General features: G+C 45.6%; 32 protein-coding genes and 1 rRNA gene. 17 read left to right on the top strand and 16 right to left on the bottom strand.

What is annotated here, in order from left to right:
• Positions 1-146: 146 nt before the first annotated feature.
• A 5S ribosomal RNA gene (rrf, locus tag Xets_RS00165) occupies positions 147-262 on the top strand.
• Between the two features lie 57 nt (positions 263-319).
• Here rrf and Xets_RS00160 read toward each other — a convergent pair.
• On the bottom strand, positions 320-985 hold the full coding sequence (locus Xets_RS00160; protein ID WP_167450505.1) for a GntR family transcriptional regulator: 666 nt from the start codon (positions 983-985) through the stop codon (positions 320-322).
• A gap of 406 nt (positions 986-1,391) precedes the next feature.
• On the opposite strand from Xets_RS00160, the gene Xets_RS00155 reads away from it, so the two are divergent.
• The 4 genes from Xets_RS00155 to Xets_RS00140 all read left to right on the top strand — a co-directional run bounded on the left by Xets_RS00155 (position 1,392) and on the right by Xets_RS00140 (position 7,802).
• The gene (locus Xets_RS00155) at positions 1,392-2,171 is read left to right on the top strand and encodes a LamB/YcsF family protein (protein ID WP_187651016.1); all 780 of its coding nucleotides are present in this window, start codon (positions 1,392-1,394) and stop codon (positions 2,169-2,171) included.
• 27 nt (positions 2,172-2,198) lie between these two features.
• A complete protein-coding gene (locus tag Xets_RS00150) occupies positions 2,199-3,827 on the top strand; it encodes an urea amidolyase family protein (RefSeq protein ID WP_187651015.1) in 1,629 nt (542 codons plus the stop codon).
• The gene (locus Xets_RS00145; protein ID WP_187651014.1) at positions 3,824-5,605 is read left to right on the top strand and encodes a biotin carboxylase N-terminal domain-containing protein; all 1,782 of its coding nucleotides are present in this window, start codon (positions 3,824-3,826) and stop codon (positions 5,603-5,605) included. The genes Xets_RS00150 and Xets_RS00145 overlap by 4 nt, the downstream gene beginning before the upstream one ends.
• 94 nt (positions 5,606-5,699) lie before the next feature.
• Positions 5,700-7,802, top strand: a complete 2,103-nt coding sequence (locus Xets_RS00140) for a TonB-dependent receptor domain-containing protein (protein WP_187651013.1) — start codon at positions 5,700-5,702, stop codon at positions 7,800-7,802.
• A 95-nt stretch (positions 7,803-7,897) separates the two neighbouring features.
• Here Xets_RS00140 and frdD read toward each other — a convergent pair whose 3' ends face one another.
• The 4 genes from frdD to frdA are packed head-to-tail and all read right to left on the bottom strand — an operon-like array spanning position 7,898 to position 11,201.
• Entirely contained in the window at positions 7,898-8,251 is a 354-nt protein-coding gene (gene frdD / locus Xets_RS00135; protein ID WP_187651012.1) for a fumarate reductase subunit FrdD, read from the bottom strand.
• A gap of 16 nt (positions 8,252-8,267) precedes the next feature.
• Positions 8,268-8,663 carry a fumarate reductase subunit FrdC gene (frdC, locus tag Xets_RS00130; protein ID WP_187651011.1) on the bottom strand — a complete coding sequence of 132 codons (396 nt, stop codon included), beginning with the start codon at positions 8,661-8,663 and terminating at the stop codon, positions 8,268-8,270.
• 14 nt (positions 8,664-8,677) lie between these two features.
• Positions 8,678-9,412: a succinate dehydrogenase/fumarate reductase iron-sulfur subunit gene (locus tag Xets_RS00125; RefSeq protein ID WP_187651010.1), complete on the bottom strand. Its 735-nt coding sequence runs from the start codon at positions 9,410-9,412 to the stop codon at positions 8,678-8,680.
• Positions 9,405-11,201: a fumarate reductase (quinol) flavoprotein subunit gene (gene frdA, locus Xets_RS00120; protein WP_187651009.1), complete on the bottom strand. Its 1,797-nt coding sequence runs from the start codon at positions 11,199-11,201 to the stop codon at positions 9,405-9,407. Before frdA ends, Xets_RS00125 begins: the two co-directional genes overlap by 8 nt.
• Positions 11,202-11,797: 596 nt before the next feature.
• Between frdA and epmA the strand changes: the two genes are divergently transcribed.
• The gene (gene epmA, locus Xets_RS00115) at positions 11,798-12,775 is read left to right on the top strand and encodes an elongation factor P--(R)-beta-lysine ligase (RefSeq protein WP_099130876.1); all 978 of its coding nucleotides are present in this window, start codon (positions 11,798-11,800) and stop codon (positions 12,773-12,775) included.
• A gap of 88 nt (positions 12,776-12,863) precedes the next feature.
• On the opposite strand, the gene glpQ is transcribed toward epmA, so the two are convergent.
• Positions 12,864-13,940 carry a glycerophosphodiester phosphodiesterase gene (gene glpQ / locus Xets_RS00110; RefSeq protein ID WP_187651008.1) on the bottom strand — a complete coding sequence of 359 codons (1,077 nt, stop codon included), beginning with the start codon at positions 13,938-13,940 and terminating at the stop codon, positions 12,864-12,866.
• Between the two features lie 478 nt (positions 13,941-14,418).
• Positions 14,419-15,771 carry a glycerol-3-phosphate transporter gene (gene glpT / locus Xets_RS00105; protein ID WP_099130874.1) on the bottom strand — a complete coding sequence of 451 codons (1,353 nt, stop codon included), beginning with the start codon at positions 15,769-15,771 and terminating at the stop codon, positions 14,419-14,421.
• A 978-nt stretch (positions 15,772-16,749) separates the two neighbouring features.
• Between glpT and Xets_RS00100 the strand changes: the two genes are divergently transcribed.
• Both Xets_RS00100 and Xets_RS00095 read left to right on the top strand, forming a co-directional pair.
• The gene (locus Xets_RS00100) at positions 16,750-18,369 is read left to right on the top strand and encodes a thioester reductase domain-containing protein (protein WP_244208643.1); all 1,620 of its coding nucleotides are present in this window, start codon (positions 16,750-16,752) and stop codon (positions 18,367-18,369) included.
• Positions 18,357-18,539, top strand: coding sequence for an MbtH family NRPS accessory protein (locus Xets_RS00095; protein ID WP_099130873.1), 183 nt, complete (start codon positions 18,357-18,359; stop codon positions 18,537-18,539). Before Xets_RS00100 ends, Xets_RS00095 begins: the two co-directional genes overlap by 13 nt.
• 176 nt (positions 18,540-18,715) lie before the next feature.
• On the opposite strand, the gene Xets_RS00090 is transcribed toward Xets_RS00095, so the two are convergent.
• The gene (locus Xets_RS00090; RefSeq protein ID WP_187651007.1) at positions 18,716-19,816 is read right to left on the bottom strand and encodes a glycerol dehydrogenase; all 1,101 of its coding nucleotides are present in this window, start codon (positions 19,814-19,816) and stop codon (positions 18,716-18,718) included.
• 198 nt (positions 19,817-20,014) lie between these two features.
• Positions 20,015-20,683 carry a 7-cyano-7-deazaguanine/7-aminomethyl-7-deazaguanine transporter gene (locus Xets_RS00085; protein WP_187651006.1) on the bottom strand — a complete coding sequence of 223 codons (669 nt, stop codon included), beginning with the start codon at positions 20,681-20,683 and terminating at the stop codon, positions 20,015-20,017.
• Between the two features lie 168 nt (positions 20,684-20,851).
• Here Xets_RS00085 and tusA point away from each other — a divergent pair, with 168 nt between their 5' ends.
• A complete protein-coding gene (gene tusA, locus Xets_RS00080) occupies positions 20,852-21,106 on the top strand; it encodes a sulfurtransferase TusA (protein ID WP_099130870.1) in 255 nt (84 codons plus the stop codon).
• Positions 21,107-21,315: 209 nt separating this feature from the next.
• Here the strand turns inward: tusA and Xets_RS00075 are convergent, their stop codons facing one another.
• The 4 genes from Xets_RS00075 to rsmD form a co-directional block, all read right to left on the bottom strand.
• Positions 21,316-23,679: a zinc/cadmium/mercury/lead-transporting ATPase gene (locus tag Xets_RS00075; RefSeq protein ID WP_187651005.1), complete on the bottom strand. Its 2,364-nt coding sequence runs from the start codon at positions 23,677-23,679 to the stop codon at positions 21,316-21,318.
• Positions 23,680-23,868: 189 nt separating this feature from the next.
• Positions 23,869-24,495, bottom strand: coding sequence for a lysoplasmalogenase (locus Xets_RS00070; protein ID WP_099130868.1), 627 nt, complete (start codon positions 24,493-24,495; stop codon positions 23,869-23,871).
• A 213-nt stretch (positions 24,496-24,708) separates the two neighbouring features.
• Positions 24,709-24,990, bottom strand: a complete 282-nt coding sequence (locus Xets_RS00065; RefSeq protein WP_187651039.1) for a DUF1145 family protein — start codon at positions 24,988-24,990, stop codon at positions 24,709-24,711.
• 41 nt (positions 24,991-25,031) lie between these two features.
• On the bottom strand, positions 25,032-25,610 hold the full coding sequence (rsmD, locus tag Xets_RS00060) for a 16S rRNA (guanine(966)-N(2))-methyltransferase (RefSeq protein ID WP_099130866.1): 579 nt from the start codon (positions 25,608-25,610) through the stop codon (positions 25,032-25,034).
• 227 nt (positions 25,611-25,837) lie between these two features.
• On the opposite strand from rsmD, the gene ftsY reads away from it, so the two are divergent.
• The 5 genes from ftsY to Xets_RS00035 all read left to right on the top strand — a co-directional run bounded on the left by ftsY (position 25,838) and on the right by Xets_RS00035 (position 31,355).
• Entirely contained in the window at positions 25,838-27,382 is a 1,545-nt protein-coding gene (ftsY, locus tag Xets_RS00055) for a signal recognition particle-docking protein FtsY (protein WP_187651004.1), read from the top strand.
• A 6-nt stretch (positions 27,383-27,388) separates the two neighbouring features.
• Positions 27,389-28,054, top strand: coding sequence for a cell division ATP-binding protein FtsE (ftsE, locus tag Xets_RS00050; protein WP_074024812.1), 666 nt, complete (start codon positions 27,389-27,391; stop codon positions 28,052-28,054).
• A complete protein-coding gene (ftsX, locus tag Xets_RS00045) occupies positions 28,047-29,021 on the top strand; it encodes a permease-like cell division protein FtsX (RefSeq protein ID WP_099130864.1) in 975 nt (324 codons plus the stop codon). The genes ftsE and ftsX overlap by 8 nt, the downstream gene beginning before the upstream one ends.
• A gap of 212 nt (positions 29,022-29,233) precedes the next feature.
• Complete coding sequence (gene rpoH, locus Xets_RS00040) at positions 29,234-30,091, top strand: RNA polymerase sigma factor RpoH (protein ID WP_074020519.1); 858 nt, start codon at positions 29,234-29,236, stop codon at positions 30,089-30,091.
• A gap of 130 nt (positions 30,092-30,221) precedes the next feature.
• A complete protein-coding gene (locus tag Xets_RS00035; RefSeq protein WP_099130966.1) occupies positions 30,222-31,355 on the top strand; it encodes a glycerate kinase in 1,134 nt (377 codons plus the stop codon).
• 49 nt (positions 31,356-31,404) lie between these two features.
• On the opposite strand, the gene Xets_RS00030 is transcribed toward Xets_RS00035, so the two are convergent.
• On the bottom strand, positions 31,405-32,619 hold the full coding sequence (locus tag Xets_RS00030; protein WP_099130863.1) for an MFS transporter: 1,215 nt from the start codon (positions 32,617-32,619) through the stop codon (positions 31,405-31,407).
• A 50-nt stretch (positions 32,620-32,669) separates the two neighbouring features.
• On the opposite strand from Xets_RS00030, the gene Xets_RS00025 reads away from it, so the two are divergent.
• Complete coding sequence (locus tag Xets_RS00025; RefSeq protein ID WP_187651003.1) at positions 32,670-33,131, top strand: MarR family transcriptional regulator; 462 nt, start codon at positions 32,670-32,672, stop codon at positions 33,129-33,131.
• 116 nt (positions 33,132-33,247) lie between these two features.
• On the opposite strand, the gene Xets_RS00020 is transcribed toward Xets_RS00025, so the two are convergent.
• Positions 33,248-33,550: a helix-turn-helix domain-containing protein gene (locus Xets_RS00020; RefSeq protein WP_099130861.1), complete on the bottom strand. Its 303-nt coding sequence runs from the start codon at positions 33,548-33,550 to the stop codon at positions 33,248-33,250.
• 1,346 nt (positions 33,551-34,896) lie between these two features.
• Complete coding sequence (locus Xets_RS00015; protein WP_187651002.1) at positions 34,897-35,079, bottom strand: hypothetical protein; 183 nt, start codon at positions 35,077-35,079, stop codon at positions 34,897-34,899.
• 880 nt (positions 35,080-35,959) lie between these two features.
• Between Xets_RS00015 and Xets_RS00010 the strand changes: the two genes are divergently transcribed.
• Positions 35,960-51,439 carry a non-ribosomal peptide synthetase gene (locus tag Xets_RS00010; protein ID WP_187651001.1) on the top strand — a complete coding sequence of 5,160 codons (15,480 nt, stop codon included), beginning with the start codon at positions 35,960-35,962 and terminating at the stop codon, positions 51,437-51,439.
• A 275-nt stretch (positions 51,440-51,714) separates the two neighbouring features.
• Positions 51,715-52,056 (top strand): IS5 family transposase (locus Xets_RS00005; RefSeq protein ID WP_187651038.1); only part of this gene is annotated, 342 nt, incomplete at its 3' end.

The following is a 52,056-nucleotide window of genomic DNA, read 5'->3' as shown; positions in this document are numbered from 1 at the left end:
CCGGGTGTGTAAGCGTTGCGAGACGTTGAGCTAACCGGTACTAATGACCCGTGCGGCTTAACCTGACAACACCGAAGGTGTTTTGGGGTTTGAGAGAGAGAAGTTTCAGAGAAAGCAGGCTTGTTCGGGATTGAAAACAGAATTTGTCTGGCGGCAATAGCGCGGTGGTCCCACCTGATCCCATGCCGAACTCAGCAGTGAAACGCCGTAGCGCCGATGGTAGTGTGGGGTCTCCCCATGTGAGAGTAGGACACTGCCAGACATTCAATCAGTCAGAGAAGCCATCCGTTACCGGATGGCTTTTTTGCGTTTAATTTTTTTAGGGTATTTGGTTATTTTTACGTGTATAAGCGGCCAATATCGCCCTTTCTGATAATTTCAGGTAATCTTTCATTGTCTTGGCGGCTTGTTCATTTTTTCCTGAATTGAGTAATTCCAGAATATGCGCGTTTTTATCGATATAAGGTGCATACAAAAGCTCAGGATCATTTAAAATACCAAAAGCCAGACGCAATTCTGCGGAAATATTGTGATAGAAAGCGATCAACCTATCACTATCAGTTAATTCTACGATCGCGGCATGAAAGTGCATATTTTCTGTTCCAGCACCAATCCAATCTTGTTGTTTGCGACATTGTTGAGCGACTTCAACGGCTTGTTTCATTTTGGCAATACTGGGATGCATTGGATAAGCCTGAGTAAGTGCCTGACATTCAATTAACTGTCGAACTCGATAGATATCAATAATGGATGCAATGTCGGGAGTTGCGACAAACACGCCACGATTAGGTTCATGTTTCAGCAGTCCTTCTTGCGTGAGAAGGCGGAACACTTCACGTAATGTATTTCGTGAAATTGCAAGCTGTTCACTCAACGCAGCTTCTGATAGTCGTTGCCCAGGTAATAACTCCCCAACAACCAATTTATTTCTGATGGTTTCAGCGATTCTTTTGCTCAAAATTTGGGGAGAATGGTTTTTTTTCATAGTCATCCGTTAGATTTAATGGCTGATAACAAACACCTTTAAAGCGTATACGAAAGCGAATCTTCACATATTCCTCGATAACCAGCAAGTTACAACTATCGAACCAATATAGGGCAATATTATTGTGTCCATTGCACCTAAATTGTGCATATTGACGATAAATCCAACGCAGAATGTTAATAAAGTGATCTCTATTGGATTTTGAAGATCGATAATACAAATTTGTTTGCTTATTTCCTCAGCAGGTCTTATTTATTGTTCAACAATATATTCATTTTAATCAAACAATCTGCTTCTTTAGTTTCACAATATTAAAAAACAATAAGTTATATTTTTACGTGGTACATGGGCGCCATGTCTGTCGGTTCAATCTTTGAGTTTTTGAAATCAGCTTAGGGAAATCATCATGATAAAAACAATCGATTTAAATAGTGATCTCGGTGAAAGTTTTGGTCAATGGCGCATGGGAAATGATGAAGAAATACTGGGTATCGTTAGTAGTGCTAACGTTGCTTGTGGTTTTCATGCGGGTGATCCGGTTGGAATTTTGCAAACATTGAAATCAGCGCAGAGAAATAATGTAGCAATAGGTGCCCATGTTTCTTATCCCGATTTGGTTGGTTTTGGGCGACGTAAAATGGATATAGCCAATGATGAACTCACCGCTGATGTTATTTACCAGATTGGTGCCTTGCAAGGATTGGCTACGGTGGCAGGTACTAAAGTGAGTTATGTCAAACCTCATGGCGCGCTTTATAACACGATCGCAAATGACGAATATCAGGCAATTGCTGTTATTGAAGGAATTCTGGCGATAGATCCCAACCTTGCATTGGTTGGTCTGGCGGGATCAAACATTCTCAAATTAGCTCAGGAAAGCGGACTGAGAACCATAGCAGAAGCGTTTGCTGATCGTGCTTATACCTCACAAGGGGAGTTAGTTTCCCGTCGTGAAAAGGGATCTGTTTTGTATGATGCCGATCTCGTTGCTCAACGCATGTTGCAATTGGTGACAGAAGGGGGAGTTGAGTCAATTGATGGCAAATTTACCCCTATTCAGGCGGATTCAATTTGCGTGCATGGTGATACTCCTGGTGCGGTAGTGATGGCAAAACAGGTCAAGGCAGTTTTGCAGCAGGCGGGAATGACTATTCGGCCATTCATTTATAAGTATGGATCGCATTGATATGGTTAATCATTTTGGGAGATAGCCTTGCGTTTTTTACCTGTTAATAGCAACACCATAATGGTTGAATTGAGTGGATTGGAAGAAACACTGGCTCTGCTTGATTCACTGAATATGGCACCTATTTTGGGGATTGAAGAAATTATTCCGGCAGCGAGAACGCTGATGGTCCGTTTTCGGCCGACAAAAATCTCAATCCAACAATTGGCGGCAGAAATCAGTAGCCGGGATTTGCAAGAGCGCAGTCATACAACAGGAAAAAGCATAGAAATTCTTGTGCATTACAACGGTGATGATCTCGCATTGGTTGCGGAAATATTGGGATGTCCCGTTCAGGAGGTTATCCAGCAACATACTGAAAATGAATATACTGTAGCCTTCACTGGCTTTGCCCCTGGGTTTGCCTATATGGTATCGAATACCTCACAATGGAATATACCTCGCCGAAAAACCCCCAGGACACGCATTCCGGCAGGTGCGGTTGCATTAGCAGGGGAATTCAGCAGCATTTATCCGCAGGCAAGTCCCGGAGGATGGCAGCTTATCGGCATTACGACCGAACGTATGTGGGATCTTTCCCGCCCATCTCCGGCCTTATTGCAACCGGGTTATCGTGTTAACTTTCGAGATGCTGGGCGTCATCCCACAACAATTAGTTTACCTGAAACGGGTTCACCCGAAACTAATCCGCTTGAAACGCCGGACAGTAACATCGCCGCTGCTTCATCGGTTTCCTGTTATCTGGAAATTTTGTCTGTGGGATTACAAACCTTATTTCAAGATCTGGGGCGGGTTGGTCAGGCAAAATTGGGGATCTCAGAATCGGGAGCAATGGATAAAAGTGCTTTGCGCAGCGCAAACCGTATTGTTGGTAATCCCTCTGACCAGGCTTGTCTGGAAATCGTTCAGGGCGGGTTTAAGGCGATCGCATATAGACAGATGCTGATTGCGATTACAGGAGCGCCATGTCCAATAGAGATCAAAACGCCATCGGGTGAAATATTACAAGTGAATACTTACCAACCAATTGATTTAAACGATGGTGATGAAATTTCCTTGGGTATTCCTGTCGCTGGAATGCGTTCTTATTTATCGGTACGTGGCGGCTTTACTGTTCCAGCCATTTTATCCAGTCATTCATTTGATACTCTGTCCAATATTGGGCCTGCTCCGTTGAAAATGAATGATAAATTAATTGTCGGTGAAACATCCCACTGTGTAGCGATATCTGTCTCTGAAACTCTGGCTTTTGATATGCCAAATAAAGATGAAATCGTAGTATTGGACGTCATATTTGGCCCGCGTACAGATTGGTTTACGCAAGAGTCCATCGACTTATTGAGCAAACAAATTTGGCAGGTAACACCTCAATCCAGTCGGATTGGTTTGAGGCTAAATGGTGAATGCTCACTATCGCGAATTAAATTACAAGAACTACCCAGTGAAGGAACATGCACAGGGGCGATACAAATTCCGGCCAGTGGGCAGCCGGTACTATTTTTGGCTGACCATCCATTGACTGGAGGATATCCGGTGATCGCTTCAGTAGCCGATTATCATCTCGATCTTGCTGGTCAGATCCCCGTCAATGCCAAAATTCGGTTCAACCCCATTAGCCAATTCCATGAAATTCAAGGGAGTAGTGATTTTCCATGAACACCGCTGTGAACAATTTAAATAACAAGATTAATAAGAAAGTGCTGATTGCCAACCGTGGTGAAATTGCTGTTCGGATCATTCGAGCTTGCCACGATTATGGCGTACAGACAGTCGCTGTCTATGCGGATGTCGATATCAACGCACAACACGTCCAACTGGCTGATGAGGCTTATGCTTTGGGAGGAAATAGCCCTACAGAAACTTACCTCAATATTCCTCGTTTGCTAGATGTAGCGAAGAGATCTGGGGCAACCATGGTACATCCAGGTTACGGTTTTTTGTCTGAGCGAGCGGAATTTGCTCAGGCAGTGATTGATGCGGGTTTAACTTGGATTGGCCCTAACCCTGAAACGATTGATGAGCTGGGAGACAAGGTTAAGGCGCGTAAGATAGCCCAGAAAGTGGGAGCGCCGTTGGTTGTCGGGACATCTGAGCCAGTCAAAAATGAACAGGAAGTTATTGCTTTTGCGGAACAGTATGGCTTGCCGATTGCTATCAAAGCGGCTTTTGGTGGTGGTGGACGAGGTTTGAAAGTTGCCTGGCGCATGGATGAAGTTGCAGAACTTTATCACTCCGCGGTACGTGAGGCGACAGCGGCATTTGGTCGTGGCGAATGTTTTATTGAGCAATTTTTGGATAAACCACGCCATATCGAAGTACAGGTCATTGCGGATAAACAGGGTAATGTGGTGGTACTTGGCACCCGTGACTGCTCTTTACAACGTCGTAACCAAAAGTTAGTGGAAGAAGCGCCCGCGCCATTTTTAACTCAGGAACAACGAGAATATATTCATCAGTCAGCAAAAGCCATTTGTGAGGAAGCTAATTATGTGGGAGCTGGCACAGTAGAATTTTTACTGAGCACAGAGGGAACATTTTCTTTCTTGGAAGTAAATACTCGCTTACAAGTGGAACATCCTGTGACAGAAGAGACAACAGGTATTGATCTGGTTATCGAGCAGTTGCGGATAGCGGAAGGTTATCCATTAAGCACTCAGGAAACACCGATCCCAAGAGGGCATTCGTTTGAATTTCGTATTAATGCGGAAGATGCGGCTAAAGGTTTCCTGCCAACATCAGGCACAATCACCGAATTTATTCCGCCTGCTGGCCCTGGTATTCGTCTGGACTCGGGTGTGATTAATGGCTCTACAATTCCGGCCACCTTTGATTCACTAATGGCAAAATTAATTGTCACAGGGTCGACTCGAGAACAGGCCATTGTTCGGGCACGTCGGGCATTGAAAGAATTTAAGATCTGTGGCGTAGCCTCCGTTTTGCCTTTCCATCAAGCGGTAATGGCGCATCCTGATTTTATTTCTGGTGATAAATTCAATGTCTATACCCGCTGGATTGAAACAGATTTTGTGAATGAACTAGAGGCTTCATTACGTCAGTTTCCGCATGAAGATAAAAATATTACCCGTACTTTTATTGAGATCGATGGCCGCAGGCATGAATTGGGATTGCCCCCGGATTTATTGGCGGGATTGGTGAATTTAGCCCCTGTGGGTGAACAGCCGTTTTCGTCACCTGTCATAAAGGAAAAACTGCGGGAAGATCCCCGTCAGGTAAAAGCTCCTATTTCCGGTATCCTGCATTCTTGGACGATTAAAGAAGGTGAGCAAGTCAGTGAAGGCGATGTGATTGCCGTGATGGAAGCCATGAAAATGGAAGTACAAATCAATGCTCATCGTTCAGGAAAAATCACATTCTGTTCCCAAACAGGGAATTATCAGGATGCAGGAAGTATTCTGGCTAATATAGGTGAGTAATTAATATACCTCATTCTCGTCTTTAAAGTTATTTACATTTCTCTTAGAAATGTAAATAATAATGCTTCTCAATAGTATTTTTGCCTGAAAATAAATGTCTAAAATTACCAAAATTTACGCTAGCCTGGCGAAAAGTGGCCTGTGTGTTCCTTTGATGTCCGCATCTATGCTGACAGTCGCTATCTCTACCAACGCATTTGCAAATGCTGAAAATACGACTAAGAAATCGACTAATACTAGCGATACATTGGTTGTTATTGCGGATAACAATGCCCAAGGTGCACCAGAAGATAGAAAAGTCAGCCGTAATGAAATCAGAGTTAAACAAGCACAAAGTGTCGGTGAGATTTTAAAGAATGTACCGGGCGTACAAGCCGGTCACCCTAGCGCTTTAGGGCAACGTTTTAAAATTCGTGGCATGGATGATCAATTCATCAACGTGACGATTGATGGCGCAAGGCAAGAAGGATATCACTTCCACCATGCAGGAAATTATGGCATCGATCCTGAAATGTTGAAGCAAGTTGATATAAAAGTCGGTAGTAACAGTATTACCCACGATATCGGTGCTATTAGTGGTGCATTAAAATTTGAGACTGTTGATGCCGGTGATCTGTTAGAGCCAGGACAACTCTTTGGCGCTAAAGGAAAATTAAACTACTCAAGCAATGGTTCTGAATTCCAACAATCCTTAGCGACCTATGGTCGATTGGGTGCTGCTGATTTGTTAGGTTACTTTACCCATCGCAATATGCACGACTCTAAATCTGGCAGAGATAATAGCGGGCGAGACTCAATCCCGACAGATGGAAGGTTATTCAATTACTTATTAAAAGCGAAATTTAATCTGACAGATGAACAGTATATTAATGTATCAAAAGAACATTATAAAAATGATGCGGTAACCAATCATAGGTTAAATTTTGGTAATGATGTCAGCCCTAAAGTAAATAACGGAAATAAAGCGAAGTACGCTATTGATCGTGATACCCACAGTATCCTTTATGGATATACGCCAGTTGATAATGACCTGATTGATCTAAAACTAACCGCTTATCATACTAAACAAACCTCTACCCATATGAAGTCTGTAAGCGGAAATGGGAAAGGATTCGATAGTTTTGTTAAGACCCAAGGTATTAAAGTTCGTAATATTTCTAGTTTTGATACCCAAAAGTTGGCTCATGCTTTAACTTATGGATATGAATATTTTGATACCAGAATGGGATATACGGATGTAACAGAGAATGCATATAAAAAAGAAACAGAAAGAGGAAATGCATCATCTGTTTATTTAGAGGATGATATTCAATTGGCTGATTTCCACATCATACCGGGTGTTAGATGGGATCACTACAAATATCACACTATTAATAATAATGAATCTTTTGACAGAACCTATGCTCGTTTCTCAAAAGCACTCGGATTAAAATACGAGTTTGGGGCGTCCACAACATTATTTGCCAACTATACCGAACTATTTAGGGGGCCATTAGGTAAAGAACTGGGTAGGGGATTAAGCGACCATAGTAATAACCTGAAAGCCACAACGGGTTATAACTTGGAAACGGGTGTGGCAGGTACTTATCCTGGTGTTTTTGCTGACAATGACTCGCTGGTTGTATTAGGTAAAGTATTCCAAACAAACTTTAAAAACCTGTCTACAACTTTAGCCAAGAATGAGCTGCATAATATCCCGAAAGCCAGACTGCAAGGGTTTGAATTAGCGACGAGCTATAAACTGGATAATTTGTCTTTAAAAGCCACTTATGCCAAAGTCAATAACAAGATTATTGAAGGTAATGGGCTGTTTGATAAGGCCTTTACCAGAGGATTAGAGTTTGGACCATCAGTGGGTGACTCTATCACAGTAGGTGGTAGTTACTTATTTGACACAACTGACATTGAACTTGGCTGGAATACCCGCTTTGTTCTGTCAAAGAACTCAAAAGGTAAAGACACAAATGAGAAGAAAGAAGCCATTGTTGTTGATGTACATAAACAGGGATATGGCGTAAGTAATATGTATGTCTCTTGGGCGCCAAAAACCGGTGTATTTAAAAATACTGAACTCCTGTTTGGTATCGATAATATGTTCGATAAACGCTACAGAGAACATTCTTACTACTTGGGTACAACACCAGGACAAGAAGAGAAAGGCCGCACATATAAAGCGACAATTTCTTATAAGTTCTAATGAGCATATCTTAAAGGCTGCAAAAATACCTTTCGTAACAAGTCTGCGGTTTATCCGCAGACTTGTTTCAGGATAGCTTGCCAGAATTAGCGCAATTACAGCGTAAAAATCCCAATTAAAGCAATAACAGTTAAAATCGCGGCTGCACCATAAAACACCCACTTACTGGCGGGAACATGGATTTGCAGATCGTGCATACCATGATGCAGGCGGTGCAAACCACACCATAAAGGCAGGCTAATCATCAACAGTAAAAAGATGCGGCCAATAAAACTCTGGCAAAATGTCAGGATGCGTTCATAAGAAAGCGCTTCTGGCGCCAATCCCAGTGGCAGCAAGATACCCAGCAGCAGAATAATTGCTGGCCCAACAATCGCGTTCCACATACCGCCGGCACCAAACAGCCCCCAGAAAATCGGTTCATCAGAACGTTTAGGTACTTGATTCATCAGCTCCTCCTTGGGGTTAGAAAAACAGGGCTACGCCGAGGATCACGACGGTAGCAATAATCGTGATTGCCCATAGCAACTTGATAATCGGCCCTGGCGGCATTTTCTCATTCTTAACGATGATATTGAGTGCCTTGGGAGCCAGTTCAAACCAGGTTTTGGTATGCAGTAATGTAGCCAGCAGGGTGATGATATTAATCAGCAGCACCAATGGATTTTGCAGAAAAGAGACAAACCCAGCCCAGCTTTCAGGGCCACCTTTCAGGGCAAACAGACCGTAAAGTACCAAGACACTGAACCAAACGGTGGGGATGGCTGTCCCTTCACGTAACATATAGAAGCGGTAAAAACCCAGTTTACGCCACCAATTAGATTCCATACCGCGCACATAAGGCTTACGTTTTGGCGTCATTACTCTCTCCTCCCTTATTGTGGTTTCAGCATGGAGATAAGGAAATCTTTGGCGCTTTCTGCCTTGCTCTGTTGAATCGCACCGGCAGGATCAACATGTTTCGGGCACACTTCAGAGCAGTAACCGACAAAAGTACAAGACCAGACGCCATTATCGCTGTTGATTTGCGGCATGCGTTCTTTCTTGCCGTGGTCGCGGCTATCAAGGTTATAGCGATGTGCCAGTGTGACCGCGGCAGGTCCAATGAATTCAGGATTTAAGCCAAATTGGGGACAGGCGGCGTAGCACAGGCCACAATTGATACAACCGGAAAACTGATGGTATTTCGCCATTTGGGCAGGGGTCTGCACATTCGGGCCATCGGCGGGTTTACGATCATTGCCAATGATATAAGGCTTGATAGCTTCCAGGCTCTCAATAAAGTGAGTCATATCCACAACCAAATCCCGCTCAATAGGGAAATTGCTTAGTGCTTCGACTTTCATTCCTTGAGCATAATCGCGCAGGAACGTTTTACAGGCCAGTTTTGGTACACGGTTTACCATCATGCCGCAGGAACCACAGATTGCCATACGGCAGGACCAGCGGTAGGAGAGGTCCGGCGCCAGATTGTCCTTGATGTAACCCAATGCATCCAGCAGTGAAGTTTGTTCATCGTAAGGCACTTCATAAGTGACGAAATGGGGGGTACTGTCACTTTCCGGGTTATAGCGCATGACTTCCATTTTCAGATTGTTCATCTCAGCCATTCGCTTGCTCCTTCTGTTTTTTCTCTTGTGCAGCCGCTTCGCCCCCATAGACGCGTTTCGCTGGTTGAGATTTGGTGATCTTCACATCACTGTATTCCAGACGTGGGGCACCTTCTGGGTTATAGAACGCCAGTGTATGTTTCAGGAAGTTCTCATCATCACGTTCGGTACAGCCTTCATCAAGGCGTTGGTGGGCGCCGCGGGACTCTTTGCGATTCATGGCAGAATGCGCCATACATTCAGCGACGTCCAAACCAAATCCTAATTCAATGGCGTAGAGCAGATCGGTATTGAATACATTGGAACGGTCGCTAATTTCGATATGTTTGAAACGTTCTTTCAGTTCGGCAATTTTATCGATAGTTTTCTGCATTAGCTCTGGTGTACGATAAATTCCGCAGCCTTCTTCCATTGAAGTTCCCAGTTCATCGCGGATTTTCGCCCAGTTTTCGCCGCCTTTCTGATTCAGCAACTTATTGAGTTTATCTTCAACATCACGAGATTGAGCATCCAATACGCTATTATTGGCGGGTTTCACTTCCTGGATATGTTTGGCTGCTTCTTCACCGGCCAGGCGGCCAAAGACAACTAATTCAGCCAGCGAGTTAGAACCAAGGCGGTTTGCACCATGCAAGCCAATAGAAGAGCATTCACCGACAGCGAACAATCCTTTGATGCGAGTTTCACCCTGTTGATTCGTTTCGATTCCGCCCATAGTGTAATGTGCAGTTGGACGAACAGGGATTGGTTCTTTGACCGGATCAACGCCGACGTAGGCTTTTGCCAGCTCACAGATAAATGGCAGACGTTCGAGCAGCTTTTTCTCACCTAAATGACGCAAATCCAGATGTACTACATCGCCACGCGGCGTTGCGATGGTGCGGCCTGCCCGCCATTCATGCCAGAACGCTTGAGACACTTTGTCACGCGGGCCTAATTCCATATATTTGTTTTCAGGATGTCCAAGTGGCGTTTCTGGCCCCAAGCCATAATCCTGTAGATAACGATAGCCATCTTTGTTCACCAGAATCCCGCCTTCACCACGACAGCCTTCGGTCATCAAAATACCGGAACCCGGCAGGCCGGTTGGGTGATATTGCACAAATTCCATATCGCGTAATGGTATGCCGTGACGGAACGCAATTCCCATGCCATCACCCGTGACAATGCCACCATTAGTGTTATAACGGTATACACGTCCGGCACCGCCAGTCGCCATAATGACCGCATTAGCGCGGATCTGAACTTTCGTCCCTTCCATCATATTTAGCGCAACTAACCCGCGTGCTTGTCCTTCATCCACTAAAATATCGAGGACAAAATGCTCATCAAAGCGCTGGATTTGTGGATACTTGAGTGAAGTCTGGAACAGTGTATGGAGCATATGGAAACCGGTCTTATCTGCGGCAAACCATGTGCGTTCAATTTTCATGCCCCCGAAACGACGTACGTTCACAGAACCGTCATCCTTGCGGCTCCACGGGCAGCCCCATTGCTCCAGTTGGATCATTTCTGTTGGGCAATGCTTGACGAAATATTCAACCACATCTTGCTCACACAGCCAGTCACCACCGGATACAGTGTCATTGAAATGAAAATCATAGGAATCGTGCGATTGAGTGACTGCGGCAGATCCGCCTTCTGCGGCCACCGTATGGCTACGCATAGGATAAACTTTTGAGAGCAAGGCGATTTTGAGTTGAGGATTAGCTTCAGCCGCCGCGATGGCGGCTCGTAGCCCTGCACCACCGGCTCCGATAATCGCAAGGTCAACATTGAAGGTTTGCACTGCTCTTCTCCATTGTTCAAGTGGGAGTCAATCTACTATTTTTTATACGGTTTAATTATAGCGAAGAGTGCAGGAGGTAAATTTGATATGGATGCGGGTTTTGCGGGTTTTTACCTGTAAAACGTGATCTAACGCATGTTTTTACTTATTTTAATGTTGCATGTTAATATAGGTTATAACTTCATTAATATGGCTTATATAAAAGTAAATGATGAAATTAATTAGTTTGGATAACAATATGGTTTTTATTATAAATTTATATAATTAACCCTTTTTTATTGATATGAAACATTAGAGTGCAGATTTATCAGATAATAGGCTAAAAATAATGTTAATTAATTTTTTGTATTTATGTGATTGACAAATAATAGTATTTTTTACTTTGTAAAAACATTTTATTTAACCACGATTGACTATAGATGAACACTATATTCTAAATATAAATAAATGGATAACGAATATAGTTAACAAGGCCACAAATTAAAAAATTAAGTGTATAAAGAATAAGTGTATAAAGAAATTGAGGGTAATGAATTGTCTGGTACGCTTGATGAAGGTAAACTGCGCGTTTTGTTTTATTTTGGAGTCATAGAAATATGAACGAAAACGCGAATTGGCAGCCAAGTGCCCCTATCGCCAATTTATTGAAAAGGGCAGAGATTTTAGCAGAAATACGGCGCTTCTTCGCAGATCGTGGGGTGTTGGAAGTTGAAACGCCTGTCATGAGTCAGGCGACTGTCACCGACGTTCATTTGGTACCTTTCCAGACACAGTTCGTTGGGCCGGGAGCGGCAGATGGCTTGACTCTGTACCTGATGACTAGCCCTGAATACCACATGAAACGTCTGCTGGCAGCCGGCAGCGGTTCTATTTATCAGATGGGGAAAAGTTTCCGCAATGAGGAAGCAGGTCGTCATCATAATCCAGAGTTCACCATGCTGGAATGGTATCGTCCCCACTACGACATGTATCGCCTGATGAATGAAGTAGATGATCTGTTGCAACAGATCCTGGATTGTGAAAGCGCTGAGTCGCTTTCTTACCAACAGGCTTTCATGCGATATCTGGATATTGATCCCCTTACCGCAAGCAAAGAAAAATTGCGTGAAGTGGCGGCGAAACTCGATCTCAGCAATATTGCTGATCAGGAAGAAGATCGGGATACCTTATTGCAACTACTTTTTGTCATGGGCGTAGAAACTCAGATTGGTATTGAAAAACCAACGTTTATCTATCATTTCCCAGCCTCTCAAGCGGCATTGGCGGAAATCAGCAAGGAAGATCACCGTGTTGCGGAGCGTTTTGAAGTCTATTTTAAAGGCATGGAGTTGGCGAATGGCTTTCGTGAACTGACCGACAGCAATGAACAACGTCTTCGTTTCGAACAGGATAACCGTAAGCGTGAAGAGATGGGCTTGCCGGTGCAGCCGGTTGATGAATACCTGATTGCTGCTCTTGCCCACGGAATGCCTGAATGTGCAGGTGTAGCATTAGGGGTGGATCGTTTGATTATGCTGGCATTGGGTGCTGAGCGGATTAGTGAGGTTATCGCTTTTCCTGTGGGGATCTCGTAACAAAATCATTTACGTCATCTATCTGATGCAATTTAGTCATGGGGCAGTCCGGAACTGCCCCTTTGTTTTTCTACGTTATTTGCGCTGATTATTTATGTTCGTGATGTTTTCTCAGGAATTTCACTGCCAAATCAGGGAAATCTGTGAATGCCCCATCGACATTGGCCTTGTCGAAAACGATATCAAACAATTGGTTGCCGCTGGTGGCATATTTTGGTAATTGATCGATACGGATGGTATACGGGTGTACCGCCAGATGGCTAGCGTGAGCCTCTTTTACCATGCCAGTTAATTTAATGTGGTTTGGCATAGAGTCACTGGCGATAAGCATATGGTAATCAGGGCCGATTCCATCAGCATATTTTGCTACTTCTTTCATCGCACCAGGTTTAAACATCCAGTCATAGCTATAATTCTGCCATGTACCATCTGATTTTTGTTCGTACGTTTCCTTCCAATCGGTGTAAGCAATAAGCTGAATCAGTTTCAGATCCATTCCCAGTTTCGGTTCTAGTTCATTTTTGATGCGTTTGAGTTCATTGGCATCAAAACATTGCAGATAAACTTTATCGCTCTTTTTGGTGTAGCCATATTGTTTCAGAACCTCCAGCACTTTGCTGGTGATATCTTTGCCTTCCTGGCGATGGAACCACGGTGCTTTGATTTCAGGGTAAATGCCAATGTCTTTGCCTGTGGATTTATTCAGACCTTGAATAAACTCAAGCTCTTCCTGAAAAGTATGGATGCGGAAATCTGATTTACCCATTGGAAAACGTCCAGGATAGCTTTGGACTTTTTTGCCATCCTTGATATCAAAACCTTCGGTAAATTTCAGTGACTTAATTTCTGGCAGGGTAAAGTCGATGGCATAATAGCGGCCGTCAGCGCGGGCGCGGTCTGGAAAACGTTCTGCGACATCCGTTATGCGATCAAGATAGTGATCGTGCAGTACAATAAGCTGGTCATCTTTGGTCATGACCAGATCTTGCTCCAGATAATCCGCACCTTGTGCATAAGCCATTGCTTTGGCGGGTAGTGTGTGTTCAGGCAAATAACCACTAGCGCCACGATGAGCGATAACGATCTTATCTGCTGCATGTGCAATGCCTGACATGGATGATGCTAACAGAATACCGGCCATAATTGCCTTAATAGGGGTCTGCATTGGGGTTCTCCATTTTTATAGAAAATAATGACATAACACAATCCTAAACATTAACTATTATTAATAGTATGTCACAGTTTTATGACATAAAAAATTTTCTCTAAGTTATTTTTATATCCCGTCTTATTTTAGCTGTTATTAAATGAACAATATTCTAATATAGAATAGGTTTTTTATTACTAATTAATGGGTCATTGGAAAAGCATTAGTTTATATAATATGAGAATAGAGCGTGTAAAATATGGATTACATAATAATCTTAATATACCAGTCATTCTTGTGATTAAGATTGAACATCTTGAAAGTATTAAATCAAAAGATTGTTAATACAGTATAGATATGAAGAAGATATTCATAAGTAAAAGTAAGCAACGTATTTAAGATGCATATACTTGATTGTCCTATAACCTATGGAATCGCAGTACAATAAAATTGTACTGCGATTGATAGGGTTATTAATCAGCGTCTTTCCGTTATATCACTGGCCTTGACGAGCAATTTCCTGCTTATGTTTGCTTTCGCTTAACATAACAAACAACAGCAGAATAACAGAGAGGATGCTACCGCCGATCATAACCATAAAGCCGCCGTCCCAACCGAAATAGTCAACGGTATAGCCGACGATGATACTGGCCGCAACTGAACCCCCCAGATAGCCAAACAGACCGGTAAAGCCGGCGGCTGTTCCTGCCGCTTTTTTCGGCGCTAATTCCAGGGCATGGAGGCCGATTAGCATCACCGGACCGTAAATCAGGAAGCCGATAACCAGCATACAGAGCATATCAATATCAGGGTTACCTTCCGGGTTCAGCCAGAATACGATAGTGGCGATGGTGACAAGGGTCATGAAGAATACGCCAGTGGCACCACGGTTGCCTTTAAATACTTTGTCAGACATCCAACCACATAGCAGCGTACCTGGAATACCTGCGTATTCATACAGGAAGTAAGCCCAGGAAGACTTATCCATGGTAAAGTCTTTCACTTCCTTCAAATAAGTGGGTGACCAGTCAAGAATACCGTAGCGCAGTAAATAGACGAATACGTTGGCAATGGCGATCATCCACAACAATTTATTCGGCAAAACGTACTGCATGAAAATTTCTTTTGCGGTCAGCTCTTTTTCGTTTTTTTCCGTATAATCGGGTGGATAGTCGTTTTTATACTCTTCGATGGCTGGTAAGCCACAGGATTGTGGTGTATCGCGCATTAAAGCGAAAACGATGACTGCCACGATGATAGCCGCAAAGGCTGGCATGTAAAACGCAGCTTTCCAGTCATTGAACCAAGCCATCCCCAACATGAACAGTAATGGTGGCACGCCTCCGCCAACGTTATGCGCACAGTTCCAGACAGAAACAATTCCGCCCCGCTCTTTCTGTGACCACCAGTGAACCATGGTACGTCCGCAAGGAGGCCAACCCATACCCTGGAACCAGCCGCAGAAGAACAGCAGGGTAAACATGATAGCAATGCTGGAAGTCGCCCATGGCACAAAGCCCATAATCAACATCACTACTGCCGCCAGTATCAAACCTGCGGGCAGGAAAACACGTGGATTCGAGCGGTCGGAAATGGAACCCATGATGAATTTTGAGAAGCCGTATGCAATTGATATGCCTGACAAGGCAAAGCCAAGATCTCCCTTAGAAAAGCCTTGTTCGATCAAGGCAGGTATGGCGAGAGCAAAGTTTTTTCTTACCAGGTAGTAAGCTGCATATCCGAAGAAGATCCCTATAAAAATTTGCCAGCGCAAGCGACGATAGAGTGGATCTATTTCCTGCGCAGGCAACCGAGCCTTATGAGGCGCCGGCTTGAAAATACTTAACATATTTTTGTCTCCACGTGACTTTTGTATGAGCGAATCACCACCATCAAACAGTGATGGCGTTAAACGAAAAATTTTAGCTATTTATTTTCTATATCGAAGCTAATATTAGCTGAAAACAACCTTGTATGACTGTGAGGTGTCGCTAACATATAGATATAATTTCGCAAAGTCGATAATTTTGAGTGATTTAGCACTTTTTTTGAATACAATTTATTTATGTTAGTGTGATGAGTGTCACAATAAACGGCCTTTTTGGTTATTTTTTATTTTTGCACGTTTAAAGTTCGTATATATTCTCGACCAAATAAACGCTCATTATTATTAGGGGAATATGTCTGATGTAGTAACCATGAAAAAGTCAGATAAATATAACCCACACAAATGTTCCTATTATAAAAATTATTTAATAAATAACTGTTGGTGTTTTTCTGTTTTTTGCTTTTAACAAGTTGTACTATTTGCCTGGTAGTGTTTTAAATAACGTTCTCACTTATTCATGTGATTTATTTTTATTTACATGCTTTGCGTTTTTTATAACACGGTTATAAATAAAGTGTTTGAAATTAAAATTCAAAATGATGGATATTACTACAAATAGTTATTCATGCTCATGATGGTAGTTTTTATGTAGGGTTGGATGACTATTTTATGAGGTAAAATATAATAATATCAGTATGTTAATTAAAATTGGCTACAGATTGTATAGGCGTAATACACTCTGTCTTCCAAATAATGATTGGCTTTATTTAAGTTGATTGTTTAATTAATAAAAGATTACAAATTAATACTAATTAATATATTTATTAAATTTGCAATAAATTTTTGTAATTTATTTTTCTGATCCAGTTAGCGTCAACATAAGGTATTTGAAAATACTGAATGCAGACAAAAATTGGAAGATAACGACTACCAGCATTGATGCCTCTATTCATCATGAAAAGTGATGAAATCAATGGGGCTTAGAATGAGAGTATCATTATGAATACTTACACACACAAGGCAATATTACACACAGCATTTACTACTGGGCAAAAAAATTCTCCTGTTGTTGAACCTGAATTTAATCGTAATATCAGTCATATGACAGCAGAGCTAGAACCGTGGTTTAAGAACGTTCCTTCTCAGTTAGCTGAGTTGGCAAAAAGTATACAAAATGAGATAGCTGTTTCTGATCCCCATGAAACGCTGACATTTGGTGAATTGGATCAACGCATTGAGAATGCGGCACATGTTTTGCCTCATTTCGGTGCCAAAATGGGTAGCATAGCCGCTATCCTGGATGAAATGATCGCTGAACGTCAGGCAAACCCTGCTCAGTTTGTAGGAACATACCATAGTGCAGCGTTAATTCGTCAGCATGTGGAGACGCTCAGGAATGATGTTTACCTAAAAGAAGAGGTTTGTCCCGATGGGTTGGCTCATGCCAATTGGTATCAGCCAGATAAAGTATTACTGACAGGCGCGACCGGATATCTTGGGCTGCACTTGCTGGAACAGTTGCTGAAACAGACCTCGGCCAGAATTATTTGCTTGTGCCGTGCATCTGATGCAGAACATGCCCGTGAAAGAATCAAGTCTGGATTCAAAAATTACCATATTGATGTAGGTCACGGGCTTGAGCGTGTAGATTTTATTATCGGTGATTTGAGGCTGCCGCGTTTTGGTTTGTTACCGGAGTCATGGATGCAACTGGCAGAAGAGGTTGATGTTATTTACCACAACGGAGCATTGGTTAATTTTATCTATCCTTATAGTGCTCTGAAAAATATCAACGTTGACAGTACCCGAACAGCGTTGGAGCTGGCCTGTACTGCGCGCTTGAAACATTTTCATTATGTCTCTTCTGTAAACGCACTGTATGCCACGCAGTCGCCTCGCCCCTATATGGAAGATGATCGTGCCATGAGTGAGTCGGTTTGTGATCCTTCCGGTTATTCAGGAAGTAAATGGGTATCAGAAGGGATCATTAATATTGCCCGTCAAAGGGGCGTTCCCGTTAGCATTTATCGGCCAGGGTTGATCCTCGGACATACCTTTACAGGAGCGGTACAAGTTAATGATTATCTGATTGCCTCCTTGAAAGGTTATTTGGCGATGGGTTTTTATCCCGACCATGCCCTATTGCTGGATATCGTTCCAGTTGATTATGTGGCGGCTTCGCTGGTGCATATCTCCAAACAGCCGGCGTCTAATGGGAAATTCTTTAATCTGTTCAACCCAGAGCAGGTTTCTATCCAGCAATTTTTCGGTTGGGTGCAAGATTTTGGTTATGTCCTCAATCCTGTTCCATTTAATGAGGGTAAAGATAAGATCCTGGCGCTAGATGATACTCATCCATTATATCCCTTGATCCCACTGATCAGAGATATGACTGAAAGACCTTATCGTGCACTCGATCCGGCTTATGTTGATGAACTCTTCCCTGAATTGGAACTGAAAAATACGCTGGCGGGGTTAGCGGGAAGTCATATCCGTTGCCCCACAATTACGGCTGGATACGTCCATCAAGTATTACGTTATCTGATCGGTATTGGATTCTTACCGGCTGCCCTTCCTTTCAGAAGCTTCAAAAGGGAGGTTGTGTCATGGAACGGTTAATCAGCAACGAAGCCATGAATTGGATGGTCGTTACCAATGGTCAACAGCATTATTCGTTCTGGCCTGTTGAGTATGAAATCCCGATGGGATGGATGGTAATCGGCAAAACAGGAACGAAAGAAGAATGCTTGAACTATATTGCTAAAATTTGGCAGGAGCCAACAAGATAGACATTGTTGGTTGACATCGTTAACTAAATTATGGGCATGTTCCTGCGGGTTCATGCCCGTTTTATTTCTGTTTCTCAATGAGTTCCCAAGGAATTGGGGTAAATTTATTCCGCCAGTAAGTTTCAGTTGATGAGTCAATTAAGTATGCTATTCGCCTCATTCCATTTCGCAATCACTTAATATAACCAATCTTTGCCCACTTGGTCTGCGGCCAAAATTGCGGCGTAAACTTGTTCTGGTGTCACAACAAATGGCATATTGTGAATGGTTTCACCCTCGGCACAACTTGCAATAGCGACTTGCATGATTTTTTGATGCAGTTTCTCATTATCACGTAAGCCCAATTGCTCCAGTGTGACTGGTAGCCCGACCTGTACACAGAAATCGAGCACAGTTTCCAACTCTTCACTTGGGCTATTTTCTAAGATCAATTGTGTCAGAGTACCAAACGCAACTTTTTCGCCGTGATACAGATGGTGACACTCTTCCAGCACGGTAAAACCATTGTGGATAGCGTGAGCCGCTGCCAATCCTGCACTTTCAAAACCAATGCCACTGAGGTAGGTATTGGCTTCGACAATATTTTCAACGGCTGGTGTACTGACACCTACTTCTACCGCCAGTTTTGCTTTGTAACCTTCCGCCAGCAAAGTTTCATAACACAGTTTTGCCAATGCCAAACCTGTGGTGGATGTCGCACCGCCAGCCATGGTTGGTTTGTGGGCTGTACTGTTGGCTCGTGCCTCAAAATAGGTGGCGAGTGCATCCCCCATACCTGCGACAAGCAGGCGAACTGGTGCTTTGGCAATGACATTAGTATCCATTAGCACGATATTTGGGTTTTGTGGATAGAACAGGTAGCTGTCGAATTCACCGAGTTCAGTATAAAGAACAGAAAGGGCACTGGTCGGTGCATCTGTCGAAGCAAGGGTAGGAGAAATAATGACGGGTATTTGGGATTTGTATGCAACAGCCTTGGCAGTATCAATCGTCTTTCCTCCCCCGATCCCGATGACAGCCTGACATTGCTGTTCCAACAAAATGGCAGACAAGCGATGGATTTCACTACGGCTGCACTCACCATTGAAAAGTTCGAAATGGCTAGTCACTTCGTGTTCTTCTAGACTTTTGCTGACGGTATCCCCAATAAGGTTCATCACGAAATTATCGGCAATCACGAAGACGTGGTCAGCAAGCATTTTGGTGTATCGACCAATGTGAGATAACGCACCTGGCCCTTGGACATATTTGGATGGAGACTGGATCACTTTCAGCATAAGAAATATTCCTTTTTTACTGGAAACTAGGCATAGAGTGTCACAATACAGGTATAGGGCAGATTACGAACTGCCCATCCACACTATACGGCAAAATATACAGAGAAGTTATGAGTAAAAGCAGGAAATGGGTGATTTGAGAGGAAATACTGGCGAAACGATTGACACCCTGATTAATTCAGTCAGGGTGCCATTTTTTTAGTTGGCTTTGACCAGAGTTTCAACTTCTGTTTGAGCGAAAAAGTATTTCAGGATCAAATTCAACAGAATGCCATAAGCGGGCAGGAAGAACAGCATGCAGATAAACAGCTTGAAGGCATAATCCACTAACGAAATTTCTACCCAATGTGTTGCCATAAATGCATCCGTACTGCGGTAAAACGCGATAAAGAAAAAGGCCAGTGTATCTAACATATTACCGAAAAACATGGCAGCAGCCGGCGCTATCCACCAGCGGCGTTTCTGGCGAAGACGATTGAAGACACCAACATCCAATATCTGACCGAGCACATAGGCCATAAAGCTAGCTGCGGCAATGCGGGCGACAAACACATTAAAGGTTCCCAATGTCCCGAATCCCTGCCAGGTTCCCTGGAAAAACAGAGCTGAAATCAGATAAGAGATCAGCAACGCTGGCAGCATAACGGAAATAATGATCCGGCGAGCTAATGGCGCACCATAAATACGTACGGTTAGGTCAGTCGCCAAAAAGATAAAGGGAAATGTAAATGCTCCCCAAGTGGTATGAAAACCAAAAATGGAGATGGGTAATTGCACCAGATAGTTACTGGAAGTAATGATCAAAATGTGAAAAAGCGACAGCCAGATCAATGCCGTGGCTCGCTGTTGCGCAGTCAATTGGAACATATTGTACCTTTTTGGTGGATGGGGTGAGGGAACCCAAAAAATCAATCTACCTGAAGATCAGGCAGTGGGATCATACGTGTGTTGCGCAATAAAAGTAAAGTACGGCAGTTGGCGATATTTTGTAATATAATCCATTGCCATAGATTGTTTGAACCTACAGAGATTGTTATGTCCGAAGTTTTTGCCAACCCCGACAAGACACTTGATACGTTGGGATTACGTTGTCCGGAGCCAGTAATGATGGTGCGCAAGGCAGTCCGCCATATGGCTGCGGGTCAGACGTTGTTGATCATTGCTGATGATCCGGCAACAACCCGCGATATTCCGGGGTTCTGTCGTTTTATGGATCATGCGCTGATCGCCCAAGAGACAGAGCAAACTCCGTATCGATACCTGCTCAGGAAAAGCGAAAACTCTGTTTAATTTAGAAAAGCCTATATAATTAACTGGCGAAAAAAAGGAGCCGTGCTAGGCTTTAAATATGGTATTTGGTTATTTATCACCTCGCTGGATGCCATATTTTCTTTTTCCTTAATAGCAACCTTTTGTAATTCATTATGATTTTGAAAAGGTGCAGAGTATTAACATGCACCTTTTCGGTTTGTTATTTTCTTTTTAGGTTAATGTTCCATTTATTGCTGCTGTGATTTGCTCCTAAGCAGCCGAACTGCATTTGCTGTTACCAAAGCTGTAGCTCCCGAATCGGCCAGGACTGCCATCCATAGCCCAGTCATACCCAATAGGCTCGTGATAAGAAATATCGCCTTCAGTCCTAATGCAATAGTGATATTTTGACGGATGTTATAATGGGTTGTTCGGGACAAGGCAATAATTTCAGGTAAACCAGTCAGTCGGTTATGCGTCAGGGCGGCATCGGCTGTTTCCAATGCAACATCAGTGCCGCTGCCCATAGCAACACCGATAGTGGCGGCTTTCATGGCTGGGGCATCGTTGATACCATCACCGACCATCATGGTGCAGTGTTTTTGGCTCAATTCAATGACCGCTTGCACTTTATCTTCAGGCAACAACCCTGCGCGATAATCAATGCCCAGCCGATTCGCAATGGCTGCTGCGGCACGGGGATTATCTCCTGTCAGCATTATTGCTTCGATACCTTGTTTTTTCAGGATACGGATAGCGTCTATGGCATCCTGACGTAAGGTGTCTTGCATTGCTATCAGCCCCATAAATTTCCCATTCCGAGTGACAGCAACCGTTGTTTTTCCATTGTCTTCCAGCTCAAAAACTCTCTGTTTCCATTGCTCGGACAAGGTATTTTCCGGCAATCTTCCGGGGGCTGCAACGAGAATTTTTTGCCCCGATAATTGTCCTTCGACTCCTATCCCGGCCAGGGCTTTGCGCTGTTCAGCCTCAACAATTGTCACACCTTTGTTTTCTGCGGCATTCAGGATAGTTTTTGCCAGTGGGTGATGGGAACCACTTTCTACGGCACCAGCCAGTGCTAGCAAGGTTTCTGCACTGATGTTTTCCGCCGGTTCAATGTCAGTAACCTGGGGTTTTCCTTCGGTCAAGGTTCCGGTTTTATCCAGTGCAATGGTGCTCACTGAACCAAGTTGTTCCAAGGCTGCCCCACCTTTGATTAGAGAGCCGCGACCGGTTGCTGCGGCCAGTGCGGAAGTAATTGCGGCAGGCGTCGAGATGACCAAGGCACAAGGACAACCAATTAACAGCAGAGTCAGACCACGATAGATCCAAGTTTCCCATGAGCCGGCAAAAAACAGTGGCGGGACCAATACCACCAGTGCTGAGAACAAGATAATCAGCGGAGTGTAGACACGACTGAATCGGTCGATAAAGCGCTCAATCGGCGCACGACGCTCTTCTGCTTCTTCAATTAGTTGCAGGATGCGGTCAATAGCGTTGTGACCAGGTTCAGAGATCACCTTCATCTGCACGGCACTATCAACAGAAAGGCAACCAGCGGCGACTTTTTCCCCTTGTTGTCGTTCAACCGGAACTGATTCACCGGTCAGGGCACTTTCATCGAAACTGGCAAATGGGTTGAGCAGTTCGGCATCGGTAGGTAAGCGCGCCCCTGGGGCGATTTCGATGATATCCCCCGGACGCAGATCTGCTGCCGGCACGGTTTCCTTTTTTCCATCCTTAATTAGTAGGGCTTGTTCAGGAACTAATGCCATCAAGGCACTGACGCCACGACGTGCGCGTCCGGCGGCATAGGATTCCAGTATTTCCCCTAACTTGAACAGGAGAATAACCATTGCCGCTTCTGCGGTAGCATCAATAAACAAGGCACCAATGGCAGCAACACTCATCAACGTTTCAATGGCGAAAGGTGTGCCAGAACGGATCAGCTTGATGGCTTTGGTTGCTACCGGATATAACCCAATTAGTGTAGTGATGATGAAAGCGATCTGCCCTGTGGGAGCATTGACTTTTGATATTCCCCAACTGACGAACATCAAGGCGGCCAGAATCAAGATTGGGGAAAAAGTCTTCCAGTGATTGACTGTCGGAGGCAATTTAGATGCCGAACTTGCCTCCTTGATTTCAAAGCCAGCCTGTTTTACTGCTTGTTCAACGGCAGCACGAATATCAATATCAGCATCGACCACCAGTTTCTCTGTTGTAAACAGAACCTTGACCTGCTTGGCTTCTGGCAGTTTTTTGACAGCATTTTCGATCTTTCCTGCACAGCTTGGGCAATCCATGCCTTGGATAGTCCAATTAAAACGCTGTCTCGCTATTAATTCGGTGAGGGCGTTGTCCTGTATGGCATGTGCATGATCGTGTGAACAGTGTGCGCTGCTATTTTTATGGGAATGCGCTGTGTTAGTAGAGCAGCAAGAATGGCTATGATTTGGCGTAGGAGAGTTATGCGAATGTTCGTGGCTGTGATCGTGATGTTGATGTGAATGCTCACTTACATTATTGGCGATATTCTGATGATCATCTTTTTGGAAAGATAGAGAATTGTGCTGTGATTGCTTATGTTTTTTGGTAGTGGATAACATAGGCGACCTCTTATAGAGTTAATCTTAATCATTAGTATTAACTCTACACGTTGGAGTGAACTCCAGAGTCAAATCCAATAAGAGGAATTCTTTTGATGATTTGTGCTATTTAAAATAGGTTCTCATTATCAATGTCCTTCCTCTTAATGTTATTTTCTCTTCAAGCCCTTGGTTAGTAAGGGTAAGCTATCATAGGAATAGTGAACGAATAATCAAAAAGTGTCCGATAAAACCACAGGTAGCAACAATCGCTTTTGATAGTTTAAAAGGGAAGCGATATTGAGCAATGATATTGATACTGTGTGCAAGGAGTAGCAGGATCGTGCCAGCGATGACAGAGAATCGGCTGTCGTTGCTGAGGGAAAAATATTGTTCTCCGGCAACCCAAACCATCAGTAGTGCCATCACGAAACCATCTATTACCCGCCAACGCATATTATCCAGACGAGTCCAGACTGTCAGTATGACCACAATGCCAATGACCAGCAGGATAAAAGGCAGCGGAAAGAAGAAACTGAAACCCATATGTAAGGCAAAACTAATGGTGTATAACAGGTAACTCAGGAATAACGCGATGAATGAGAAGAGTAAATACTTACCAGGGAGCATGTGGAGCGCATCAGAGAGCAGGGCAGTAAGAAGGCCCGCAATGATAAGGTAACCTGAAACCTCAAGATTGGGCGCCTGGCAGGCCCATAATAATAGAAGCAACATAGTGACGGGGCGGAAAACCCATTGCTGCCAGTTGGTGCCACGATAGGCAGCATCAATATATAACCACCCAGAGAAAAACACAGCGAGAAATGGCCAACTCATATTTTTCCTTTCCTTAAAGTTCAACACCTGTTTTGTCAGGCAATTTTATTTATGATGGGGTTGGTACGGAGAATATCTTGATTTATCGATATTGGTTCGTTATTAACGAACGAATAACGTTTTATTATCAAAAACAAAGAACGTCAATGAGTAATTACGCGAATTACTCATTGACGAAAGAAGAAAATAAGATGAGTCACTGGATATGGGAAGTTATTTTTTCTCCTGTTGTTTCTCTTTTAGTTGTTTTTTCTGCCAAGCCAATAATTCAAAGACGCCGAAAAAGAAGATTTTGGTCTGGAGAAAACCAGACAGCTTTTGATCTTTAGGCTGGGAGTTTTTCAGCAGCAGTAACTGAAAAGAATGCATGATTGCCGTAAATACCATTGCAATATCCATGAAATATCTCAATGGATTAGGGAATGGGTGAAACAAATTGAAGATCATGATACCCCAAACTAAGATCATGATCCCTCTTCCTAATTGAATAAACATCATCGACTCCAAAATCGTGTTTAAGCCGTTCAGACACCCGATTACGGGTGGCGAATATATAATCGATAAGCAACTTGTCCGGCGGTTTTTTGCCGATGCAGTTGCCAGTTTGAGGGAACTTCTGTTGCCGCAGATTCTGCTTCTGCCTCAACATAAATCCAGCTTTCTTCTGCTAGCCAGCTATTGGTTTCCAATAAATTGATTGTTTCAGCCAACATTCCCTTACGGAATGGCGGATCGAGGAAAACCACATCAAACGGCGTTCCGGTGTTGTTAAGGTGTTGTAGTGTATTACCTTGTACCACATCGGCATTTTCAGCTTTCAGTAAGGCTAAATTAGCCAATAGTTGTTTCGCCACATTGCGATCGTATTCAATTAAGGTCGTGTGGCTTGCATAACGAGACAAAGCTTCAAATCCAAGCGCTCCGCTGCCTGAGAAACAATCCAGGCAACGAGCACCCTGAATCACTGGCATAAGCCAGTTAAAAAGTGTCTCGCGGACGCGATCTGTTGTTGGACGCAGGCCGTCACTATCAGGAACCGGCAATTTTCTTCCGCGCCATTTTCCGCCAATAATGCGAATTTGTCCCAAAGACGCGCGTAGTGGTTTTTTAGTCATAATGTACATAACTTAAATATTTGTCATCCGACGCTGCTAAATAATATCTGGCGGAGACAAAGAGTGAGTGAAAACGAAGATATCCATTGATTAATTTACCACGAAATCCTCTATAGACATGTGTTGTGGTGTGATGAAAATGTTAGACTGGATTCATTACTGTTAGAACCTATCTCAGTGGATATAACAGCACATATTTAACTTAACCGCGAGGAGTGTAGTGGCCGATGGCAAAAGAGAAAAAAAGAGGTTTCTTCTCTTGGTTTGGACTTGGTCGTCAAGATAAGAAACAGCAAGAGGAACAGGCTGAACAAGAAAGAGTCGCTGCGGAAGAAGCCGACCGTCGCGCAGCAGAAGAGGCGGAGCAGCGACGTTTAGCGGAAGAAGTCACTCGTCGCGCAGCAGAAGAGGCGGAGCAGCAACGTTTAGCGGAAGAAGCCGACCGTCGCGCAGCAGAAGAAGCGGAGCAACAGCGTTTAGCGGAAGAAGTCACTCGTCGCGCAGCAGAAGAGGCGGAGCAACAACGTTTAGCGGAAGCCGCCGCCCATCGCGCAGCAGAAGAGGCGGAGCAACAACGTTTAGCGGAAGAAGCCGTCCGTCGCGCAGCAGAAGAGGCGGAGCAGCAGCGTTTAGCGGAAGAAGCCGCCCATCGTGCAGCAGAAGAAGCAGAGCAGCAGCGTTTAGCGGAAGAAGCCGCCCGTCGCGCAGCAGAAGAGGAGGAGCAGCAGCGTTTAGCGGAAGAAGCCGCCCGTCGTGCAGCAGAAGAAGCGGAGCAGCAACGTTTAGCGGAAGAATTAGCTCGTCAGGCAGAAGAACAGGCAGCCTTACCTAAGGAACAAGAACGGCCATCCAAAGAAGGATTCTTTGCTCGTCTGAAACGCAGCTTAGTTAAGACCCGTCAAAATCTTGGCTCCGGTTTCTTGGGACTATTCCGTGGCAAAAAAATTGATGATGATCTGTTTGAAGAGTTGGAAGAACAGTTATTGATTGCAGATGTGGGCGTTGAAACTACCCGTAAGATCATTACTAACCTGACAGACCACGCCAGCCGTAAAGAGTTGAAAGATGCGGAAGCGCTTTATTCTAAACTGAAAGAAGAGATGTCAGCCATTCTGGCGAAAGTTGATAAGCCGCTGGAGATAGAAGGCAAATCACCTTATGTCATTCTGATGGTGGGGGTGAATGGTGTTGGTAAAACGACCACGATTGGAAAGTTGGCGCGTCAATATCACTCTCAAGGTAAATCCGTCATGCTGGCGGCTGGAGATACCTTCCGCGCGGCCGCAGTAGAGCAGTTACAGGTTTGGGGAGAACGCAACAAAATCCCAGTGATTTCCCAACATACGGGGGCAGATTCAGCGTCAGTGATTTTTGACGCCATCCAGTCAGCCAAGGCTAAAGGTATTGATGTCCTGATTGCAGATACCGCTGGGCGCTTGCAGAACAAATCCCATTTGATGGAAGAGTTGAAAAAAATCGTTCGAGTGATGAAAAAACTGGACGAAGATGCACCTCATGAAATTATGCTGACTCTGGATGCCAGCACAGGTCAAAATGCAGTAAGTCAGGCTAAACTATTTCATGAAGCTGTGGGATTGACGGGTATTTCACTGACCAAACTGGATGGTACTGCGAAAGGGGGAGTTATCTTCGCGATTGCCGACCAATTTGAGATCCCAATCCGCTACATTGGTGTGGGTGAAGGCATTGAAGATCTCCGTCCATTTAAGGCAGACGATTTTATTGAGGCTCTTTTTGCCCGAGAGGATTAACTATCAATGATTCGCTTTGAACAGGTCAGTAAAGCCTATCTGGGAGGGCGGCAGGCGCTGCAAGGGGTGGATTTTCATCTACTTCCAGGAGAAATGGCATTTTTAACCGGTCACTCAGGGGCCGGTAAAAGTACACTTTTGAAACTTATCTGTGGTATTGAACGCCCTAGCGCAGGCCATATTTGGTTTTCTGGCCATGACATTAGCCGACTAAAATCCCGTGAGATCCCTTTTCTACGCCGTCAGATCGGCATGATTTTTCAGGATCATCACCTACTTTTGGATCGCACCGTATACGAGAATGTCGCGATGCCGCTGATCATCTCAGGGGCAAGTGCTGAAGACATTCGTCGACGGGTATCTGCGGCGTTGGATAAGGTCGGCTTACTGGACAAAGCGAAAAACTTCCCCATTCAGCTTTCCGGTGGAGAACAACAGCGTGTTGGTATCGCCCGCGCGGTGGTGAATAAGCCAACAGTATTGCTGGCAGATGAACCGACGGGAAATTTGGATGGGGCATTATCAGAGGGGATCATGCGTCTGTTTGAAGAATTTAACCGAGTTGGCGTGACGGTTCTGATGGCTACCCATGATACAGCCCTCATTGAACGAAGAAAATATCGTATCTTGACCCTGAATCAGGGACGTATGCAAGGAGGACATCATGGCTAAGCATGTCCGTCATTCAGCGAAAAAAACACCGTCCGCAAAATCCAAATCATTAAAAGGGGGATGGCGTGTACAGTGGCGTTATGCGTGGAAAAGTACTTTGTCCGATATGTTCCGCCAACCGCTGGCAACGTTGCTGACTGTTATGGTGATAGCTATTTCCCTGACCTTACCAAGTGTGTTCTATATTGTTTGGAAAAACGTCAATCAAGCAGTGATGCAGTGGTATCCCATCCCACAACTCACGGTCTATTTGGATAAGTCACTGAATGACAATAGCGTCAAACAGGTAATTGATCAGTTGAAAAATCTGGATGGCGTGAAATCGGTAAATTACCTTTCCCGTGACGAAGCTGTAAACGAATTTCGTGCATGGTCAGGTTTTGCCAGCGCACTAGATTTGCTGGAAGAAAACCCTCTGCCAGCAGTTGCTATAATCTCTCCTAAACTGAATTTCCAGGACTCTCAGGCGCTAACAACATTGCGCGATCAAGTTGCGCAGATTAAAGGCATTGAAGAAGTCAGAATGGATGATAGCTGGTTTGCCCGCTTGACCGCGTTGGCTGACCTTATTGGCAGAATTGCTGCCGTGATAGGTATCTTGATGGTGGTTGCGCTGCTCTTGGTCATTGGTAATAGTGTCCGGTTGAGCATCTTTAGCCGTCGTGAAACGATTAACGTTATGAAACTGATTGGGGCAACGGATGGTTTTATTTTGCGTCCTTTCCTCAATGGTGGAGCCTTATTGGGGATTTTGGGAGCAATATTCTCTTTGATCCTCTCCTCCCTGCTGGTGTGGAAACTGTCTAACGTGGTTACGGAAGTGGCAAGTGTTTTTGGTACAAGCTTTATACTGCATGGTTTGGAGTGGGATGAATCACTCTTATTAGTGCTTATTTCGGGTATGATTGGTTGGATAGCTGCATGGTTTGCGACAATTCAGCATTTACGTCGTTTTATGCCAGAATAAAGGTGTTGCAGGGCTTGCTAGTGAACTGTTGGGGGTGAATTGTTGTCAAAGTCACAGTTATGGTTTTGTATTGATGTTCACACAACTGAGACGATTTGAATATGATCTCTACGGTGGTAAAATAGACGCACTTTTGGCTTGAATAAACCTTACTGGTGAACTCAGGCAAACTTGAAGGCCATCAATTTGGATCTAATTTTGAGAGAATTTGAATGACAAAAGAAATGCAAACTTTGGCATTAGTTCCACAAGGTAGTTTGGAAGGGTACATCCGTGCCTCCAATGCTTATCCTATGCTTTCTGCTGAGGAAGAGAAGGAACTGGCAGAAAGGCTGCATTACCAGGGAGATCTGGATGCAGCGAAAAAGCTGATTCTTTCTCACCTGCGCTTCGTTGTTCATGTTGCCCGCAGTTATGCCGGTTATGGTCTGCCGCAAGCGGATTTAATTCAGGAAGGTAATATTGGCCTGATGAAAGCGGTTCGTCGATTTAATCCAGAAGTGGGAGTACGTTTAGTTTCTTTTGCTGTTCACTGGATTAAGGCAGAAATCCATGAATATGTATTGCGTAATTGGCGTATTGTGAAAGTCGCAACGACAAAAGCTCAGCGTAAGCTGTTCTTTAATTTGCGCAAGGCTAAACAACGTCTGGGGTGGTTCAATCAGGATGAAATTGAACTGGTTGCCAAAGAATTGGGCGTGACCAGCAAAGATGTCCGAGAGATGGAATCCCGTATGTCAGCGCAGGATATGGCATTTGATATGTCCTCTGATGATGATAATCATGATAGTCATCCAGTGGCTCCGGTGCTGTATTTGCAAGACAAGGCTTCTGACTTTGCCGATGGCATTGAAGAAGATAACTGGGAAACCCACGCTGCGGATAAACTTTCTGTGGCGATGGAAGGGTTGGACGAACGTAGCCAAGACATCATTCGTTCCCGTTGGTTGGATGATGACAATAAAACCACCTTGCAAGAATTGGCAGATAAGTATGGTGTATCCGCTGAACGTGTTCGGCAGCTAGAAAAAAATGCCATGAAGAAATTGCGACTGGCGATTGAAGCGTAATTTCTTAGCTGAGCAAAACTTGCTGGATTAAAAAGCGATAATTTGTTTATCGCTTTTTTTATGCGCGCAAGATAATTAGCAGTGAACAGCAAAATAACCATCAGTGTCAGAGAGCCGAGGAAATTCCATGATGAAAATTGTGATTGCCCCTGATTCATTTAAGGAAAGCTTGAGTGCCTTGCAGGTGGCGCAGGCGATAGAGCGGGGATTTAAGGAGATTTATCCACAGGCAGACTACATCAAGCTACCTATGGCGGATGGCGGCGAAGGGACAGTAGAATCACTGGTGGCTGCAACTGGAGGAAAACGTATCGTGTGTACTGTTACTGATCCTTTGGGACAACCTGTTGAGGCATTTTTTGGTCTGCTTGGCGATGGAAAAACCGCAGTGATTGAAATGGCTGCTGCTTCTGGTTTGCACTTGGTGCCGATGGAACAGCGTAACCCTCTGATAACGACGAGTTATGGAACGGGAGAATTGATTCTGGCTGCATTGGAACAGGGGATACACAAACTGATTTTAGGCATTGGCGGCAGTGCAACCAACGATGGTGGCGCAGGTATGATGCAGGCACTTGGTGCGACTTTATTGGATGGTGACAGTCGTATTCTGCCATTCGGCGGCGCGGCATTAACTCGGCTGGAAGGTATTGACTTAACGAACCTTGATCCGCGTCTCAGGCAAATTGAATTTACCGTGGCTTGTGATGTGAATAACCCATTATGTGGTGAACAGGGAGCATCAGCGGTGTTTGGTCCACAAAAAGGTGCGACACCGGAGATGGTGAAATCGTTAGACTCTGCATTGCATCATTATGGCATGAAAATAGAATCCCTAACGGGGAAAAGCGTGATTGATGCTGCTGGTGCTGGTGCGGCTGGAGGGATGGGGGCATCCTTATTGGGATGTTTGGGGGCAAGATTACAGTCAGGTATTAAGATTGTTATTGAAACCTTGCAACTAGAAGAAGTTATTCAGGGCGCAGATCTGGTCATTACGGGGGAAGGTCGTCTGGATAGCCAGACCATATACGGTAAAACTCCCATTGGTGTTGCCCGTGTTGCGAAAAAGTTTGGCATTCCCACCATTGCGTTAGTTGGGGGAATGAGCCGAGACTATCATGTTGTGCATCAGCATGGGCTGGATGCGGTCTTTTCCATCATACCGGAGGCTTGTTCCCTTGCTGATGCCCTCGCCAATGGTGCCGATAATTTGCAGGTAACGGCACGGAATATTGCAGCAATTTGGGCTATTTCCCACTAAATGTTGCTTGTTTTTTATCTTTCAATTTTGTCGTTTGCTCCCATTAGCGCTATCGCCGTTTACGGTGCTGTTGAGTCATGATGGCAGTGAAACCGATAGATACAGCAAATAACAACGCTCCCATTAAAAATACCCATTCATAGTGGTCGTTGAATAATAAGAAACTGCCAACCATTGGGCCAACAGCCATTCCCATATATCGAATAAAATTATAAAGCCCAATCACAGTTGCCCGTTCTTCCACAAATGTTGTTAACAGCAAAGTGGCATGTGTAGGTGTCGATATCCCCAGAGTGAAACCGTATAAAGCTGTGACAATGATTAACGTGGGAATGCCGAATCGATATGTGATGGAAAACAACAGGATTAAAGCCAGATTTAGTAAGCTGCTGACAATCAGGCCATTTATCTTAGATAACCGATGATGGAGTAAACGATAGCTATAGCTGCCAACAATCATTGCCAATGATATGGGAATGTACATCCAACCAATATCGGCAGGGCTGAAATCATATTCATGGTTTAAGATGATGGGTAAAAAAGTCAAAAAGCAGAAATAACAATAGAACAGCATAAAGCCAATACAGAAAACGGATTGTGCGATGCGATCTGACAAAATCTGACCGAAGTTCCAAAACACCCTTTTAGCACTTGCTGACTGTTTTGGCTTATTTTCTGGTATGGTTTCGGGTTTAGTTTCTGGTAACCAAAGCGAATTGCTGATAAGTATTAGCCCACCGATAACAGCAATAAATTGGAAAATCGCAACATATCCGTTTAATTCGGCTAAATAGCCGCCGAGCAACGGTCCCAAAGCAGGAGTCAGCGTTAACAACATCTGATAAGTACTGATGGCTTTGGCTCGATGTTGCTCTTCATACAGATCACCAATAATTGTCGCTGCAATAACAGGAATAGCTGCAATCCCAATAGCTTGAACTATTCGGAAAGCAATCAGCCAATAAATATCAGAAGCCATTGCACAACCAATAGATCCAATGACGGAAATAATCAGAGCAGGAAGTAAAATGGCTTTACGACCTTTACTGTCCGCTAATGGACCATACACGATTTGCATAATAGCTAAAACAAATGTGAATGCTGATACAGTCAGGTTTACTAAAGGTAGGGGCGCATTGAATAGCTCCTGTATGGTAGGAATAACGGGAACATAGATATTTTGTGCAAGAGATCCTAATAGGGCACTGAAGCATACTAGGTAGAAGATCACGTTTACATTACGAATTGAGTTACATCTATTCATTTCTCTCTCCTTTTTGTTTCCGGGGAAATATTATTTTGGAAAAGTCGTAAATGAGTGACAGTACAGTTTACCAACGTAAGATCCTTGCCGCAGTTAATCACTTGATACCTCTAAGAGATGGTATTAAGAGAGGGCATAATGAAGAGGTACTCCGCGAATATGGACTCAGTGGCTATTCATTGTCTGAATTACATGTGATCCAGTGTATAGGAGAATCGGTATTATTAAATATCACAAGTATCAGCCAGGCGCTGGGAATGACCAAGGGTGCTATCTCAAAGATCTGTGCAAAACTTCTTCAGCGCTCTATCGTTGAAAAACTGAAAATGGTAGATAACCAGAAAGAGACCTATTTCAGCTTCACTGACGAAGGGAAGCTGATATTTTCTGCGCATGAAAAATTGCATCGGCAAATAGAAGCAAGATGGTTGCGAATATTGGAAAACTATTCGCCGGAAGAATTGATGACCATTAGGCGATTTATTGCCGATATATCGGACCACTCTCGATAATGAAATGCCGCAATATATCGTGGCATGAATATAGTGGCATGACAAGAATCAGAAGCCTGAATGGGATAATTGAAATCAGTAAACAACAGGCTTCTGACGAATTTATCTTGCCTCATTCAACAACCATTCTTGCCTATAATTGTCTCGGCAATGGGGATATATTGATCCGTGATTTTATTAACAGTACTGTCCTCTTTCTTGACTGGTTTGCAATCTTCGAAAAACCATTGAATTGGCGTATTAAACGTATCGGCAATATCAACGAGATGGGAGAGGTTGATCCGATTCACTCCCGTTTCATAACGTGAAAGTTGCTGCTGACTGAGGCCAAGTATCTTTGCTAATGCTGTAGCAGTGATACCCAGCTCTTTCCTTTTGATCTGAATACGTTTTCCGACTAATAGGTTTGCATCTTCCATATCTCATCCTTTTTTCATTAGTAAGTTATGGCGTCATCAAGGAGAATTGCCGAAGCTTAAAATGAGTGCGATTTTTGCCCCGTTAGTTGCTCGTAAAATAGAGCCTGCCTTGACGGATTATCGTTCACGGTATGCCTATTGTTACCACCTGATTCACCGTTTTGGTTTTCTAACATGCGTTTTGTTTTTGTAATCCTTGTCTTATGGCTACCTCTGCATATTTTTTCGGTTGAGTTACCGATGCGGCTTAAACAGAGTTCCTATTCTCCTTGCATGAAAGATAACCAATATGTTCCTGGTTTTTATTTTATGGGATTTTGTATATTTAAAATAATTTTATTTTATTGATTTTTAATGGTTTTTAGTTGATTTATTAAGGTAAACATGCAAAAGACAGTGAATTTTTGTCTAACCTCATGTTTGTTGACATATATCATTCTTGTTGATGATTTTCTTGAGGTTATAAACCGGACAAAATATATCAAACTGTAAACATAATCCTACATAATTTAACCTAAGTCAAATTTCATTATATACTACAAACCATTCCATTTAAGCAATTATAATATATGAATTTTTTTTGTTATTCACATATTTTGTTGCATCATCATAATATTCATGGTGAAAAAATATTACTTGATGCCAGTCAGGTATTGCCAGATCATCCAGAATTAATGTTTTAAAAGCATTACATATCCAAAATTTAATTCTATTTAGCGATAGTCATACGGATTATAAATCTAAACTAGACAGTTTGATATAAATTGTTTTGTTTTTTAATAAAATTTTATTTATTTTACTTATGTAAAGGTATTTTGATGTTTTGGTGGATTATTTCGGCTGATTTACCTTATTTTCATTAAAAATATTATTTACCATTATCTTTTCCACTAAATTGACTTTTAATTCGCCTAAAAATGAGGTTTACTCGCATTTTTGAATTTTTTGAAAACGGCAAGAACATTCCTTACGAGATATTAAGAGATATTTTTATTTACCTAATAAAAACAATAATATATCAATTTTTTTTGGTGGATGGGCGTTTTATCAAGTTGTATTCTGTTTTTCTTTGAGGATTTTTCTATGAAAAATAACGGCATTGAAGTGTTTTTTCGACATATAGCATGAAAATTGAAAAAACAGCTGTTGTACAAGGTTCCCAGAAATACCATTGTGGTTGGAAACTTCGCAGCCGATAGGGCAGCAATATGGAAGGAGAGGTTGATATATTACGATTATGTATATCGGTTAAATTGCTGTGAAGAATTTATCCTCATTAAAACAGACTGATAGATAATCTGAAATTTTTTTAAAATCAGTGAGTTATTCTTTCTGGTTTATCTCTGTTACCGACTAAAGCCCCGCCCTGGGGAATGATGTTGTTGTGATTTTTTTTCCTGCCCGACACGTTGTCGCACCTGCCGATTATGTTCAGCCTGTTGCTCTTTCAGCAACCTCGCCTGCTCTTCCAGCCGTAATTGCTCCGGTTGCAATTTATCCTGCTGAGAATTTCTCTGAACTCTTTGCATCTCATGAAAAAGATCGTGTTTACACTTGAAGAGGTATAGTGGAATAACTCCCAAATTTGTCAAATTTGCTTTTTCGAATGACGTAATAACTTATTTATCTCCATGGTTAAGTTATCGCATTTCGTATCATAACGGAAACATGAAAATTAAATAGATGGACTGATTTATAGAATAAAAACGAAAATAACCTCAAATTTATCGATTATTTCACTGAGAACTTATACGAAAATTAATATTTATTTGAAATTATTTTATTTCGGTATTAAATATAATTGGTGTTTACATTTACATTAGTTATGTAATTTGATTATTATAAAATAACATGTAGTTAATTTAGTTTATGTTTTATATGGGTGAATATACATGTATTTATTATAACATTATGATAAATAATAATTTTATTTGGTTGGCCTTGTTCCTTGGTTGTTAGTGGTTATTTATAAATATAAGCACTTCATTTTATCTGAAATAATTTCAGTCAAATACTAAATGGAAAAAATACAGCAAGAACTTAGCGCTCATGCTAGTAGATATATTCAATAGAACCATTTTTATTTAGTTGTGGAATTCAGCGTAATAAAAAATTGATGTAGATCAAAAACGCTTATCTAAAAAAACAGGAAAAAATGGAATGCCTTCTTATGGTTCATCAAATGAATCATTTATTCCGTTGTCTGGAAAATTATTGTCACATCATTTTTGGCTGTGCGGTTATTAACCGGACTATGACATCCAGCGCCTGAAAAATATTGCCTGAGTATCTTTCGATGCTTGGCGTACCTGTTGTTATTTCTCCTAAAAGTAAAAGAAAAATATTTGTGATGGTTGCTGGGAATAACAGTTTTCAAATATCCGATAGATTCGTTGAGGTAGTAAGCAAATGAAAGACAGTATTACCAGCAAGGAAAATACCCTTAAAGTGGGGTTGCTGGAAACTTGGAACGCCACGGAAACACCCTATCCTGACCATGTATGTATTCATCAGTTGTTTGAACAACAAGCAGAGAAAACCCCGACTGCCGCCGCGTTAATCGCTGGGGATCAGACACTGAGCTATGCGGAACTGAATGCCAGGGCCAACGGGTTGGCTTGTCAACTGATTGAACAGGGGATTTGCCTGGGTGACCATGTAGCGATTCTGTTAGAACGTTCAATTGAACTGGTGGTGGCTCAGTTAGCTATCCTTAAAGCGGGGGCGGTTTATGTCCCTGTCGATCCCAACGTACCGGATGAACGGAAAAACTGGCTGATAAACGATTGTGCCGCCAAATTACTGCTGACTGATATGCAGACGGAAATCCCGGCTGAATTGGTTGTCCCGCGGATCCATCTTACCTGCGAGACAGAACAGATCAGGGCAGAAGAGCATCGCAATCTTGATTTATTGGGTGCCAGTGCCGAGCCAGCGTATATCATGTATACCTCCGGTTCGACGGGTATACCAAAAGGGGTCATCGTGCCCCATCGGGCTGTCGTCCGGTTGGTTATCAATAATGGCTATGCTGACATCGAACCCAATGACCGAATTGCTTTCGCCGCTAATCCGGCTTTCGATGCCAGCACCTTCGAAGTTTGGGCACCGTTGCTTAACGGTGCTGCGCTGGTAGTTATTGATCATACCACGTTGCTGACACCGCGGGACTTTGTCCAGGCGTTACAGGCGCATCGCATTACGATCCTGTGGATGAGTGTCGGGCTGTTTAACCGGTTGGCGGAGGAACTATCTCCGGTGCTGCCTCAACTTAAAATGCTGCTGGTCGGGGGAGATGTCCTCGATCCGCATGTCATTGCTCAAGTACTGCGTAAGAACCCGCCCCAAAAGTTATTGAATGCCTATGGTCCGAGTGAGGGAACCACGTTTACCACGATTTACCCTATTCACGAGTTAACATCGGGCACGACCGCTATTCCTATTGGGCGCCCCATTGCCAACACCCGGATTTATTTGCTGGATACTGACGGTCAGCCGGTGCCATTGGGGATGACTGGTGAGATTTATATCGGGGGTGACGGAGTGGCCTGCGGTTATCTCAATCGCCCTGAACTGACCGCTGAACGCTTTCTCACCGATCCATTTAGCGATAAACCGAACGCGCGTATGTACCGCACCGGAGATTTGGCTCGCTATCTGCCGGATGGCAATCTGGAATTTTTGGGCCGTAACGACCAGCAGGTGAAAATCCGTGGTTTCCGGATTGAACCGGGGGAAATTGAGGCTCGGCTGGTGGAATATCCGGCGATACGTGAAGCTGTGGTGCTGGCGTTAGGGGAGGGGCAGGACAAACAACTGGTTGCCTATGTGCTGACCCAAGAGAATGACAAATTGGCCGCTCGCCTGCGTGAACACCTGAATGCACGGTTGCCGGATTATATGATACCGGTAGCCTTTGTGCGTCTGGATGAATTTCCATTGACACCGAATGGTAAATTGGATCGCCGGGCGTTGCCGGCACCGGGGGAGGACGCCTTTGCCCGTCAGGTTTATGAAGCGCCGCGAGGAGAGAAAGAGATTGTTCTGGCAACCCTTTGGCGCGAATTACTGGGTATTGAGCGAATTAGCCGACATGACAGTTTCTTTGCGTTGGGCGGTCACTCTTTGCTCGGTGTACGGATGATTGAACGCCTGCACAATCTGGGATTGACACTGGCCGCCCGTAATCTGTTCCAGTGCCCTGTGCTGTCAGAATTGGCCCAGACATTGGAGCAACATCAGGCTGTAGTCGTACCGCCGAATGTCATTACACCAGCGACCACCGTGCTGACACCTGCAATGTTGCCGCTAATTGATCTGACCCAGTCTGAGATTGACCACATTGTTGAACAGGTGCCGGGTGGGATCGCTAATGTTCAGGATATCTACGCCCTGTCGCCGTTGCAGGACGGTATCTTGTTCCATCATCTGCTGGCGAAGGAAGGTGATCCCTATCTGCTGGCCTATCCGATGATTTTTTCTGACCGGGCGCTGCTGGATCGCTATCTGGCGGCAGTACAACAGGTGGTTGATCGCCATGATATCCTGCGGACCGCATTTATCTGGCAGGGATTATCTGCACCGGTGCAGGTGGTCTGGCGTCAAGCGCCTTTATCGGTCACTGAACTGACTCTGGATCCGGCTGATGGGCCTGTGGGTGAGCAATTGGCTCACCGTTTTGACCCACGTCAGTATCGTTTTGATCTGAGTCAGGCCCCATTGTTACGCTTTGTCGTAGCACAAGAAACAGTAGCGCAGGAAACCGATGGCCGCTGGCATGTGCTGCAATTGCAGCATCACCTGATTGGCGACCATACGACAATGGAAGTGATGCACCGTGAAGTGCAGGTTTGTCTTGCCGGACAGGATGACAACTTGCCAGTACCGGTGCCTTTCCGCAATCTGGTGGCGCAGGCCCGGTTGAATATTCATCAGGCAGAGCATAGCTTCTTTACTGACATGTTGGCTGACGTGGATGAGCCGACGTTGCCGTTTGGCCTCACCGAGGTGCATCGTGATGGTTCGCAAGTCACACAATCGCACCGGATGTTATCGCCGGAGTTAAACGACCGCCTTCGTCAGCAAGCAAAACGTCTGGGCGTCAGCGTAGCAACATTGTGTCATCTGGCCTGGGCGCAGGTGCTGTCGCAGACCAGCGGTCAGGAAAAAGTGGTGTTTGGCACTGTGCTGTTCGGGCGCATGGCAGCGGGGGAAGGAGCTGACAGCGGCATGGGGCTGTTTATCAATACCTTGCCGCTGCGACTGGATATGGATGACACACCGGTGCACGACAGTGTACGGCTGGCACAGTCCCGGCTAGCCGGATTGCTGGATTATGAGCATACTTCACTGGCGCAGGCTCAACGTTGCAGTGGCGTAACGGGTGGTACGCCACTATTTAGTGCCCTGTTGAACTACCGACATAATGAGCAGCCGCTGATCCCACATGAGGTTGTACCGGGTATCGAATTCCTGGGTGAACAGGAGCGGACCAACTATCCGTTGGTGCTGTCGGTAGAGGACGGGGGTTCTACTTTGGGGCTGACGGCGCAGGTAGTACAGCCATTTGAGCCGGATCGGGTATGTGGTTATATGCAACAGGCGCTGACCAGTCTGGCAGAAGCGCTGGAGCGGGCACCAGAAACGCCGGTACGGGAACTGAATATCTTACCTGTAACGGAACGTGCGTTATTGCTGGAAATCTGGAACGCAACTGAAAAACCGTATCCTGAGCAGTTATGCATTCATCAGTTGTTTGAACAACAGGTAGAGAAAACGCCGGTTGCTACAGCGCTGATAGCGGGAGATCAAACCCTCAGTTATATGGAGCTGAATATCCGTGCTAACTGGCTGGCTCGTCAGTTAATTGAGCAAGGGGTTTATCCGGGTGAGCATGTTGCAATCTTGTTAGAGCGATCCATTGAACTGGTCGTGGCTGAGTTAGCTATTCTCAAGGTAGGTGCTGTTTATGTTCCGATTGATCCTGGCGTACCGGACGAGCGGAAGGACTGGTTGATAAAAGATTGTTCAGCTAAATTGCTGCTCACTGATATGTGGGCTGATATTCCGGCTGATCTCCTGGCTGTTCCGTTATTTCGTCTCTCTGGTGAGATGAACACCATCAGGGAAGAAGATCGCCTCAATCTTGACTTACCCGCTTCCAGTACCGGAGTAGCATATATCATGTATACCTCTGGATCTACTGGCACACCAAAAGGAGTGGTAGTGCCTCATCGTGCGGTGGTTCGGTTGGTTGTCAATAATGGTTATGCTGAAACTGGACAAGATGACCGAGTTGCCTTTACCGCTAACCCGGCTTTCGACGCCAGTACCTTCGAAGTCTGGACTCCTTTGCTTAACGGTGGCGCACTGGTGGTCATCGACCACGCTACCTTGTTGACACCACAGGCGTTTGTACAGGTTTTACAGGTTCATCGGATTACTGTCCTGTGGCTGACGGTTGGATTGTTTAACCGACTGGCAGCGGAATTGTCTCCGGTTCTCCCACAGATCAATATCTTGATTGTCGGAGGGGATGTTCTTAATCCGCATGTGATCGCTCAAATCCTGCGTAATAGCCCGCCTCAGCAGTTATTGAATGGCTATGGGCCAAGTGAGGGAACGACGTTTACCACGACATACCGTATCACTGAAATGCCAGTAGGGACGACAAATCTTCCCATTGGTCGGCCAATCTCTAACACACGCCTCTATTTGTTGAACGCTTATGGCCAACCCGTGCCACTGGGGGCGATCGGTGAGATTTATATTGGTGGAGACGGCGTTGCCTGTGGCTATCTTAATCGCCCTGAACTCACCGCTGAACGCTTTTTGGTTGATCCTTTTAGTGATCAACTGGATGCCCGCATGTATCGAACCGGGGATTTGGCTCGCTATCTGCCGGATGGCAATCTGGAATTCCTTGGTCGTAATGATCAGCAGGTCAAAATTCGCGGTTTTCGGATTGAACCGGGGGAAATTGAAACTCGGTTGAAGGAGTATCCTGCGGTGCGTGAGGCGGCGGTGCTGGTGTTAGGTGACGGGCAGGACAAACGGCTGGTCGCCTATATAGTAGCGCAAGCAGATGATGGATTAATCAACAACCTGCGTGCCCATTTAAGCGCAGTCTTGCCTGATTATATGGTGCCGGCGGCTTTTGTACGTCTGGATGAATTCCCATTGACGCCGAATGGTAAACTGGATCGTCGGGCATTGCCGGTGCCAGGAGAGGAAGACTTTGCCCGTCAGGTCTATGAAGTGCCGCAAGGGGAAACTGAAATGGCCTTGGCGGCTATCTGGCGCGAGTTGTTGGATGTTGAGCAAATCAGTCGGTATGACAATTTCTTTGCTCTGGGTGGTCATTCGTTGTTGGCGATGAGGGTGATGAACCGTGTCGCGGCTTTAGGTGCCGAACTGCCTCTGACCACATTGTTTAAAGCGCCTGCTTTGCTGGCCTTTGCTAAGGTGGTTGATGAGCGTCTTAATGAACAGCGTGGGGCATTACCCGCCATCACACCGACACCCCATGACGGAGCGCTACCCCTGTCATTCGCGCAACAGCGTCTGTGGTTCCTGGCGCAGTTTGAGGGGGTTAGTGATACCTACCATATTCCGTTGGCACTGCGTTTACGGGGCCAGCTTGATATTCATGCCTGGCAGCAGGCGCTGAATCACTTGTTTGCCCGCCATGAAGCATTACGTTCCGTTTTTATCACAGTAAATGAACAGCCTCAGGTTGGACTCCTGCCGACGGAATTTGGTCTGCCGATGAAAAAATACGATCTGCGTAAAGCTCCTGAGGTGGATGAACAGCTTAAACGTTTGCGTGAGCAGGAAGCTAAAATGCCGTTTAATCTTGCCTGCGGTCCCTTAATTCGTTCTGTTCTGATACAACTGACTGACGATGAGTATGTCTTCCTGCTGACCCAACACCATATTGTGTCCGATGGCTGGTCTTTAGGGATATTGAAATCAGAATTGAGTGCACTTTATTCGGCCTGTTTAAACCAACAGCCTGATCCGTTGCCGCCGTTGATGATCCAATACCCTGATTATGCTGCATGGCAGCGTCAGTGGCTTTCTGCGGAGAGGGTTCAGGTTCAATCCGATTATTGGCGAATGGTGTTGGCTGACGCGCCAGTTTTGCTGGATTTGCCAACTGATCGACCACGTCCGCCCGAACAGTTGTTTGCCGGGAATCTGTGGCCTATCAATCTGGACGCAGACTTAACGGCATCCCTTAAGCGTCTGAGTGAACAACAGGGGGTCACGTTATTTATGACCTTGCTATCAGCCTGGTCAATAGTTCTGTCTCGTTTGTCAGGTCAGGATGATGTGGTTATCGGTACACCAAGTGCTGGTCGCAGTCGTCAGGAAGTGGAATCCTTGATTGGTTTCTTTGTTAATACGTTGGCTTTGCGTATCGACTTATCGGGTGAGCCTAATGTAACGGAGTTGCTGGCGCGTGTGCGGCAAACCGCGCTGGCGGCACAAGAGCATCAAGATTTACCGTTTGAACAAGTGGTGGAAATCGTACAACCACCGCGTCGGCTGGCGCATACCCCGTTGTTTCAAGTGATGTTTGCCTGGCAGAGCAATGAGATTGTGGAATGGAAATTGCCGGGGCTGACAATTTCACCGATCGATCAAGCCTTTGATGTCGTTAAGTTTGATCTTGAACTTAACTTGTTTGAAGAGGAGGACAGGGTTGTCGGTTATCTCGGCTATTCAACCACCCTGTTTGATCAATCGACAATCGAACGACACGTTGAATATTTGCACACAATATTGCAAGCGATGGTCGCTGACATTCAGCAGCCAGTCGGGGAAATGAATATTCTGGCACCAGTAGAGCGCCAGTTGTTGCTGGAAACCTGGAATGCAACTGTAACGCCATATCCTGAACAGTTGTGTGTTCATCAGTTGATTGAACAACAGGCAGATAGAACCCCGGATGCTATAGCGGTAAGGTATGAAAACCAGACGCTCAGCTATGCCGAATTGAATACCCGCGCCAACCGATTAGCACATCAACTGGTTGCATTAGGTGTCATCCCCGATCAACCAGTAGCCATTTGTGTGACACGATCACTGGAGAGAATAGTGGGATTGCTGGCGGTGTTGAAAGCGGGTGGAGCTTATGTGCCATTAGATCCGGCTTATCCGGGTGAACGGCTGGCTTATCTGCTTACTGATGCTGTGCCAACTGTTTTGCTGGCGGATCATATTGGCCGGGCAGCACTGGGTGAAGAAGCACTGAAGACGCTAACTGTACTCGATCCAAATGCCCTGCCGGATCAGCCGGACAATAACCCGCAGATCCCTGATCTCACCTCACGGCATCTGGCGTATGTAATCTACACTTCCGGATCCACTGGCAGACCGAAAGGGGTGATGATTGAACATCAGAGTCTGGTTAACCTGACGCTGGAACACATTGCCCAGTTTGATGTTGGTGTCACCAGCCGGATGTTGCAGTTTGCCTCATTTGGCTTTGATGCCAGCGTCTGGGAAATCATGATGGCGTTGAGCAGTGGGGCTATGCTGGTTATTCCGACTGAAACAATCCGGCAAGACCCGCACCGTCTCTGGCATTATCTGGAAGAGCAATCGGTGACGCACGCTTGTTTGACACCCGCTCTACTGCGGGATGGCGCTGATTTACCGGCGCTGGCGATAAAACCGACCGTGATACTGGGTGGTGAAGCACCCAGTCCGACGCTAATCCAGACATTAAACCGTCAGGCCACGCTGTTCAATGCCTATGGCCCGACGGAAATCACTGTTTGCGCCACCACCTGGAATTGCCCGTCAGATTATGCAGGGGGATTAATTCCCATCGGTAGACCGGCAGTTAACAAACGTATCTATCTGTTGGACAAACATGGTCAGCCGGTGCCGTTGGGCGCAGTAGGTGAGTTATATATTGGTGGTGTGGGTATGGCCCGTGGCTATCTCAATCGCCCTGAACTCACCGCTGAACGTTTCCTGACGGATCCGTTTAGTCATCAACCGGATGCGCGGATGTATCGAACTGGGGATTTGGCCCGTTACCTGCCGGATGGCAATTTGGTATTTGTTGGCCGTAATGACCAACAGGTTAAAATCCGTGGCTTCCGAATTGAACTGGGAGAGATTGAAACTCGGTTGATTGAACACCCAGCGGTGAGTGAGGCATTGGTAGTGGCGTTGGGTGATGGACAGAATAAACGCCTGGTGACTTATGTGGTAGCGCAAACGGATGATGGATTGGCCGCCAGTTTGCGTGAACACCTGAGTGCGCGGTTGCCGGATTATATGGTGCCGACGGCTTTTGTACGTCTGGATGAGTTTCCGCTGACGCCAAACGGCAAGCTGGATCGCCAGGCGTTGCCAGCACCGGGAGAAAAAGCCTTTGCCCGTCAGGTCTATGAAGCCCCGCAAGGGGAGATAGAAATGGCGTTAGCGACCATTTGGCGTGAATTGCTGGAAGTTGAGAAGATCAGTCGGTACGACAGCTTCTTTGCCTTGGGAGGCCACTCCCTGTTGGCGGTACGAATGATTGAGCGTTTGCGGTGTATGGGATTGGGTATCTCGGTACAAGCGCTATTCCAGCATCCAACATTGAATGTGCTGGCTCAGTCTTTGTCTCAGCATTGTGAGATCAAGGTGCCTGATAACCGTATTACACCGGATACGTCTGTGTTAACACCGGAGATGTTGCCGCTGATTGACCTCACTCAGCTTGAAATTGACTGTATTGTTGATCAGATATCGGGTGGGATGGCTAACATTCAGGATATCTATGCTCTGTCACCGCTACAGGATGGTATTTTATTCCACCATCTGCTGGCAAATGAAGGTGATCCTTATCTTCTGATAACCCAACAGGCTTTTGCGGATCGGACTTTACTGGATCGTTATCTGGCCGCGGTTCAACAGGTGGTTGATCGCCATGATATCCTGCGGACCGCTTTTATCTGGGAGGGATTATCAGCTCCGGCTCAGGTGGTTTGTCGTCAAGTTCCCTTACTCATCACAGAATTGACACTCAATCCGGCTGACGGATCGATAAGTGACCAACTGACCCAACGCTTTGATCCGTGCCAGCATCGTATTGATCTGAGTCAAGCACCGTTGTTGCGCTTTGTTATTGCTCAGGATACTGATGGCCGCTGGATCTTGCTGCAACAGTTACATCACCTGATTGGTGACCATACCACGCTGGAAGTGATGAACAACGAAGTGCAGGCGTATCTTACCGGACGGGGAGACCGTTTGCCGGCGCCAGTACCTTTTCGTACTTTGGTCGCTCAGGCTCAATTGGGGATCAGCCAGGAAGAACATACCCGTTTCTTTACCGATATGCTGGCGATGGTGGATGAGCCGACGCTGCCATTCGGATTGACGGAAGTACACCATGATGGCTCGCAGGTGACGGAATCGCACAGAATGCTGACGCCTGCACTGAATAACCGCCTGCGTAATCAGGCCCGGCGTTTGGACGTCAGTGTGGCGGCGTTGTGCCATTTGGCCTGGGCGCAGGTATTGTCGCGTACCAGTGGTCAGAAGCAAGTGGTGTTTGGTACGGTGCTGTTTGGGCGTATGCAGGCTGGCGAAGGCGCCGACAATGGCATGGGGCTGTTTATTAATACCCTGCCGTTACGGTTGGATATAGATGAAACCCCGGTGAAGGAGAGTGTACAGGCTGCTCATAGCCGATTGGCGGGGTTATTAGCGCATGAACATGCATCACTGGCGCTGGCTCAACGTTGCAGTGGAGTAGCCAGTGGGACACCGCTGTTCAATGCGCTGTTGAATTACCGACATAATACCCAGCCGGTCACGTCGGATGAAATCATCAGTGGAATTGAATTCCTTGGGGCACAGGAGCGGACCAACTACCCGTTTGTGTTGTCGGTAGAGGATGGTGGTTCCGATTTGGGGCTGACTGCTCAGGTAGTACAACCCTTTGATCCGGAAAGGATATGCGGTTATATGCAACAGGCTCTGGAGAGTCTGGCAGAGGCGCTTGAACAGGCGTCGGAAACGCCGGTACAGATGTTGGAAATCCTGCCGGAAACTGAACGCACATTGTTGTTGGAAACCTGGAATGCGACCGAAACAACCTATCCTGACCAACTGTGCATTCATCAATTGTTTGAACAACAGGTGGAGAATGCCCCGGACGCCACAGCGTTGGTCTATGAAAACCAATCCATTAGCTATGCGGAATTGAATATCCGTGCTAACCGGCTGGCGCATCAGCTTATCGCGCTGGGTGTTGAGCCGGATCAGCGGGTGGCGATTTGCGTGGCAAGTTCACCGGCGCGGATAGTGGGGCTGTTGGCAATATTGAAAGCGGGTGGTGCCTACGTGCCGCTAGATCCTGCTTATCCGGGTGAACGTCTGATTCATATTTTGACCGATGCTGCACCGACTATTTTGTTGGCAGATAATACCGGACGTTCAGCATTAAATGAGCAAATGTTTTCGCAGTATGTTGTTCTTGATCCGAATTCATCACCTGATCAGTTGGACACCGATCAACCAGATACTAACCCATACGTTGCTGAGTTGACCTCCTGTCATCTGGCTTATGTGATTTATACTTCCGGATCGACGGGTACGCCGAAAGGTGTGATGGTTGAACATTGTGGGTTGGTCAACCTCATCCAGGATAAAATCGCCCAGTTCGCCGTTCATTCTCATAGCCGGATGTTGCAATTCGCTTCATTTGGTTTCGATGCCAGTGTCTGGGAAATCATGATGGCATTAGGCAGTGGCGCTAGTCTGGTTATTCCTGACAATGCCATTCGTCAAGAGCCGGGTTGTCTCTGGCATTATCTGGAAGATCAATCGGTGACGCACGCTTGTTTGACACCCGCGCTGTTGCGGGATGGTGCGGATTTACCGGCGATAACCATCAAACCAACATTAATACTGGGCGGAGAGGCTCCCAGTGTGGCCTTGCTTCAGGCACTGAGTGGTCGGGCAACGGTATTCAATGCTTATGGCCCGACAGAAATCACCGTTTGCGCCACCGCCTGGCGTTGTCCATCAGACTATCAGAGGGGATTCATTCCGATTGGACGTCCGACGGCCAACACCCGGATTTATCTGCTGGATGCCCTCAGCCAGCCAGTGCCTTTGGGGGCGGTGGGTGAACTGTATATTGGGGGGACCGGTGTTGCCCGTGGTTATCTCAATCGTCCTGAACTGACCAGCGAACGTTTCTTGGCTGATCCGTTTAGTAATGGTACTGATGCCCTGATGTATCGCACTGGGGATTTGGTTCGTTATCTGTCGGATGGCAATCTGGTATTTGTTGGCCGTAATGACCAGCAGATTAAAATCCGTGGTTTTCGGATTGAACCGGGGGAAATTGAAGCTCGGTTGACAGAACATTCCGCAGTACGGGAAGCGCAGGTATTAGCATTGGGTGATGGGCAGGATAAACGTTTGGTCGCTTATGTGTTAGCAGAATCGGATGACGGATTGGCAGCGAGCCTGCGTGAGCATTTGAGTGCTCTATTTCCTGATTATATGGTGCCTGCGGCTTTCGTCTGTTTGACCGCATTCCCGCTAACCGCTAACGGCAAGTTGGATCGCCGGGCATTGCCGGTGCCGGGAGAGGAAGACTTTGCCCGTCAGGTTTATGAAGCTCCGCAAGGGGAGATAGAAACGGCGTTAGCGGCTATCTGGCGTGAAGTGTTAGGGATTGAACAAATTAGTCGACATGATAATTTCTTCGCGTTGGGGGGCCATTCGTTGTTGGCTGCGCGGGTGATGAACCGTGTAGCAGCTTTCGGTGTTGAGCTACCGCTTGTTACCTTGTTTATGGCACCCTCGCTGGCTGCTTTTGCGGAGAAGATCTACGCACAATGTAATGAGGATAGTGACAGGTTGCCTGAGATTACTCCGGTATCCCGCGATAGTGCTCTGCCATTGTCGTTTAGCCAGCATCATCTGTGGTTCCTCTCGCAGTTTGAAAGGGTGAGTGATACTTACCATATTCCTGTAATACAGCATGTGCGTGGTCAGTTTGATATCGGCGCCTGGCAGCGGGCACTTAATGCTTTGTTTGCTCGCCACGAAGCTTTGCGTTCTGTCATTGTGACGGTTGACGGTCAACCCCAAGTCAGGCTCTTGCCGCCTGAACCCGGTTTGTCCATGAAGCAATATGATCTGCGAGGTGTACCTGACGCGGATGAACAACTTAAGCGTTTGTGTATGGAGGAGTTTGGGCGATCGTTTGATCTTGCACAGGGGCCATTAATCCGCTCCAGTCTGATACAGCTGGCAGACAATGATTATGTATTTCTGCTGATCTTACATCATATTATTTTTGATGGCTGGTCTTTAGGGATACTGAAATCAGAGCTAAGTGCCCTCTATACGGCTTTTCTGACAGGTCAACCTGATCCACTACCACCGTTGATGATTCAGTATCCTGATTATGCTGCATGGCAGCGTCAGTGGCTTTCGGTTGAACGCTTACAGTCCCAATCTGACTGTTGGCGTACTATGTTGGCTGATACACCGGTACTGCTTGATTTACCAACAGATCGGCCACGCCCTCTTCAGCAGTCGTTTATAGGGAGTTCATTGCCCATCAATCTGGATGAGGTGTTAACGAAATCCCTCAAGCGCCTGAGTGAGCAGCAGGGGACAACGTTATTCATAACCATTCTGTCAGCTTGGGCTATGGTTCTGTCACGTCTGTCGGGTCAGAGTGATCTGGTTATCGGCACACCTTGTGCCGGCCGTGGTCGTCAGGAAATTGAATCCCTGATGGGTTTCTTTGTCAATGTATTGGCTTTACGTATTGACTTATCGGGCACCCCGGATGTGACGGAATTACTTGCGCGTGTGCGGCAAATTACGTTGGCGGCACAGGATAATCAGGATTTGCCGTTTGAACAGGTGCTGGAAATTGTGCAACCGCCGCGCAGACTGGCGCATACACCGCTGTTCCAGGTGATGTTTGCCTGGCAGAACAATGAGAAAATAGAGTGGAAATTGCCAGCGCTGGAAATCTTACCGGTTGATCAGGTTTTTGATGTGGTCAAGTTTGATCTTGAACTTAATCTGTTTGAGGAAGAAGGCAGAATTGTAGGTACTCTGAATTATGCAACGGCTTTGTTTGATCAACAGACAATCGAGCGGTATGTGGGTTATCTGCACACCGTATTGCAAGTGATGGTGGCTAACCCACAACAACCCATCAGGGAAATTGATATTTTGTCACCGGCGGAACGTAGACTGTTACTGGAAACGCGGAATGCGACTGAAATAGCCTATTCTGAACAGGTGTGTATCCATCAGTTGTTTGAGCAACAGGTGGAGAAAACCCCGGATGCTACAGCGGTGATACATCAGGAGCAGATCTTCAGCTATGCGGAACTGAATGTTCAGGCTAATCGGCTAGCTCATCAGCTCATCTCTCTGGGTGTAGTACCGGATCAGCGGGTGGCGATTTGTGTGACACGTTCACCAGCGATGGTAGTGGCGCTATTGGCTGTACTGAAAGCGGGTGGCGCCTACGTACCACTGGATCCCGCCTATCCGGGTGATCGTCTGGCTTATATGCTGAATGATGCCGCTCCGTTGGTGGTACTGGCGGATAATACCGGGCGTTCCACACTGGGTGAAGAAGCACTGGCGAAATTAACCGTACTTGACCCGAATACTCTGCCTGACCAGCCAGACACCAACCCGCAGGTTCCTGCGTTAACTTCACGGCATCTGGCCTATGTGATTTATACTTCCGGTTCGACTGGTATGCCGAAAGGGGTGATGGTTGAACATCGTGGGTTGGTCAACCTTATCCGGGATAAAATCAGCCAGTTTGACATTCATCCCCATAGCAGAATGTTGCAATTCGCCTCATTTGGTTTCGATGCCAGCGTCTGGGAAATCATGATGGCATTGTGTGGTGGTGCCACCCTGGATATTCCTGCCGACATGGTTCGTCAGGATCCGCGCCGCCTCTGGCGTTATCTGGAAGAACAGGCGGTGACTCATGCCTGCCTGACACCGGCTCTGTTGAGGGATGGTGCGGATTTACCGGAGATAAACATAAGGCCAACATTGATACTGGGTGGGGAAGCGCCCAGTGCGGCGCTGCTCCAGGCACTGCGTGGCCGAGCCACACTGTTCAATGCTTATGGCCCGACAGAAATCACGGTATGTGCCACCACCTGGTGTTGTCCGGCAGATTATATCAATGCGTTAACGCCTATCGGACGTCCGACGGCCAACACCTGTGTTTATCTGCTGGATGCCTGTGGCCAACCGGTTCCATTGGGAGCGGTTGGGGAATTGTATATTGGTGGTAATGGTGTAGCGCGTGGCTATCTCAACCGTCCTGATTTGACTGCTGAACATTTTCTGGCTGATCCGTTTAGTCAGGCACCGGATGCACGGATGTACCGAACCGGAGATTTAGTCCGCTACTTGCCGGATGGTAATCTGATATTTATTGGCCGTAACGACCAGCAAGTTAAAATCCGGGGATTCCGTATTGAACCGGGTGAGATCGAAGCTCGGCTGACAGAGTATCCGGCGGTGCGTGAAGCTATCGTACTGGCTTTGGGGGATGGGCAGGATAAACGTCTGATCGCTTATATCGTGGCGGAAGAAGATAGCGGGTTGGCTGCTCGTTTGCGTGAACATCTGAGTGCTATTTTGCCTGATTATATGGTGCCGGTGGCTTTTGTACGTCTGAACGCATTTCCGCTGACCCCTAACGGTAAGTTGGATCGTCGGGCACTGCCTGACCCTGATCAGAATGCCTTTGCTCATCAAGCCTATGAAGCGCCGCAGGGAGAGGTTGAGATCGTATTGGCTGCTATCTGGCGTGAATTGCTGGAGGTTGAGCAAATAGGCCGGTATGACAATTTCTTTGCGTTGGGTGGACATTCGCTGCTTGCTATGCGGATGATAAACCTTGCCGCAGGTCGTGGTTTGATGTGTACATTGAATGACCTATTCCAATTCCCTGTGCTGGCTGAACTGGTATCAAAAATCACATTAGATCCACTGTCTCAGCCGCAAAGCAGTGCGATACCGGTGCGGCTCTCAGGAACGGAACCGCCACTATTTTTTGTGCCCAGTGGTATGTATGATTACTCCTATGTCTTTGGATTAGCACAACATATTCAGTCTGACTATCCGATTTATGCCTTGCCCTGGCCGTCCATCAATGAAGAGCAGGTATCGACTATTGAAGCATTGGCCGCCAAAATGATCACCTTTATGAAGGCGGTTCAACCGAAAGGCCGATACCGGATCTACGGTTACTCTTCTGGTGGTGTATTGGCTTATGCCATTGCCCAGCAACTTTTGAATGCCGGTGAAACCGTCGATTTTCTGGGTTTAATTGATACGCCTGCTCCTCACTGCTTCAGGCAGCAGGTCATTCAACCAAAACTCCAGTTTCTTACTGAACTGGCAAAACAGTCGGGCGGAGAACATGAAGAGGAGATTGCGGTATTGCATCAGAGAATTGATAAACTGAATTTGGTGCAATTTATTGCTGCGGCGCAGGAACTGGGACTCTATCCGGCAAACCAGCGTCCTGACTTGATCGCAAGACGCTGGGAACAGATGGTAAATTATATGCAAATGGTCAAGGAATATGAACCACAAGCATTGGCGATAACGCTCCACCAGTTTTATGCAAGAGAACCTTATCCGCAGCTCCCTTTTGTTACGGAAGCCGAATTACCCTCCTTGAGTATGGAACCGTCGTTAGGCTGGAAACAGGTCATGCCTGATTCTTTGCTCCAGCTAACATCTGTACCGGGCGACCATTTTAGCCTGATGGAAGATAGTAAAAATAAAACCATTTTGGCTAAAACCCTAAGTATGGCGTTGGCAATGAATTGTGAAGCGGAGGTGGTGTAATGTCAGTGATATTGCAGGAATAGCAAGCGATTATTGACGGCGATACTATCCGGTTAAAAATGTTTATCTGGTGCGCCCTAAAATCTCGCCACGCTTCTTATTCATTAAACCGATAAGAAGCGTGGCGGGTGTTCTTGGCGTATTCCATTGGTCATTAAATTGATTATTGCTTGCGAAATCAGAATTGTTGGTCTCGCATAATTATTTAGGCTGTGTCCCTTAATGTAAATTGATAGTATTCTCATCTAAACTGTTTTCAATATGGGAAAAAGATGATGGCACGCTACGACATTCCTGATGACGCATGGATAGTGATAGAACCTTGTTTGCCCCCGGTCCATTCAGAGCGAGCAGGACGTCCACATGTTGAACACCGCCGTGTGATGAATGGGATGTTCTGGGTCTTGTGCTCCGGGGCACCGTGGCGTGATTTACCTGAACGCTATGGCCCTTGGAAAACGGTCTATAACCGATTTAATCGCTGGTCAAAATCGGGCATTATCAACAAGATATTTAATCGGTTACTGTCCATTCTGGATGAAAAAGGCTTGATTGACTGGGCTGAAATTTGCCTGGATGGCAGCAATATTCGCGCGAGTAAAGATGCCGCAGGCGCG

It is taken from the genome of Xenorhabdus sp. TS4 (assembly GCF_014467265.1).
GTDB classification, from domain to species: domain Bacteria; phylum Pseudomonadota; class Gammaproteobacteria; order Enterobacterales; family Enterobacteriaceae; genus Xenorhabdus; species Xenorhabdus ehlersii.
The sequence above is the reverse complement of the archived record's forward strand: the minus strand, read 5'-3'. Positions and strand labels throughout refer to the sequence as shown.

Bases quoted from the DNA above. Each gene is read 5' to 3' on its own strand.
- Xets_RS00075 (WP_187651005.1), bottom strand. From the start codon at position 23,679: ATGTTATCCACTACCAAAAAACATAAGCAATCACAGCACAATTCTCTA.
- Xets_RS00085 (WP_187651006.1), bottom strand. From the start codon at position 20,683: ATGTTCCAATTGACTGCGCAACAGCGAGCCACGGCATTGATCTGGCTG.
- glpQ (WP_187651008.1), bottom strand. From the start codon at position 13,940: ATGCAGACCCCTATTAAGGCAATTATGGCCGGTATTCTGTTAGCATCA.
- Xets_RS00030 (WP_099130863.1), bottom strand. From the start codon at position 32,619: ATGAATAGATGTAACTCAATTCGTAATGTAAACGTGATCTTCTACCTA.
- Xets_RS00010 (WP_187651001.1), top strand. From the start codon at position 35,960: ATGAAAGACAGTATTACCAGCAAGGAAAATACCCTTAAAGTGGGGTTG.
- Xets_RS00015 (WP_187651002.1), bottom strand. From the start codon at position 35,079: ATGCAAAGAGTTCAGAGAAATTCTCAGCAGGATAAATTGCAACCGGAG.
- ftsE (WP_074024812.1), top strand. From the start codon at position 27,389: ATGATTCGCTTTGAACAGGTCAGTAAAGCCTATCTGGGAGGGCGGCAG.
- glpT (WP_099130874.1), bottom strand. From the start codon at position 15,771: ATGTTAAGTATTTTCAAGCCGGCGCCTCATAAGGCTCGGTTGCCTGCG.
- tusA (WP_099130870.1), top strand. From the start codon at position 20,852: ATGTCCGAAGTTTTTGCCAACCCCGACAAGACACTTGATACGTTGGGA.
- Xets_RS00100 (WP_244208643.1), top strand. From the start codon at position 16,750: ATGAATACTTACACACACAAGGCAATATTACACACAGCATTTACTACT.
- rpoH (WP_074020519.1), top strand. From the start codon at position 29,234: ATGACAAAAGAAATGCAAACTTTGGCATTAGTTCCACAAGGTAGTTTG.
- ftsY (WP_187651004.1), top strand. From the start codon at position 25,838: ATGGCAAAAGAGAAAAAAAGAGGTTTCTTCTCTTGGTTTGGACTTGGT.
- Xets_RS00065 (WP_187651039.1), bottom strand. From the start codon at position 24,990: ATGTTTATTCAATTAGGAAGAGGGATCATGATCTTAGTTTGGGGTATC.
- ftsX (WP_099130864.1), top strand. From the start codon at position 28,047: ATGGCTAAGCATGTCCGTCATTCAGCGAAAAAAACACCGTCCGCAAAA.
- Xets_RS00145 (WP_187651014.1), top strand. From the start codon at position 3,824: ATGAACACCGCTGTGAACAATTTAAATAACAAGATTAATAAGAAAGTG.
- Xets_RS00025 (WP_187651003.1), top strand. From the start codon at position 32,670: ATGAGTGACAGTACAGTTTACCAACGTAAGATCCTTGCCGCAGTTAAT.
- Xets_RS00020 (WP_099130861.1), bottom strand. From the start codon at position 33,550: ATGGAAGATGCAAACCTATTAGTCGGAAAACGTATTCAGATCAAAAGG.
- Xets_RS00035 (WP_099130966.1), top strand. From the start codon at position 30,222: ATGAAAATTGTGATTGCCCCTGATTCATTTAAGGAAAGCTTGAGTGCC.
- Xets_RS00160 (WP_167450505.1), bottom strand. From the start codon at position 985: ATGAAAAAAAACCATTCTCCCCAAATTTTGAGCAAAAGAATCGCTGAA.
- epmA (WP_099130876.1), top strand. From the start codon at position 11,798: ATGAACGAAAACGCGAATTGGCAGCCAAGTGCCCCTATCGCCAATTTA.
- Xets_RS00125 (WP_187651010.1), bottom strand. From the start codon at position 9,412: ATGGCTGAGATGAACAATCTGAAAATGGAAGTCATGCGCTATAACCCG.
- Xets_RS00090 (WP_187651007.1), bottom strand. From the start codon at position 19,816: ATGCTGAAAGTGATCCAGTCTCCATCCAAATATGTCCAAGGGCCAGGT.
- frdC (WP_187651011.1), bottom strand. From the start codon at position 8,663: ATGACGCCAAAACGTAAGCCTTATGTGCGCGGTATGGAATCTAATTGG.
- Xets_RS00155 (WP_187651016.1), top strand. From the start codon at position 1,392: ATGATAAAAACAATCGATTTAAATAGTGATCTCGGTGAAAGTTTTGGT.
- rsmD (WP_099130866.1), bottom strand. From the start codon at position 25,610: ATGACTAAAAAACCACTACGCGCGTCTTTGGGACAAATTCGCATTATT.
- Xets_RS00095 (WP_099130873.1), top strand. From the start codon at position 18,357: ATGGAACGGTTAATCAGCAACGAAGCCATGAATTGGATGGTCGTTACC.
- Xets_RS00140 (WP_187651013.1), top strand. From the start codon at position 5,700: ATGTCTAAAATTACCAAAATTTACGCTAGCCTGGCGAAAAGTGGCCTG.
- frdD (WP_187651012.1), bottom strand. From the start codon at position 8,251: ATGAATCAAGTACCTAAACGTTCTGATGAACCGATTTTCTGGGGGCTG.
- Xets_RS00070 (WP_099130868.1), bottom strand. From the start codon at position 24,495: ATGAGTTGGCCATTTCTCGCTGTGTTTTTCTCTGGGTGGTTATATATT.